Genomic DNA, 57671 nt, shown 5'->3' with positions numbered 1-57671 from the left:
CCAGCAGCAGCGCGATCACCCAGTTCAGCCGCGCGCTGGCGCACAGCGTGCGGTGCGATGCGTCATGCGCGAGCGTGTACATGGAGGTCAGCCGCACGCCGATCAGCACGCTGGCCAGCACCTTCCAGCCCAGCGCGGGGGCGAACAGCACGGCCGCCCACAGGCCCCAGTAGATGGCGTAGTCACGCACCAGCATCAGCAGGCCGCTGCGGTCGCGCGGCGTGGCGAACACCGAGAGTTCGCGGATCAGCTGGCCGCGTGAGATCGGCGGCAAGGTGGCGCTGAGCGGCGCAGCAGTCGGTCGCATGGCTGGTTCCTGGATGTTGTTGGCTGTAACAAGTTGTCATTAGGCCAACAAGCCGCTGCCCACCATGCGCCGAACAACCGGCGAAAACCCCGCTAGTTCGGCGCGGTCCCTGGCAGATGCGTCAGCCGGTACAGCTGCACGTCCACCCGGCCGGCGTCGAAGCCGGCCTCGCAGTAGCTGAGGTAGTACTCCCACAAGCGGCGAAAGGCGTCGTCAAAGCCCAGCGGCGCAATCTGCGGCCATGCCGCCAGGAAGCGCGAGCGCCAGGCGACCAGCGTCCTGGCGTAGCTCGGGCCGAAGCTCTCGGCCAGCTCAATCGACAGCCCGGCCCGTTCGGCCTGCTGCTGCATCACGCGCGGCGAGGGCAGCATGCCGCCCGGGAAGATGAAGCGCTGGATGAAGTCGGCGCTTTGCCGGTAGCGCGGGAAGTACGCGTCGGCGATCGTGATGACCTGCACCACGGCCACGCCGCCCGGCGCCAGCCGCGCGCGCAGCGTGTCGAAGTACGAGGGCCAGTGGCGCTCGCCCACGGCCTCCAGCATCTCGATGGAGACGATGCGGTCGAACCGGCCCTGCACGTCGCGGTAATCCTGCAGCCGCAAGTCCACCTGCGGCGAAAGGCCCGCCTCGGCCACGCGCACCTGCGCATGCGCCAGCTGCGCGGCCGACAGCGTGAGCCCTGTCACTTGCGTGCCGGCGCCCGCCAGCGCCACCGCCAGCGCGCCCCAGCCGCAGCCGATCTCCAGCACCGACTGGCCGGGCGCGATCTGCAGCAGCTCCAGCACACGGGCCAGCTTGGCGGCCTGGGCCTCTTCCAGCGTCTGGGCGTCGGGCGAATAGAGCGCACTCGAATACAGCATGCTGGCGTCCAGCCACTGCGCGTAGAACGCGTTGCCCAGGTCGTAGTGGAAGGCGATGTTCTGCCGGCTGTTGCGCCGCGTGTTGTCACGCGCCAGGTGCGCCAGCCGGTGCAGCCAGTGGGCCGGGCCACGGGCGTCGAGCGCGCCGTCCCAGGCCGCCTCGTTGGCGATGCCGAAGGCCAGCAGCGCCGTGAGGTCGGGGGTGGCCCAATCGCCGTCGCGGTAGGACCGGGCCAGGCCGATGTCGCCTGCCACCAGCAGCCGGGCCAGCGGCCGCCAGCGGTGCAGCATGACGGTCGCGTGCGGGCCGGGCTCCGCGCCGCGGCCCTCCACCCAGTGGCCACCGGGCAACTGCACGCGGATGGCGCCGCGGCGCACGCCCCGCAACAGCCGTTCCAACAAGCGCCAGAACGGGCGGCGCGACCAGCCCGGCAGCACGACGGGTTGCAGCTCCGGGGTCGGGGGCGAGGCGGGTGAGGTGGTCATAGAGGGTCGGAAGTGCGAACGATGGTGATCGGTTGGGCGGGCGCGGCGGGCTGGCGGCGCAGGCGCGCGCCCTTGGCCCACAGCCGCAGCGCCTGCCAGTGGATGGCCAGGATGACTTTCAGCGTCAACAGCGGGTGCGTGACGAACACGCGCGCCAGCGCCGCGTCGCTCAATGGGCGACCGGCGGCGGCGTAGTGCGCCACCAGCACCGGGCCCTGCGCGTCGGCCGCGTCGATGCTGATCGACAGATCGGCGCCCTCGTGGGGCGGCGCCACGCGGAAGGTGTAGCGCATGTCCAGATCCAGAAAGGGCGAGACATGCAGCTGCTTGTGGCACTGCTGCTCCACCCGCCCACCCAGCTGCTGCACCGGGTCGACCGCGATCAGGTAGCTGTGGCGCTCGCCGAAGGTGTTGTTGACTTCGTACAGGATGGCCTGCAGCGCCCCGCCCGGCGCGTGGCAGAAATAGACGCTGAGCGGGTTGAAGGCATAGCCCAGGATGCGCGGCATGGCCAGCAGCAGCACGCGGCCACCTGGTGCGAAGCCGGCGGAATGCAGCTGGGCCTCCACATGCGCGCGCAGGCCGCCGTGGCCGGCACCGTAGTCGCGCTGGTGCAGGCTGAACAGGTTGAAGCCATCCAGCGAGAACAGCCGCAGCCGCGCCGCCAGCGCCGGCAGCTGGTCCAGATCCAGCAGCAGCGAGAACATGCGGTAGCCCAGCCGGTGGCGCATGGGCCGCAGGCGCTGGTGCGTGACACGGCCGGTGTACAGGCTGCCGTCGGCGGGCGCGTCGCGGGGCATCTGGGACGGCATCTCAGCCATGCACCCGCGCAGCCGGCAACCGGATGCGGCCCGACTCGTTGGCCACCGTCCACGGCCGGCGCACGCCGCCCAGTGCCTCGGCCACGGCCAGGCCGGCCTGCAGTCCGTCCTCGTGGAAGCCGGCGCCGAAGTACGCACCGCAGAACCAGGTGCGGCGCACACCCTGCAGCGACCACAGATCGCCCTGCGCGCCGATGGCGGCGGCGTCGAACAGCGGGTGTTCGTAGTGCTCGGTGTGCAGCACGTGCTCGGGCCGTGGATGGACGGTCGGGTTCAGCGTCAGGAACATCGGCATGCGGTCGTCGATGCCCTGCAGCCGGTTCATCCAGTAGGTGACGCAGGGTGGCGCGCGGCGCTGGCGGTCGCCGGCGTAGTTCCAGCTGCACCAGACCGACCGGCGCTGCGGCATGAGCTGCGGGTCGCTGTGCAACACGGCGCGGTTTTGGCTGTAGCGAAAGGCGCCCAGCACCTGTTGCTCGGCCGCGCTGGCGTCCGGCAGCAGACGCAGCGCCTGGTCGGCATGCGTGGCCAGCACGACCTGGTCGAACGACTGGGCACCGGCGGCCGTGTGCACGCGCACGCCCTCGGCACTGCGCTCCACCCGCACCGCAGCGCTGGCCAGGCGCAGGCCGCTGCCCAACGCCTGCGTCAAGCGCTCCACATAGCGCCGGCTGCCGCCACTCACCGTGCGCCAGCGCGGCCGATCGGCCAGCTGCAGCAGCTGGTGGTTCTCGCAAAAACGCACGAAGGCGGCCGTGGGGTACTGGCCGACCTGCGCAGCCGGCGTGGACCAGATGGCCGCCGCCATGGGGTACAGGTGGTCTTCGCGGAAAGCGCGGCCATAGCCATGCAAGTCCAGGTATGCGTCCAGCGGCATCAGGCCCAGGGTGGCCGCATGGCCGGGCGCCTGGCGGTAGAACCGCAGCAGGTCGCGCAGCATCGACCAAAAGCGCGGGCTGACGAGGTTGCGCGGCTGGGCGAACACGCCGCGCAGGTCGGTGCCCGCATATTCCAGCGCGCCCCCGTCCAGGCAGACGGCGAACGACATGTCCGATGGCTGGGTCACCACGCCCAGGTAGGAGAACAGGGCCGTGAGGTTCGGATAGGCCGACTCGTTGTAGACGATGAACCCCGTGTCCACCGCCACCTTGCCTTGCGGCGTGGCCACCTGCACGGTGTTGCTGTGGCCGCCGGGCCGGGCGTCGGCCTCGAACAGCGTGACGCTGTGGCGCTGGGCCAGCAGCCAGGCGGCCGACAGGCCCGCGATGCCGCTGCCGACGACCGCGATCGACTGCGGGTGTGATGACTGCTGCGACTGCGACTGCGATGGCGCCTGCGTGTGCAGCTGCGGGGACGCGCCGGAACCGGCGCCGCTGTGGGGTGGGAAGCGCATGGTGCTGACGTTACGCACGATGCCGGCGCCCGGATTCAGCGCCCACCACCGCCGAACGCCATCGCCCCGCGCCAGCCCGCCCAGGCCGCCGCAGCCGTGACAAACGTGCCCCAGGCCAGGTCGATCAGCGTCACGCGCAGCGGCCAGTCACGCAGCGTGGCCTGGTTGGTCAGGTCGTAGGTGGCATAGCAGATCAGGCCCAGCAACGCGCCCAGGCCCAGCGCGGTCTGCCAGCGCTGGCTGGCCAGGGCCGGCCCCACCGCGAACACCACCACGCCGACCAGGTACATCGCATAGAACACGATCGCCGGCCCGAAGGAGGGCTTGTCCATCATCAGATGCCCGATGGCCGGGCGGTACAGACGCTCGGCCATGGTGGTGAGCCAGACCGCGTCGAGCGCAAGAAAGATCAGGGCGGCGCTGCCGTAGGCGACGAAGAACTGGCGAATGGACATGGGGCAGGCTCGAAGTGGAAAAAAGTGGGCAACCAGTGGATGGGCGACGGGCTTGCGGGTGGCGGCCTACCGGCCACCCGCGCGCGGCGGGCCGGGCACAAATGCGTTGGTGCGCGCAATGTAGTCGCGATAGCCGGGGCTGCGCTCGCGCAGGTCCTGCTCCAGCAGGCGCACGCCCGAGACTTTCAGCAGCAGCACGGTCATCAGCAGCGGCGAGACGACGGCGGCCACCCCGCCCCAGCCGCCGGCCGACAGGGCCATCAGCCACAGACCCCACCAGACACAGGCCTCGCCGAAGTAGTTGGGGTGCCGGGTGAAGCGCCACAGGCCGCGGTCCATCACCTGGCCACGGTGCGTCGGGTCGGCCTTGAAGCGCGCCATTTGCCAGTCGCCCACGGCCTCGAACACCACGCCGAACACGGCCAGCGCCAGGCCTGCGACATCCAGCCAGCCGGCCGGCTTCGTGCCCTGCAGCGCCGCCAGGAACGGTGTGGCGACGACCCAGGCCAGCACCGCCTGCAGCGCGAACACCAGGTACAGGCTCTTCCACCCGAAATGCGGCTGGTTGCGCGCGCGGATCACCTGGTAGCGGCGGTCTTCGCCGTGGCCCCAGTTGCGCCAGCTGATGTAGGCCGACAAGCGCAGCGCCCACACGCCGGCCACCGCCAGCATGGCCGCACCGCGCCAGCCCGCCTGCGCCGGCAGCAGCGCCGCGTAGACGAGGCCGGCGGCCACGATCATCAGCGACCACACGCGGTCGACCAGGCTGACGTCGCGGCGCGCCAGGCTCACGGCCCAGGTCAGCAGCGCCAGCGTGGCGGTGGTGGCCAGGCCCGCTGCGGCCACGCCCCAGGGCGACAGGCCGATCGCCCCGGTCAACGCGCCGGCCCCGCCTGACGGGGTTCGAACAGCGTGTGGCTGACCCACCATTGCTGGCCATCGGCATGGCCGAACAGCTCGGACACCGAGAGGAAGAACAGCCGCCAGCGCGACCACCACAGGCCGGCGTCGCCCCCGTAGGTGGCCTCCATCACGGGCCATAGCGCATCGCGGGCGGCGTCCATGTTGGCCAACCAGGCCTCGGCCGTGCGCTGGTAGTGCCGGCCGTCCCAGCGCCAGCGGCGCAGCACGCGCAGGTCGTCCTGGCACCACAGGGGCAGATCGTCGCTGGGCATCATGCCGCCGGAGAAGAAGTGCCGGCTCATCCAGTCGCTGGCGTCGCGCTCCTCGAATGCATAGGGCGCGCCGCGCGTGGCGAACACGTGCATGAAAAAGCGCCCCTGCGGCCGCAGCCAGCGCGCCACGTTGGCAAACGCACGCGGCCAGTTGCGCAGGTGTTCGAACATCTCGACGGAGACCACGCGGTCGAAACGCGCCTCGGTGTCGAAGGTGTTGACGTCGTGCGTGATCACCTGCAGGTTGGCCAGGCCGCGCGCGCGGGCCTCGGCCTCGATGAAGCCGCGCTGGGCGTGCGAGTTCGACAGCGCGGTGATGCGGCTGGCCGGGTAGCGCTCGGCCATCCACAACGAGAGCGAGCCCCAGCCGCAGCCCAGTTCCAGCACCTGCTGGCCGTCGGCCAGGCCGGCGCGCTCGCAGGTCAGCGCCAGCGCGCCGGCTTCGGCGTCCTGCAGGCTGGTGATGCCGTCGGGCCAATAGCAGCTGCTGTACTTGCGGTGCGGCCCCAGCACCGCCGCGAAGAAGGCGGGCGGTAGCTCGTAGTGCTGCTCGTTGGCCTTGTCGGGCAGCGGGGCCAGATCAGCCTCAGCCATGGCGGTGACGAAGTGGCGCGTGAGCTCGGCCTGGGCCTCGGTGTCCTCGCCATGCATCTCGTGCAGGCGTTCCTTGAGCAAGCGGCGGATGCCGACACGCACGACACGGTCAGGGACCAGGCCTTGTTCGACCCAATGGATGGCACGGGCAGCGGCAGCAGACATGCAGCGATTTCCTCGGTTCTTGTCACGGCGCAATCGGGGCGGCTCGCAGGTGTACGCGAGGCGCGCGCGCTTGGATTCAGAAATTGTGGGCCATCACGAAAAAAAGTGATCCGCCTGCAAGCGGGCGCGCCGCCAGCCTACAGCACGATGCGACCGGCCATCCAAACCCTGGCGAGCGCGGGATTTATGAATCCGGCGGCACCCGGCGGGCGTACCAGTACCGGTGTCACATGACATCTATCCATCACAGACAACCATCCACCACGGTCGACGAGGAGAACTACATGATTCACAGCTTGAGCAAGATCGCACAGGGCTGCGCCCTGCTGGTATGCGCCGGGGCAGCACTGGCGTCCAGCCATCGCGAGGCACCTTTCATCACGACCAGCCCGAAGGTCGATGGCACTGATTTCTACATGTTCCGCAGCTACGAGGACATCGCCGCCAACGGCAGCGGCGGCCGCTCCGACTACGTGACCATGATCGCCAACTACCAGCCGCTGCAAGCCCCGTATGGCGGCCCGAACTACTTTCAGTTGGACCCGAACGCGCTGTACGAGATCCACCTGGACAACAACGGCGACGCCAAGGAAGACATCACGTTCCAGTTCCGCTTCAACAACGCGTTGAAGGGTATCCCGCTGTCCATCGGCGGCGCCAGCGTGCCGATCCCGCTGATCCAGGCCGGTGCCGTGACCGCCCCCGGCGACGCCAACTTGAACGTCAACGAAACCTACACCGTGAACGTGGTGCGCGGCGACCGGCGCAAGGGCGCTGTGCAGGCCGTGACGCGGGCCGACGGCAACCGCGTCTTCGACAAGCCGGTGGACTACATCGGCGGCAAGACGCTGGGCGACCCGGCCGCCTACGAGGCCTATGCGCAGCAGCACATCCAGACCGTCAGCATCCCCGGCTGCACGATGCCCGGCAAGGTGTTCGTCGGCCAGCGCCAGGAGGGCTTTGCCGTCAACCTGGGCACGGTGTTCGACCTGGTCAACGCGCCGGCTTCCTTCTTGCTTGATCCTGCCAACAAGGACGCTGCAGGACGCGGCGGCCAACACGTGATCCAGAAGGCCAACGTGACCTCGATCGCGCTGGAAGTGCACAAGAGCTGCCTGACCGCCGGCAGCGACCCGGTGATCGGCGGCTGGACCAGCGCCAGCCTGCGTCAGGCGCGGCTGCTGAACGGCAAGCCGGGCTCGGGCCACCAGGCCAGCGAGAAGGCCGGCGGTGCCTGGGTGCAGGTCTCGCGCCTGGGCAATCCGCTGGTCAACGAGCTGGTGATCGGCCTGCCGGACAAGGACAAGTTCAACGCATCGCGGCCGCAGGACGACACGCAGTTCCTGAACTACGTGACCAACCCCAGCCTGCCCGCGCTGCTGGGCATCGCGCTGGCCGGCAACCCGGCTGCCGTGGCACCCACCAACCTGCCGCGCACCGACCTGGCCACGGTCTTCCTGACCGGCATCACCGGTGTCAACAAGCCGGCCAGCGCCACACCGTCGGAAATGCTGCGGCTGAACACGGCCGTCGCGCCGGTGATGTTCGCGATGCAGAACCGTCTGGGCGTGGCTGGCGAGGTGCTGCGCGTGGGCGGCCCGGCCAACCTGGCGCAGGCGGTGGACCTGGCGGGCTTTCCGAATGGCCGCCGGCCCAAGGACGACGTGGTCGACATCGCGCTGGTGGCCGTGCTGGGCGGGCTGTGCGTGATCAACGGCGACGGCAATGCGCTGGGGCTGAACGGCGTGCCGGGCGTGCCGAGCCTGACCTCGGCTTGCAGGGCCGCAAGCGTGCCGTTGGGTGCCGGGTCCGCTGGCATCCACGACGCGGTGGACCAGGCAACGGTGCCGTTCCTGGCGCGCTTTCCGTACCTGAACACGCCGAATTCCGGCTCTGCAGCATATTGATCGACGAGGAAGACAGACATGACCATTTCGATCAAGACAACGGCCGGCACGCTGGCCCTGGCCGGGCTGCTCGCGCTGGGCGGCTGCGGCGGCGGCAGTGACGACAACGGCGCAGGTGGCGGCGCGGTCGTCGACGGCACCGACGTGCCGGTCGGCGTGGAGCAAAGCATCGACGACGTGATCGCCTTTGCCAAGCGGCTGATTGCCGGCACCAGCGAGAGCAGCGAGCCGGTGGTGCTGGGCAACGCGCAACTGGCCACCAACGACACGGCCGAGCCGGCGGACCTGTAGGCATGGGTTGCAAGCAGCGCGCCGCGACGCTGGCCGTCGCGGGCTTGATGCTGGGCGCGGCCTGCGGCGCGGCGACGCTGCTGCCGCAACCCACGCGGGACGACGAGGTGGTCGAAGTGCTGCCGGCCATCACCCGCAGCCGGCCGGTGCAGGCGGCGCCGGCCGCTACGGCTGACCCGACGGCGGCCGCGGCGCTGGCGCGCGACGCCATTGCCGTGGCGCGCCAGACCGGCGACGCCCGTTACTGGGGCCGTGCGCAGGCTGCCATCGCCCCGTGGTGGGACCAGCCCGCAGCGCCGGTCGACCTGGCCGTGCTGCAGGCCACGGTACAGCAGGGCCGCCATGCCTTCGCACCGGCCCGCGCGGTGCTGCAGGCGGCGCTGGCCCGCACACCGGGCCATGCCCAGGGCTGGCTGAACCTGGCCGCGCTGGAGCGGGTGGAAGGCCGCTACCCCGCATCACTGCAGGCCTGCGAAGCCGTGGCGCAAGCCGGGCAGGCCTGGTACGCGCAGGCCTGCCGACTGGAGACGGCCTCGCTGCAAGGCCAACATGCACAGGCGCGCGCTGGCCTGGAAGCTTTGCTGGCCCCGCTGTCGGCCAGAGCCGACGCGCCGCGGCGCGCCTGGGTGCTCTCGCTCTTGGCCGAAGCCGCAGAACGCGCCGGCGACGACACCGCCGCCCGCGCCCACTACACCCAGAGTCTGGCGGCCGAGCCTGATCTGTACACCGCCATCGCCTTCAGCGACCTGCTCTTGCGCACGGAGCAACCCGCCGCCGCCCAGCGGCTGCTGGCGCCATTGCCCCGCACCGACGCCGTGGTGCTGCGCCAGGCCCTGGCCCTGCGCCGCCTGCACGATGCGCGCTGGCAGGGACTGCGCGACGAGCTGCGCGAGCGTGAGCTGGCGTTGGGCCGGCGCGGCGAAGACCTGGCCCTGCACGACCGAGAGCGCGCGCTGCTGGCGCTGTGGCTGGACGATGCGCCAGCCCGCGCGCTGACGCTGGGCCAATCCAATCTGAAGCTGCAGCGCGAGCCGCTGGACTGGTGGATCGCCCTGCAGGCCGCGCGCCAGGCCGGCGACACCGCCGCCACAGGCGCGCTGCGCGAGCAGTTGCAGACCACGGGTTTGCAAGACGCCCGATTGACCGCAGAGCGTGTGCAATGAGCATGTCGTCACTCTGGCGCGCCTTGCTGCTCTTGCCGATGCTGCTGGCCCTGCACCCCGCCGCCTGGGCGCACAAGGGCAGCGACGCCTATCTGGATCTGCGTGGCGACGCAGCTGCCGGCAGCGCGCTGCAGCTGACGCTGTCCGTCGCCATCCAGGACCTGGATCTGGTGCTGCCGCTGGACGCCAATGCCGACGGCAACGTGACCTGGGGCGAGATCCAGGCGGCCAACCCGGCCGTGCAGCAGCTGCTGCAGGACAGCACCGGCCTGCAGGGCACCGCCCCCTGCCCGCTGCAGTGGCGCTTTGCCGGGCTGGAGCGGCGCAGCGATGGCGCCTATCTGCGCTGGACCAGCACCGCCGATTGCGCCGGTGCACAGGCCGTGCGCTACACGCTGCTGCGCGCACAGGACGCCACGCACCGCCTGCTGGTGACGGGCCGGCTGGACGGGCAAGACCTGCTGTCCACCTGGTCGCCACAGCAGCCCGGCGCCCTCGCGCTGCGCTCACCGGTGGCGGGCGCCGCCGCCCTGCACAGCGGCCCGGCCACACTGTGGAGCTACCTGAAGCTGGGTATGCACCATCTGCTGGAGGGCTATGACCACCTGGCCTTCCTGCTGGCGCTGGTGCTGCCGCTGCGGCTGGCGCTGGGCCGCACGGCAACGGCGCCGGCAACCGCACCGGCGGGCGGTGCCGCGCCCCACCCGTCGACCTGGTGGGCGCTGCTGCGCACGGTCACGGCCTTCACCATCGGCCACTCCATCACGCTGGTGCTGGCCACGCTGGGCTGGACGCAGGCTTCGCCGGACTGGGTCGAGCCGGTCATCGCGCTGTCGATCGGCGTGACGGCGCTGCTGAACCTGTTCCCGGTGGCGCGCGTGCGCAGCGATGTGCTGGCGCTGTTGTTCGGCCTGGTGCACGGCTACGGCTTCGCCGGCCTGCTGACCGAGGCCGCCGCCCCCAGCGGGCTGCTGCCCTGGGCGCTGGGCGGCTTCAACCTGGGCGTGGAATGCGGCCAGCTGGTCGCGGTGGCCGGCTGGGTCTTGCTGTCGCAGGCCGTGGTGCGGCGGCCTTGGTACAGCAGCGTCGTGGTGCGCGGTGGCTCGTGGGCGCTGGTGCTGCTGTCGGCATGGTGGTTCTGGGAGCGGGTGGGCTCATAGGGGGTGCTTTGGCGTGCAGCTGCGACACGGCGACGCCCCACCTCTCGGCTACCATCCCGGACACCAGCCTGCCGCGTACAAAAATAGGGATGCCATCCCGCTCGGCCTGGCTGCGCACCAGGGAGCGACCTTTTGAGTACCGACCACGCTTACGCCGAGTTGGGCTTGCAGCACGATGCGAGCGATCAGCAAGTCAAGTCCGCCTGGCGGCGCCTGGTCTCGCAGTGGCACCCGGACCGCAACGACAGCGCTCAGGCGGTGGCCAAGATCCAGCGCATCAACCAGGCCTTCGAGTCGATCCGGCGCGCACGCGCGCAGGGCATGGTCGACACCGCGCCAGACTTCACCGCTGACAGCCATCGGCCTGCCGCCGAAGCGGCGCCGCCTGCGCCCGAACCCGCAGCCGAAGCCGCACCGCCCGCACCCGAGGCCCCCGCCGACGACAGCCCCCGCCGCCCGCCGATCCGCCGCAAGCTCAAGCTGACGCTGGAAGAGGCCGCCGCCGGCTGCATCAAGACACTGCGCGGCAAGCTCACCGAGACCTGCACCACCTGCGATGGCGCCGGCCACCAGATGCTGGGCGGCCACTGCGCCAGCTGCGGCGGCTCCGGCGCCATCCAGCAGCGCTCGGCCTGGTTCGGCTGGCCCAGCGTCAGCATCGAATGCGAGGCCTGCCTGGGCGGTGGCTTTGCACGGCGCGCCTGCCCGGCCTGCGCCGCCAGTGGCAAGCTGGACACCGCCTACAAGGTGCAGGTGCGCATCCCCCACGGCGTGCGCGACGGCGACGTGCTGCACGTGGATGCGCGCCGCGGCGGCAAGGCCGGCGCGCCGGCCGACCTGGAGATCCAGGTGCAGATCGAGCCGCACGCCTTCTTCCGGCTCGACGAGGCCGACGGTTCGCTGCGCTGCGAGATCCCCGTCAACGGCTTTGCCTGGGTTGCCAACCGCATGGCGCAGGTGCCCACGCTGTACGGCTGGCACCTGATGCAGCTGGACCGCGACCGCCTGGCCTACACCCTGCCCGGCCTGGGCTACCCCACCGACCGGCGCGGCGCGCGCGGTGACCAACTGGTGACGCTGGTGCCCGTGTTCCCGGCGCAGCTGAGCACCGACCAGGAGATCCTGCTGGACCAGCTGATCGCCACCACGTCCAAAGCCGCAGGCGCGGGGTCGAGCGATCGGCTGCGGGTGTGGGACAAGGAACTGCGGGCGTGGGAGAAGACGCTGGCGGCGCGCAAGAGCGGATCGAAGGACTAGCAGCGTGAGAGGCGCCCGATCGATCGCCTCTCCCGCCGTCACGTACAAGCCCTCGCACCGAGCCCGCCCCCACGTTGTCGGCGAGTGCGCGACGCTGCCCCCCCTCCCAAGGACCACCGCGTGGACACCAAGACCTTCTTCGTCGCCGCCATCCTGGCTTGCACCAGTCTGGCCGCCCACGCCCTGCAGATCACCACCGCCAGCCCGCAAGGCGAGGTCGCCCAGGTGCGCCAGGTGGTGCTGCGCTTCGACGCCGACGCCGTGCGTTTCGGCGATGCCAGCGCGCGAGCCCCCGCCACCGTCAGCTGCAGCGACACCCAGGCCGGGCGCGGCACCGGCCGCTGGAACAACGCGCGCGAATGGGTCTGGCAGTTCCAGGACGACCTGCCGCCCGGCGTGCGCTGCAGCGTCGCCACCGCCGCTGACTTCAAGTCCCCGCAAGGGCAGGGGCTGACGGGCCTGGCCAGCTTCGCCTTTCACACCGGCGGGCCGTTCGTGCGCAACACGCGGCCCTACGGCGGCACCATCGACGAAGACCAGCATTTCGTGCTGCGGCTGAACGGCCCGGTCACGTTGCAGAGCGTGCAGGCCAGCGTCTGGTGCAAGGTCGAAGGGCTGGGCGAGCGCGTGCCGGTGCGCCTGATCGAAGGTGCCGAGCGCGCGGCCTTGCTCAAGGCCCGGCGCCTGGAGGAAGACGCCGCCAAGGCGCCGCTGGCCGTGCAGACGGTGGCCTGCAACCGGCGCCTGCCACCGGCGTCGCCCATGCAGCTGGTGATCGGCAAGGGCCTGGCGACACCCAGCGGCATCGGCAGCAGCGTGGAGAAGCGCTTTGCGTTCCAGGTGCGTGAGCCGTTTGCGGCCAGCTTTGCGTGCGAACGCGAGAACGCGAACGCCGCCTGCCTGCCGATCCGCCCGATGCGGCTGGAATTCAACGCGCCCGTGTCCAGGGCACTGGCGGCGGCGATTCGGCTGAAGTCGGCCGGCCAATCCCGCGCGCCCAGCCTGGACGAGCAGGACCAGACCTCGCACGTCAGCAGCGTGCAGTTCGCCGCGCCGTTCGCCGAGCGCGCGGCCTACACGCTCGAGTTGCCGCCCGATTTCAAGGACGACGCCGACCGACCGCTGCGCAATGCAGACAACTTCCCACTGCCGGTCGCGACCGGCCCGATCCCGCCGCTGGCCAAGTTCGCCGCCGCACCGTTCGGCATCGTGGAGCGCTTTGCCGAGCCCGATGGCCCGCCCCTGCTGCCGGTGACGCTGCGCAATGTCGAAGCGCAGTTGCCGCTGGCGGTCAAAGCTGTTGCCCCCGATGCGCGCGTGGCCGATCTGCGGCCCGAAAGCGACGCCGACATCCTGGCCTGGTTCCGCAAGGTGCAGCGCTACGACAGTTTCACGGTCGAGCGCAAGCGCGCAGCGGCCGACCTGAAAGCGCCCCTGCCGCGCGTCGTCGACGACGACCAGAAAGACTGGGTGCAGTCGCGCATGCTGGCGCTGCTGGCCGGCCAGAGCGGCGTGCGCGCGGTGGAGCTGCCCCGGCCGAGCACCGACGACCCGCGCCCGTTCGAGGTCGTGGGCATCCCACTGACGCCCGGCTTCCATGTGCTGGAGATCAGCTCCAGACGCCTGGGCGCCGCCCTGCTGGACGAGCGCTACGGCCCGGACCGCACGATGGTCGTGCGCACCTCGGCCCTGGTGACCAACCTGGGCGTGCACTTCAAGCTGGGCCGCGAGAACGCATTGGCCTGGGTGACGACGCTGGACAAGGGCAAGCCTGTGGCCGGCGCGCGCGTGGCGGTGTCGGACTGCCGTGGCAAGCCCGTCGTCAGCGGCACGACGGACGCCCAGGGCGTGGTGCAGCTCGCGGGCCTGTCGCCCCAGCCGCCGAGCTGCAACGACGGGGGCGATGGGGGTGGCGACGGCGCCGCGCCGTCGTGGTTCGTCACCGCCCGCGCGCGCGACGCACAGGGCGTGGAGGACATGGCCTTCACCTTCAGCGACTGGAATCGCGGCATCGAACCCTGGCGCTTCAACCTGCCGACCAGCCAGGACCCGGCCCCCGACCTGCGCGCCCACACCATCTTCGACCGCACGCTGCTACGCGCCGGCGAAACGCTGGCGATGAAGCACCTGCTGCGCACCGAGACAACCAAGGGCCTGGCCCTGCCCACGCAGTTCCCCGCCAATTTGCGCATCACCCACGTGGGCAGCGGCCAGCAGTTCACGCAGCCGCTGGCCTGGTTCCGCACCGACACCGGCGGGCAGAGCGCCGAGAGCCGGTTCACGCTGCCACCGGCCGCCAAGCTGGGCGCCTACGAGGTGGCACTGCTGCAGGGCACTGGCCAGGAGGAGCGCAGCCTGCCGTCCGGCCAGTTCCGCGTCGAAGAGTTCCGCCTGCCGGTGCTGCAGGGCCGCATCGCACCGGCCGACGCCAAGCCGCTGGTGCAACCGGCCAGCGTGCCGACTGACGTACAGGTGAACTACGTGGCCGGCGGCGGCGCGGCGAACCTGCCGGTGCGGGTGTCGGCACTGCTGCGTGACAAGTCGCTGAAGTTCGATGGCTTCGACGCCTTCAGCTTTGCGCCGCCACGCGACCGCAAGGCCAACCCCTCGAACGAAGACGAGGAGGAGCCCGACGCTGCCGCCGGCCCGCGCGTGATCGCCGACAAGCTGGCCCTGAGCCTGGACGCAAGCGGCGCTGGCAAGCTCGTGATCGACAAGATCCCCACCGCGCCGCGCGCACAGGAGCTGCTGCTGGAGGCCACCTACGACGACCCGAATGGCGAGGTGCAGACGCTGCGCAGCACCTCGACCGTGTGGCCGGCCGGCGTGGTGGCCGGCATCAAGACCGAGGGCTGGGTCTCGGCCGCGCAGACCATCCGCTTCCAGGCGCTGGCGCTGGACCTGGCGGGCAAGCCACGGGCCGGCGTGGCGCTGGACGTGCAAGCCTTTGCCCGCATCGTGACGACCAGCCGCAAGCGCATGGTCGGCGGCTTCTACACGTACGACAACCAGACGGCGGACAAGGCGCTAGGCAGCGTCTGCAGCGGCAAGAGCGATGCGCGCGGCCTGCTGCTGTGCGAGGCCAAGCTCACTCAAGCGGGCGAGGTGGAACTGGTCGTGACGTCGACCGACGACGCGGGCCGCGCCGTGCAGGCGGCCAGCTCGGTCTGGGTCACGCGCCAGGGCGAGCTGTGGTTCGGCGGCGAGAACCACGACCGCATCGACCTTCTGCCCGAGAAGCGGGACTACGCGCCGGGCGAGACCGCGCGGCTGCAGCTGCGCATGCCGTTTCGCTACGCGACCGCGCTGGTGACGGTGGAGCGCGAAGGCGTGCTCTCTCAGCGCGTCGTGCAGTTGAACGGGCAAGACCCGACGCTGGAGGTGCAGGTGGAGGAAGGCTGGGGCCCGAACGTCTACGTCAGCGCGCTGGTGCTGCGGGGCCGCCTGCGCGATGTGCCGTGGTATTCGTTCTTCACCTGGGGGTTCAAAGCACCGCGCGAATGGTGGTCGGCCTTCTGGCATGACGGCAAGCAATACGTGGCCCCCAGCGCGCTGGTCGACTTGTCCAAGCCCGCGTTCCGCCTGGGCGTGGCCGAGCTGCGCGTGGGCACGCGCGCGCACCAGATCGATGTGAACGTCACGTCTGACCAGCCGACCTACCCCGTGCGCGGCCAGGCGCGCGTGACCATTCGCGCCACGCTGCCCGACGGCAAGCCCGCCGCGCATGCCGAGGTGGCGCTGGCCGCCGTCGACCAGGCGCTGCTGGAGCTGATGCCCAACGACAGCTGGAACCTGCTCGGCGCGATGCTGCAGCGCCGCGCCTGGGGCGTGGAAACGTCGACCGCGCAGATGGAAATCATCGGCCGGCGCCACTACGGCCGCAAAGCCGTGCCGGCCGGCGGCGGCGGCGGGCGTGGTGCCACGCGCGAGTTGCTGGACACCTTGCTGCTGTGGAACCCGCGCGTGGCGCTGGACGCGAATGGCCAGGCCCAGCTGACGGTGCCGCTGAACGACGCGCTGACCACCTTTCGCATCGTCGCCGTGGCCGATGCCGGCGCGGCGCTGTTCGGCACCGGTCAGGCCAGCATCCGCACCATGCAGGACCTGCAGATCATCAGCGGCCTGCCGCCGCTGGTGCGCGAGGGCGACCAGTTCCGCGCGCAGATCACCTTGCGCAACGGCACGGCCAAGGCCATGCGGGTGGAGGTCACGCCGCGCGCGACGCTGCCGGACCCCAGCGCCGCGCCGGGCCGCGCGACGCAGGCGAGCCCCCCGTCGGGCGACAGCGCAGCACGCGATGTAGGCAGCGCGGGGGTCACGCTGACGCCACGCACCATCGACATTGCGCCCGGTGAAGCGCGCGAAGTGGCCTGGGAGGTGACAGCGCCGACGCAACTGACGCCCGCGCGCACCGAGGCCCTGGTGTGGGAGATCGAGGCCCGCGACACGGCCAGCGGCGCGCGCGATGCGCTCAAGCTCAGCCAGCGCATCGTGCCCGCCGTGCCGCTGGCCGTGCAGCAGGCCACGCTGGTGCAGCTGGACGGGGCATTCAGCCTGCCGGTGCAGGCGCCGGCCGATGCCATCAGCGACTACGGCCGCCCGCGCGGCGGTCTGCAAGTGGCCCTGCAGCCACGCCTGGCCAGTGCCGAAGGCGGCCTGCCGGGCGTGCGCGACTGGTTCGCGGCCTACCCGTTCGCGTGCCTGGAACAAAAGGCCAGCCAGGCCATCGGCCTGCGCGACGCCAAGCGCTGGCAGAGCGTGGTCACGCAATTGCCGGCCTACCTGGACGCAGACGGCCTGGCGCACTACTTCCCGCCGCAGGCCGGCAGCGCCCACCGGGGCAGCGACACGCTGACCGCCTACCTGCTGGCCGCCACGCACGAGGCGGCGACGCTGGACAGCGCCTTGGCCCTGCCCCAGGCGCTGCGCACGCAGATGGAGGACGGCCTCGTCGCCTTCGTCGAGGGCCGGCTGCAGCGCGAGTTCTGGAGCCCGCGCGCCGACCTGGACGTGCGCAAGCTGACCGCGCTCGAGGCCCTGTCGCGCACGGGCCGCGCGCCCGGTCGCCTGCTGGCCAGCATCACCGTCGCGCCGAACCAATGGCCCACGCATGCGGTGATCGACTGGCTGAACATCCTGCAGCGCGTGGCCGACGCACCGCAGCGCGAGCAGCGCCTGGCCGAAGCCCAGCAGGTGCTGCGCGCGCGCCTCGCCACCATCGGCACGAAGATCGTCTTCAGCACCGAGCGCGACGACCAATGGTGGTGGCTGATGGTCAACGGCGACGTGAACGCCGCGCGCTTGCTGTTGGCCGTGATGGACGACCCGGCGTGGCAGGACGACATGGGCCGCCTGGCGGCCGGCTTCATCGCCCGCCAGCAGCGCGGCGCCTGGCAGACGACCACGGCCAACCTGTGGGGCAGCCTGGCGCTGACGAAGTTCTCGGCCAAGTTCGAAAGCACACCCGTCACCGGCAGCACCAGCGTCCGGTTGGGCGAGGCCAAGGCCAGCGTGGATTGGGAACAGCCCGCGCCGCACGCCAGGCACCTGGCTTGGCCCGACGGCGCCGGCACGGTCGAGGCCGCTCAGCTTGGCACGGGCAAGCCCTGGCTCACGCTGCAGTCGCTGGCGGCCGTGCCCTTGAAAGCGCCTGTCGATGCGGGCTACCGCGTCACCAAGGCCATCACGCCCGTCGAGCAGGCCGTCGCCGGCAAGTACAGCCGGGGCGATGTGCTGCGCATCACGCTGGAGGTGACGGCCGCATCCGACATGACCTGGGTCGTGCTGAGCGACCCGATCCCCGGCGGTGCCACGATTCTGGGCAGTGGCCTGGGGCGTGATTCGCAGATCGCAACTGCCGGCGAGCGGCAGCAGGGCGGCGGCGCGTCACCGGCCTTCGAGGAGCGCAGCTTCGAGACCTACCGCAGCTACTACGCGTTCATGCCCAAGGGCACGACCCGGGCCGTCTACACCGTGCGGCTGAACAACGTGGGCGACTTCGCGCTGCCGCCGACGCGGGTGGAAGCGATGTACGCGCCGGAGGTGTTCGGGGCGCTGCCGAACGGGCGGTTGAAGGTCGATTCACGATAGACAGATAGCTGTTTTTAAAAGTTTTTCATAGTAAATTGATAAAACTGTGATTAATGATGAAAACGCTGACTTCAGCGCGCTGAGCGAGGCGCAGACGCGCCAGTACATCGACGCGGAATCCGCATGGCGCGCGCTCGAAGAAGCACAACAGGCCGCGCTCGAAGTCCGGGGCTCCATGCTGTGGCGCACGCAGTCCGGCCGGCGCTACTTGGTGCGCGTGTCGGCCACAGGCGCGCAGACCTCACTGGGCCCGGCGTCGGACGAAAACGTGCAGATCTTTGACCGGTTCATGGCCCGCAAGCAGAGCGTGGAAGCGCGCCTGAAAGCCTTGCGTGAGACCGTGCAGCAGCACGTGCGCGTGAACCGCGCGCTGCGTGTCGGCCGCGTGCCAGGCGTGGTGGTGGACACGCTCAACGCACTGGCCAAGGCAGGCCTGCAGGAGCACTTTCTGACCGTCGGCACGCATGCGCTCTACGCTTACGAGACGGCGTGCGGTGTGCGCGTACGCACCGAGGCGACCGCCACGCAGGACATCGATCTGCTGCTGGACACCCGCAAGTACCTCAAGTTCGTGACCACCATGCGGCGCCTGGACACATCGCTGCTGGGGATCTTCCAGAAGGCGGACAAGACCTTTGCACTGCGCGGCGACCAGAAGTACACCGCCGTCAACGCGGCGGGCTTCGAGATCGACGTGATTCGCCGTGCTGCGCAAGGCAGTGCCGCAGACGACCCGCACCCGCTACGTGTCTCGGCATTCGAGGACGACTTCTGGGCTGTGCAGGTGTCCACCGGCCAGGCCCTGTTGGGTGGCGGTCGCTTCACGCAGAGTGTGGTGGCGCTGAACGGTCAGATGGCCACCATGCATGCGCCCTCGCCCGACAGCTTCGTGCGCATCAAGCGCGCGCTGGGCCAACGCGAAGACCGCGACCCGTTGAAGCGGCGCAAGGACTTGTTGCAGGCCCGGGTGGTGCAGCAGTTGCTGGATGCGCACGGGCTGCGATATCACATGGCGGGTGGGGTGTGATGAACCGGCTGGGTGCGCTACCAGACTTCGAGGGTCAGCCGATCCGGCACATGTTGAAACGCCAGGTCAAGGCGCACCGACCCAGATGTCGTCGCGCAAGCGATTGCCGCCCATGCGCAGAGGCGACGCTCAGTCGATCCAGCCCTCGAAGGGGTGACGTTGCGTGCGGGTCTGCTGGCGTTTGGTCAGGACATCCTCCACATCCGAAGTCTGCGCCACGGCATCCAGAAATCCTGCCCATCGGCAGGCTTGGCAGGCTTGCGTGACAACCCGACGTTGCCCGTCAGCAGGTCTCGCCGAATGAACCTTTCGGATTCCGAGAACCGAAACTGGTGTGCAAGACGCACGGCCTGGCTGCGGCCGATCACAAATATCTTGGCGGTCTGGTGCATGACGCATCCTCAGTCCAACATGGCAGGCCGCATGGCGCTGCGCAAGCGTTTATTTTGGCTCGTGCCCATGCTCTGCGCCGCAGCCGCCCACGCCGCCGCCCTGCCCTCCTACGACCAGGTCCGCGCCAACCACCGCACCTCCGACACCCTGGTCCTCGCCCGCAATGGCCAACTGCTGCAGCGCGTGCGCACCGACCCGACCGTGCGGCGCGGCCCCTGGGTGCCGCTGGCCGACATCTCGCCGGCCCTGCGCACGGCCATGGTCATGAGCGAGGACCGGCTGTTCTGGCAGCACAGCGGGGTGGACTGGCGTGCCGTCTCGGCGGCAGCTTGGGGCAACCTGTGGAACAGCAAGACGCGCGGCGCGTCCACACTGACCATGCAGCTGGCCGGCCTGCTGGACGAGGACTGGCGCCACACGGCCGGCGGGCGCAGCGTCACGCAAAAGCTCGGCCAGGCCGTCGCGGCACAGCGGCTGGAACGCACCTGGCGCAAGGACCAGATCCTGGAGGCCTACCTGAACCTGGTGCCGTTTCGCGGCGAGATCGTGGGGCTGGATGCGCTGTCGCGCACGCTGTTCGGCAAAGCCGCCCATGGGCTGGACGCGCGCGAAGCCGCCGTTGCCGCAGCCCTGGTGCGCGGGCCGAACGCAGCGCCCGGCGTGGTCGCCCGCCGGGCGTGCGAGGTCTTGCGCGCCAGCACCGAGGCCCGTGACTGCCAGGGCCTGGAGCTGTTCACGCTGGGCGCACTGCAGCGCCGTGCGCATGCCGCCAGCGAAGGTATCGCGCCACACGCCGCGCGGCAGGTGTTGAAGGACGCCACCGTCACCACTGTCCCCAGCGTCACCAGCAGCCTGGACGCCGCCCTGCAGCGCTTCGCGGTGCAGACGCTGTCGCAGCACCTGCGCGAGCTGCGCGGCCGCCACGTGGAAGACGGCGCACTCGTCGTGCTGGACAACGCCAGCGGCGAGGTGCTGGCCTGGGTCGGCTCTTCCGGCGCACTGAGCCGCGCAGCCGAGGTCGACGGCGTGCTGGCGCGGCGCCAGCCCGGCAGCACGCTCAAGCCCTTCCTGTATGCCCAGGCAATTGCCGAACAGCGGCTGACCGCCGCATCGCTGCTGGACGATGCGCCCACGCACATTCCCACGGCCAGCGGCTTGTACATCCCGCAGAACTACGACCGGCGCTTCAAGGGCCAGGTGTCGGTGCGCACGGCGCTGGCGGCCTCGCTCAACGTGCCAGCCGTGCGCGCGCTGGTGATGGTGTCGCCCGACGCCTTCGCACGCCAACTCGGTGCGCTCGGCCTGCCGCTGGCACAGGCCGGCGACCACTACGGCTACAGCCTGGCACTGGGCAGCGCCGAGGTTTCGCTGCTGGCGCTGACCAACGCCTACCGCACGCTGGCCAACGGCGGCCGGTACAGCCCGACCACGCTGCGCGCCGCGGCGCCAGCAGCGGCCGCAGCGCCCGCACCCCACCAGGCCATCACACAAGCCACGGCTCCCGCAGCGCCCACTGAAACCACCACCCCAGCGGGCACGTCACAGCGCCGCAGCAGCACACCCGCCATCGACCCGCGCGCCGCCTTCATCGTCGGCGACATCCTGTCTGACACGAACGCCCGCGCGCCCACCTTCGGCACCGACAGCGTGCTGGCCACGCGCATCTGGACGGCCGTGAAGACCGGCACCAGCAAGGACATGCGCGACAACTGGGCCATCGGCTGGTCGCAGCGCTATACGGTCGGCGTGTGGGTCGGCAATGCGGGCGGCGCGCCCATGCACGAGGTCAGCGGCACCAGCGGCGCGGCGCCCATCTGGGCGGCGCTGATGCACCACCTGCACCGGCAATTGCCCAGCCGGGCGCCCGTGGCGCCAGCGGGCCTGCAACAGTTGGACGTGCGCTTCGGCGACGACCTGGAGGCCGCGCGCAGCGAATGGTTCCTGGCCGGCACGGCGCAGCCGGTGTTCGCGCTGGCGGGCCCGCTGGACGACGCCGCCACGCCCCGCATCCTCTCGCCCGCCGACGGCAGCATCGTTGCGTTGGACCCGGACATTCCGCCCGCGCGCCAGCGGCTGCAGTTCCGCGCACAGGGGGCCGACGCGCGTTGGCGCATGGACGGCAAGCCGCTGGGGCGCGGCGCCGAGATCGCCTGGCTGCCCTGGCCTGGGCGGCACCAGGTGGAGCTGGTGGACGCGCGCGGCACGGTGCTGGACAGCATCCGCATCGAGGTGCGCGGCGCGGGGGTGAAGGGGCGTTGAACCACCAGGCGGCGTGACGGCCTGGGCGGCGGCCGCCAGGTGCTCACCGGGCTCCTGCCGCTCCATGTGAACGACGCCAGGTGGCGGAGCGCATGACGCCGGCCAACGTGCGCACCCCTTCATCGATCTGCTCCACCGTGAGGCTCGCATAGCCCAGCACCAGCCCCGCCGCCCGCCCCCGCCCGCGCGACGGCGCGCTGGCGAACAGCGGCGACACCGGGTAGACGCCCACCCCCTTGGCGCGGGCCGCAGCCACCAGCGCAGCCTCGTCGCCCGACTTCAGCGCGGGCAGCCACAGCACGACATGCAGCCCGGCCGCCGTGCCCGCGACCTGCGCGTCGGGCGGCAGGTGGCGCGCCACGGCACCGAGCAGTGCGGCGCGGCGACGTTCGTTCTCGCGGCGGATGCGGCGCACGTGGCGCTCGTAGGCACCGCTGTCGATCAGCGCGGCCAGCACGCGCTGCTCCAGCACCGGCGCGTGGCGGTCGGCCAGGCGCTTGGCCTGGCGAAACACCGCCACCAGTTCGACCGGCAGCACCAGGTAGCCCAGCCGCATCTGCGGCGACAGCGCCTTGGAAAAGGTGCCCAGGTAGACCACACGGCCATCGGCATCCATGGCCTGCAGCGCGTCGATCGGGCGCTGGCCGTAGCGAAACTCGCCGTCGTAGTCGTCCTCCACAATCCAGGCGCGCTGGCGGTGCGCCCACTGCAGCAGCTCCACGCGCCGACCGACCGGCAGCACACCGCCCAGCGGGAACTGGTGCGAAGGCGTCACATACGCCAGGCGCACACGCGCGTCCTGCGGCAGGCGCGCGGTGTCCAGGCCGTGGGCGTCCACCGGCACCGGCCATGGCGTGGCGCCCGTGGCCTCGAAGCAGCGGCGCGCCATCAGGTAGCCCGGCTCTTCGATGACGAAGGCGTCGCCTGCATCCAGCAGCAGCCGCGCGCACAGGTCGATGCCCTGCTGCGAGCCATGCACGACGACGATCTGCTCCGCATCGCAGGCCAAGCCGCGCGCGCGGCGCAGATAGCCCTGCAGCGCGCGGCGCAGGCGCGCGTCGCCCTCGGGCGGCACGTAGTACAGGCTGTGCTGCTGGCGCAACAGCTCGGCCTGGTAGGCGCGGCGCCAGGCCAGCGTGGGGAAGTCGCGCGCAGCGACCGCGCCGTAGACGAAATCGATGCGCGCTGGTGTCGTCAGCGGCAGGGCCGGCATCGCCATGGCCGCCACACGCCGGCCGAAAGCGGACAGTGCCATGGCCGACCTGCCGCGTCGGGGCGCGGGCGCACGTAGCGCACGCGCCGCAACCGCCCCGGCCGGCGCACCGGCCACGCGTGCGGCCCGGCCGACGGAGGTCACGACGAAGCCTTCGGCCGCGAGCTGCTCGTAGGCGGCGGTCACCGTCGTGCGTGAAACGCCGAGATCGGCCGCGACAGCACGCGTGGACGGCAGCCGCGCACCGGCCGGCAGCGTGCCGTCGGCCATCTGCGCGCGCAGCAGGTCGTAGATGCGGCGCCCGGTGCCGGCGCCGGCAGCGTTAGAAAACTGGCCCATCGGGTTTCATCAAAACTGGCTCTTCTCATTGTGCCGGTTTGCAGCGACAGTCCACGCTTTCGCGCCGACCCGAGAGCCCCCGATGTACCTACCCCCTCATTTCGCCGAGACCAGCCCCGCCCGGCTGCAGCGCACCGTGCGCGACCACCCGCTCGGCACGCTCGTCACGCACGGCCCCGCAGGCCTGGACGCCGACCACGTGCCGTTCGAGTTCGACCCGGATGTCGGCCCGCACGGCCTGTTGTCGGCCCATGTGGCGCGCGCCAACCCGGTATGGCAGCGTTGCCCCAGCGGCTCGCCGGTGCTGGTGATCTTCCACGGCGCGCAGGCGTACATCTCGCCCAGCTGGTACCCCAGCAAGCACGAGGCGCACCGCCAGGTGCCGACCTGGAACTACGAGGTGGTGCACGCGCACGGCGTGCTGAACGTGCACGACGATGAGCGCTTCGTGCGCCGCCTGGTAGCGCGGCTGACGCGCCAGCACGAGGCGGCCGAGCCCAAGCCCTGGAAGATGGGCGACTCCGCCCCCGCGTTCATCGACAGCCTGCTGCAGAACATCGTGGGCATCGAGATCGCACTCACGTCCCTGGTCGGAAAATCCAAGCTGAGCCAGAACAAGGACGCGCGGGACCGCAGCGGTGCCGCCGATGCGCTGCAGGCGCGCGGCCATGACGAACTGGGCGAGCGGATGCGGCCTGCCGATGGAACGATGCAGACGCCATGACCTTCCTCACCTTCCTGGTCACGGCCCTGGTCCTGGCCATCACCCCTGGCCCGGGCCTGGCCTACGTGGTCGCCCGCACCGTGGCAGGGGGCCGCTCCGAGGGGCTGGCGTCGTGCCTGGGCACCGGCCTGGGCGGCATGCTCCACGTGGCCGCCGCAGCGCTGGGCCTGTCCCTGCTGATCGCGCAATCGGCGATCGCGTTCAGTCTCTTGAAGTACGTGGGCGCGGCCTACCTGGTCTACCTGGGCGTGCGGCTGCTGCTGCGCAAGGACCAGCCCGCCCACGCCACGCCGGTGACGGCGCAGGGTGTGCGGCGTGCCTTGCGCGAGGGCGTCGTCGTGGAGGCGCTGAACGTGAAAACGGCGCTGTTCTTCCTCGCCTTTCTGCCTCAGTTCGTGGCGCCCACCGAGCCGCTCATGGCGCAGCTCGTGTTGCTCGGCAGCATCTGCGTGGCGCTCAACACGCTGGTCGACGTGGTGGCGGTGTTCGCAGCAGACCGGCTGCTGCGCTCGGGCCCGGCGCGCGCTGCGCGGGCGCGGCGCATGACGCTGGCCTCTGGCTGCACCATGGTCGGCCTGGGCGCCTTCCTGGCGCTGGCACGGCGCGAAGTCTGAGGCCGCGCCCGGCCTTCCGCAGAGGCGCGCGGCGCAGGCGAAGTCAAGGCGATTAGCGCGCTGCCGAGCGCTCGCCGAGCGCACTTCTCGCGTGAACTGGCGAACAATCGCACGCAAAGCGGACAAATAAGCGCGTCGGGCGTGAACTAGTTGTCGCCCCCTGACAGGGATGCCACTAGGCGCCAAGATCGTTGATTCATATAGTGGTCTGCACCAATCGACGCCCAATCTGGGCGTTGACTCGATGCAAATCAGAACCACAAGATGCCATCCAGGACCAGCTTGCCGCACCCGATGCACCACGCGCCCGGCGCGCCGGGGGATGGGACAGGCGCAACGCCGCGCCGTGCGGCATCCGGCGCCGCCGAGCCGGCCGGGCGCTGAGACCCATGCCGCAGGCCATGCTCAACCACCTGGATGGCACTGCCTGGGCCGCTGCCGCCGTCGTGCTGCTGGCCGTTGCCTTGTGCTGGGCGCAGCAGCGCCGGGCATGGCGGACCACCCACGCCAAGGTCAGCACACTGCAGCTGCAGCTGCAGCAGGCGCTGCGCGAGCGCGAGCAGCTCTACAGCTCACTGCTGGCCAACATACCCGGCGCCGCCTACCGCTGCACGCACGACGACAACTGGACGGTGATCTTCATCAGTGACGTGATGGAGCGGCTGTCCGGCTGGTCGCCTTCGGACTACCACGCCTCGCCGACGCTGCTGCGTGAGTTCGTGCACGTGGACGACCAGCCCGGCGTGCGGCTGCAGATCCAGCTGGCCATCGACGAAGACCGTCCCTTCACCGTCGAATACCGGGGCGTGCACCGCAGCGGGCGCGAGTTTTGGGTCTGGGAACAGGGCAGCGCCGTGCGTGGCGAGAACGGCGAGGTGCTGTGGCTGGACGGCGTGATCATGGACATCAGCGAACGCAAGGCCACGGAGCTGGCCTTGCAGCAAGCCAAGGAAGAGGCCGAGGTCGCGGCGGCGGCCAAGACTATGTTCCTGGCCAACATGGGGCACGAGGTGCGCACGCCGCTGAACGCGATCATCGGCTTCTCCGGCATCGTGATGGCGCGCTCACTGGACGACACGCAGCGCGAGCACATGAAGAAGGTGCAGCAGGCCGCCAATGCGCTGCTCCAGATCGTCAACGACATCCTGGACATGGCCCGGTTGGAGCGTGGCACGCTGTTGCTGGAGTCCGAAGAGTTCTCGCTGCAAGCGCTGGCCCATGCCGCGCTGCAGGCCCACCAGAGCGCAGCGCGCAAGAAGGGGCTGGCGCTGCGGCTGCAGGTCGATCCGACGCTGGGCGACATGGTCTGCGGCGACGCGCGGCGGCTGCGCCAGGTGCTGGACCGCCTGCTCGACAACGCGGTCAAGTTCACGGACGAGGGCTCCGTGCGCCTGGAGATCGGCCAGGAAGGCGAGCAGCTGTTGCTGGCGGTGCACGACACCGGCGTGGGCATCGCGCCGCAATGGCAGGAGCGGATCTTCGAGGCATTCACGCAGGCCGACGCCTCGATGAGCCGGCGTCATGGCGGCACCGGCCTGGGCGCCACGATCGCGCTGCAGCTGGTCGAGCACATGGGCGGCACGTTGCGCTTGCAGAGCACGCCCGGCGAAGGCAGCAGTTTCACCGTGCGCCTGCCGCTGGCCAGCGCCAGTCGCCCGGCCGCGTCGGCGGTGCCGGGCGAAGCACAGTCGCCCTGCCCCACCCTCGGGGCGGCGCATGCGCCTGCGCCGGCCACGCAGCTACCCCCACCCTGGCGCGATTCCGTGTCCCAGCTGGTCCAGGCGCTGCGCAGCGGCGAGGTCACCGACCCCTCCATGCCACGGCTGCTGCAGCATCTGCGCCACCAGGGCCAGGAGACGCTGGCAGTGCAGATGGAACATGCGCTGGCTGCCTTCGACCTCGACCTCGCGGCCGAGCTGCTGGAGAGCATGCCCGCGCAGTTGTGAGCCACCGCCGGCTGCGCCGCAACGGCGCCGGCCTGCAGGCTGCGGTCTGGTCAGAGCTGCCACGCTGCGGCGGCACCGACCAGACGCTCAGGCGACGCTGGACAGTGCGTCGTTGAAGGTCTTGCTGGGGCGCATGACGGCAGAGACCTTGGCTTCGTCCAGCTTGTAGTAGCCGCCGATGTCCACCGGCTTGCCTTGCACGTCCGCCATCTCCTGCACGATGGTCTGCTCGTGGTCGGCCAGGCGCTTGGCCAGCGGTGCGAACTTGGCGGCCAGGGCCGCATCCTCGGACTGCGCGGCCAGCTCTTGCGCCCAGTACAGCGCCAGGTAGAACTGGCTGCCGCGGTTGTCCAGCTGGCCGGTCTTGGGGCTGGGGTTCTTGTTGTTGTCCAGCAGCTTGCCGGTGGCCGCGTCCAGCGTCTTGGCGAGCAGCTTGGCCTGCGGGTTGTTGGTCTTCAGGCCCAGGTCTTCCAGGCTCACGGCCAGCGCCAGGAACTCGCCCAGCGAATCCCAGCGCAGGTGGTTTTCTTCCACCAGTTGCTGCACGTGCTTGGGCGCCGAGCCGCCGGCACCCGTCTCGTACATGCCGCCACCGGCCATCAGCGGCACGATGGACAGCATCTTGGCCGAGGTGCCCAACTCCATGATGGGGAACAGGTCGGTCAGGTAGTCGCGCAGGATGTTGCCGGTGGCGCTGATGGTGTCCAGCCCGCGGATCACGCGCTCCAGCGTATAGCGCATGGCGCGCACCTGGCTCATGATCTGGATGTCCAGCCCGGCCGTGTTGTGCTCGTGCAGATACATCTTGACCTTGGTGATCATCTGCGCCTCGTGCGGGCGGTAGGCGTCCAGCCAGAACACCACCGGCGTGCCGGAATTGCGCGCCCGCGTAACGGCCAGCTTCACCCAGTCGCGGATGGCGGCGTCCTTGACCTGGCACATGCGCCAGATGTCGCCCTGCTCCACGTTCTGGGAGAGCAGCACCTCGCCGGTGGCCAGGTCGGTGATGTTGGCGACGCCGTCCTCGGCGATCTCGAAGGTCTTGTCGTGCGAGCCGTATTCCTCGGCCTGCTGGGCCATCAGGCCGACGTTGGGCACGGTGCCCATGGTCTTGGGATCGAACGCGCCATGCCACTTGCAGAAGTTGATGATCTCCTGGTAGATGCGGGCGAAGGTCGACTCGGGCATCACGGCCTTGACGTCCTTCAGGCGGCCATCGGCGCCCCACATCTTGCCGCCGTTGCGGATCATCGCGGGCATCGATGCATCGACGATCACGTCGTTGGGCGAGTGGAAGTTGGTGATGCCCTTGGCCGAATCGACCATGGCCAGTTCGGGCCGGCCTTCATGGCAGGCATGCAGGTCGCGCTTGATCTCGTCCTGCTTGCTCTGCGGCAAGGTGCCGATCTTGTTGTACAGATCGACCATGCCGTTGTTGACGTTGACGCCCAGCTCTTCGAACAGCTTGGCGTGCTTCTCGAACGCGTCCTTGTAGAAGATCTTCACGCAGTGGCCGAACACGATGGGGTGCGAGACCTTCATCATGGTGGCCTTGACGTGCAGCGAGAACATGACGCCGGTCTTGTGCGCGTCCTCGATCTCCTTCTCGTAGAACTCCACGAGCGCCTTCTTGCTCATGTACATCGAGTCGATGATCTCGCGGTCCAGCAGCGAGACCTTGGGCTTGAGCACGATGGTCTTGCCGGTCTTGGTGATCAGCTCCATCTTCACGTCGCGCGGGCGGTCCAGCGTGAGCGACTTTTCGCCATGGTAGAAGTCGCCGCCGTGCATGTGCGAGACGTGCGAGCGCGAGGCCTGGCTCCAGTCGGCCATGCTGTGCGGGTTCTTGCGCGCGTATTCCTTGACGGCCTTGGGTGCGCGGCGGTCCGAGTTGCCCTCGCGCAGCACGGGGTTCACGGCGCTGCCGGTGCACTTGTTGTACCGCGCGCGGATGTCCTTTTCTTCGTCCGTCGTGGCGCTCTCGGGATAGTCGGGAATCTTGTAACCCTTGTCCTGCAGCTCCTTGATGGCGGCTTTGAGCTGGGAGACCGAGGCGCTGATGTTGGGCAGCTTGATGATGTTGGCTTCGGGCTTGAGCGTCAGCTTGCCCAGCTGCGTCAGGTCGTCGGGCACACGCTGGTCTTCGGTCAGCACTTCGGCGAACTGGCCGAGGATGCGGCCCGCCACCGAGATGTCGGCCGTGTCGATCTCGATCCCGGCCGGGGCCGTGAAGGCACGCACCACCGGCAGGAACGAGTGGGTGGCCAGCAGCGGCGCCTCGTCGGTCAGGGTGTAGATGATCTTGGATTTTCCGGCGGACATGAGAGCTTCCTCAAACGTTGAACAAGGGGGTGGAATGCGCGAAGCGTACCAAGAGCGGCAAGGCCGCCCCGATCACGCAGACAAAGCACGCTCGAACAGACCTCGTGCGATGACCTTGAGCGCCAGAGTTTCCTCGGCGCCCTCGAAGATGGAAAGGACGCGGGCGTCCACGAAATAGCGGCTGACGGGCGTCTCTTCGGCATAGCCCATGCCGCCATGCAGTTGCAGCGCCTCGCGCGTGATGATCTCGGCCGAACGGCAGGCCAAGAGCTTGATCTGCGCGGCCTCGGTGCGGCCAGCGCCCTCCTCCAGCCGCACGCCCACGGCGTAAGCGGTCTGGCGGCAGGCGGCCAGCCGCGCCGCCATGCGTGCCAGCTTGGACTGCGTCAGCGGGAAATCGATCAGCGCGCGGCCGAACACCTTGCGGTCCTGGCTGTAGCGCAGCGCCTCTTTCAGCGCCGCGCGCATCACGCCGGCCGCGCGCGCGGCCGTCTGCATGCGCCCGCCGACCATGCCGGCCATGTTGAAGTAAAAGCCCTTGCCCAGGCCGGCCTCGCCGCCCAGCACGTGGCTGTCGGGCACGAAGAAATCCTCGAACGCCAGCTCGTAGGAATGCATGCCGCGGTAGCCGATGGTCGGGATGGCGCGCCCGCGCAGCCGGCCGCCGCCCTGCGGTTGCACATCGAAGCTGTGCGCCTCGGTCGGCGGCTTTTCCACCAGCAGGATCGACAGGCCCTTGTAGCCGGCGCTCTTGTCGGGGTTGGTGCGCGCCACCACCATCAACAGGCCGGCCTTGCCGGCAAAGGTGCACCAGGTCTTGGCGCCGTCCAGCTTCCAGCCGCCATCGCAGCGCGTGGCTCTCAAAGCCAGGCTGGCCACGTCGGAGCCGTGGTCGGGCTCGGTCATGGCGATGGCGCAGAGCGGCTCGCCGGCGGCGATCTGCGGCAGGAAATGCTGCTTCTGCGCTTCGGTGCCGCCGGCCAGCAGCGCACGCGAGAGGATTTCGGGCCGCGTGATCAGGCTGCCGGCCGCCCCGAGCGAGGCCTCGGACAGCGCCTCGGTCACGGCGATCATCATCATCGTGTCGTCGTGGTGGCCGGGCGCACTGCCGCCGTATTCGTGCGGGATCGACAGGCCGAACACGCCCATCTCGCGCAGCGGGCCGAGGATGCTTTCGGGCACCGTCAAGTCCTGCGCGTGGATGTCGGCGGCCAGCGGCGCGACGACGTCGGCGCCGAAGCGGCGGAACGACTGCTGCGCCATGGCCACTTCTTCGCTCACCGTGACCGGGCCGATCTCGGCCTGGCCGCCGGCCTCGGTCAGCCCACGGGTGAGCTGCGCCAACGCGGCCGGCCCTGCGGCGGCACGGCGCAACCCGGCCCAGGCCGGGCTGTCGCCCAGCGCGCGCAGGGGCTGTGTGTCCAGCGTCTCGTCGATGGCCACGGCCTCCAGCCGCGCCAGCACCGAGCCGATGGCCTCGGTGGTGAACAACAGCGCCAGCCCGCGGTCCAGGCCCGCAGCCGGTTCGCCGCCGAGCACCGTTTCGCAGGCCAGCAACTCCGCACTGGCCCAGGCCAATTCGTAAGCGGCCACCTGCCGCGCATCGAAGCGCGCGCTGTCCAGCCCATGGGCCTCGCCGCAGCGGCGCGCCACGGCCAGCACGGTGGCGTCGAACAGCGGCCGCAGGCGCGCCAACAGCTGGCGCGCCGATTCCAGGGGCTCCTGTTCGGGCAGCATGCGCAGGTCTCCAATGTTGCTCATTCCAACCAATCATGCCACGGTGACATGGTGTAATTCTGAACAACTGACCTCAACCAAACTGCGCTGCGCGCCCGCCGGGCGCGCGCGACCTGCCTGGAGCCTTGCATGTCTTCTCAGAAGTACCGACTCGTCACGCGCAGCGACTTCGACGGACTGGTCTGCGCCGTTCTGCTGAACGCGCTGGACATGATCGACGACATCAAGTTCGTGCACCCCAAGGACATGCAGGACGGCAAGGTCGAGATCACCAACCGCGACATCACGACCAACCTGCCCTACGTGCCGGCCGCCTACCTGGCGTTCGACCACCACCTCTCGGAAACCATTCGTAACAAAGCTGGTCTGGGCAACCATGTGATCGATGCCGCTGCGCCGTCGGCAGCGCGCGTGGTGTATGACTATTTCGGCGGGGCACAGCGCTTTCCCGGCATCTCGGCGGAGATGATGGACGCTGTCGACAAGGCCGATTCAGCGCAGTACGTGCGCGATGAGATCCTGGAGCCCAAGGGCTGGGTGCTGCTGAACTACCTGATGGATGCGCGCACCGGGCTGGGGCGGTTCCGCGAGTTCCGCATCAGCAACTACGCACTGATGATGGACCTCATCCAGTACTGCCGCGACCACACGATCGAAGAGATCCTGGCACTGCCGGACGTGCACGAGCGTGTCGAGCTCTACCACGCGCATGCGGACAAGGCGCGTGCGCAGATCGAGCGCTGCAGCACCGTGCATGGCCGTGTGGTGGTGCTGGATCTGCGCGAGGAAGAAACCATCTGGGCCACCAACCGCTTCATGATCTACGCGCTGTTCCCGCAGGCGCAGGTGTCCATCCACACGATGTGGGGCGTGCAGAAGCAGAACACCGTGTTCGCCACCGGCAAGTCGATCCTCGACAGGGGCAGCAACTGCAACATCGGCGAGCTGATGCTGGCCTACGGAGGCGGCGGCCACCAGGCGGCCGGCACCTGCCAGGTGGCCAATGAAGAAGCCAGCCGCGTGCAGGCTGAGTTGGTCGAGAAAATCAACGCTGCATAGAGATCCTCCCCCCGGCGGCTGCGCCGCTCCCCCCTCCTGCTGCGCGAAGGGGGGGCGCGCCCAGCGGCCTGGCAGAGCCAGTTCCGCGGGTGCCCTGGCACGATGCGGGCGACCTGATGGACCGTGATGTGAGTATTGCGCCGTGAGCACGGCACCGGCCTCTCCCCCTCTGCGCCGCATCGCCCACCTCGACATGGACGCGTTCTACGCGTCGGTCGAGCTGCTGCGCTACCCGCAGCTCAAGGGCCTGCCGGTGGTCATCGGCGGCGGGCGGCGCGCTGCGGACGAGGTGCTCGTGCAACGCGACCGGCTGCCGCTGGACCAGTTCCCGCGTCTGGCCGACTACACCGGCCGAGGGGTCATCACCACCGCGACCTATGCGGCGCGCGCATTCGGCGTGGGCTCTGCCATGGGCCTCATGAAGGCCATCAAGCTGTGCCCGCAGGCCATCTTGCTGCCGGTCGATTTCGACGAGTACCGGCGCTTCTCGCGTGCGTTCAAGGCCACCATCCTGGAGATCGCGCCGCTGATGGAAGACCGCGGGGTGGACGAGGTCTACATCGACTTCACCGCCGTGCCCGGCGGGCAGCGCGAAGGGGGCCGGGTGCTGGCGCGGCTGATCCAGAAAGCCATCTTCGACCGCACCGGCCTGACCTGCTCGCTGGGCGTGGCGCCGAACAAGCTGCTGGCCAAAATGGCCAGCGAGTTCGACAAGCCCAACGGCATCTCCATCGTGCACGAGGCCGACCTGCAAGCCCGCATCTGGCCCCTGGCGGCGCGCAAGATCAACGGCATCGGCCCGAAGGCCGAAGCCAAGCTCGCGGGCCACGGCATCGTCAGCATCGGCGACCTGGCAGCGAAGGAGCGTGGCTGGCTGGTGCAGCACTTCGGCAAGGCCTACGGCGCCTGGCTGCACGAGGCGGCCTGGGGCCGCGACGAGCGCCCGGTCGTCACCGAGAGCGAGCCCGTCTCCATGAGCCGCGAGACCACCTTCGAGCGCGACCTGCACGCCGTGCGCGACCGCGCCGAGCTGTCGGCCATCTTCACGCGGCTGTGCGAGAAGGTGGCCGAAGACCTGCAACGCAAGGGCTACGTGGGCAAGACCATCGGCATCAAGCTGCGCTATGACGATTTCAAGATCGCCACACGCGACCAGACGATCGCCGCGCCCACCGACGATGCGCGCGCCATCCGCCAGACGGCGGGCCTGTGCCTGAAACGGGTGCCGCTGGAGCGGCGACTGCGCTTGCTGGGCGTGCGCGTGGGGGCGCTGCGGCGGGCAGGCGAGCCGGACGCCATCGCGCCAGCCGCGCCGCCGGATGAAGACCCCAACGGTCGGTTGTTCTGATGCACGGCAACCGCCTGCCCCGTCGGCCGAGGCGCTGAAATGGCTGGGCGGCCCGCGATTCGTCATCAACACCTGTACCTTGCGACTGCAGCTGGTGAGCTGACAGTTGCGGGACGTCGCCTTCATTGGCAAGCGCAGGGCATGTGTGGCAAGCTTGCCATCCTGCCGCCACCACTGCGAGGCCCACATGTCCCTGACCATAGAAGCTCTCGAGATCGAAGTCCTTCGCTTGCCCGCCGCCGACCGTGCGCGTCTACTGGACCGCGTAGTGGCGAGCCTGGACGCCGACGCAGCCCGCGATCGCGCCTGGGACGCGCTGGCAGCCCGCCGTGACGCTGAGATTGAGAATGGGTCAGTCGCCGAAGTCTCTGGCCCTGAGTTCCTGGCCCAGCTGCGCACGGAACTGGCTTGAGCTTTTCGCTGCATCCCGCCGCAGGGCTGGACTTGACTGAAGCGGCGCGCTTTTACCGACGCGAAGCGGGCCGCAACGTCGCACTTCGATTTCTCACCGAGTTCGACCGCGTCGCCACACTCCTGGCCCGCGAGCCAGGGCTTGGAACGCCGACAGACGACCGTCGGCGCATGTTCCCGCTCCATGGCTTTCCGTACTCCCTGATCTACCGCGAAGTCACAAGTGGCGTCCGGATTCTGGTCGTACGCCACCAACACCGCGACCCCGCGCACGGCGAGAGCCGGCGCTGACCCTCACGGCGTCAACCGTCAGGCCGATTGCGCCGCAACTCCAACCCAGACTCGAAGTTACCCAACGCTTCCTGCATCAGATGCCGGGGCGCGTCGGCAGGCAGCAGCACCCGAGCCAACGCCGCATCGAACGCCTCTGCCCGCTCGAACTGCACCCAGTGCCCCGCGCCCCCGATCAAGGTGAGCCCACGGAAGTCCGGCGCGACTTTGAACGCTTCGCCCAGCGCCGGCATGCGGCCCTGGTAGAGCACGTCTTCCTCGCCGTAGATCGCCCACACCGGGCAGCGCACCTGCTGCAGCGCCTCTTTCAGAGCCTCGGTGCGCGCCAGTCTGCGCCGCTGCATCCGGTCGCGCTCGACGTTGGCCGCATGCAGCGCCAACGCCAGTGCGTCGATAGCCTCAAGCCGGTGCAGCATCAGCACGCCCAGGTTGTGCCGGTGCACGGCTTCGCGGGCAGCAGGCTCGGGCAGGTGGCGCCAGCCGCGCAGCACGATGGCACCCGCATCGGACACGCCCATGGCCGGCGCGCCCACCAGCACCAGCCGCGCCGCGCGCTGTGGGTGGGCGGCAGCCAGCAGGCCGGCCGTGAGCCCGCCGAACGAGAAGCCCACCAGGTCGCAGTGGCCGGCGCCCAGCAGCGCGGCCAGGCCTGATTCCAGTGCCGGCGCGACCGCGTCCGCATCACCGCCGCCGGGCGGCGGGGCGGAATCGCCGAAGCCCGGCAGATCCGGCACCAGCACCTGGCGGCCGCTGGCGACCAGCGTGTCGACGTTGCGCACCCAGTGCGTCCAGCTGCCGCTGCCACCGTGCAGCAGCACAACCGGGCCGCGCGGCCCGGCGTCGGCCGGACCCCAGCGGTGCCATTGGATGTGGCCATCGCCGCAGGGGGTCTGCAACGCTTGGGCAGCGGCCTGCAGACGGGGGATGGGGTCGGGGAGCACGGTGGCAGAAGGCATCGAGGGTTTATACCGCCTGCGCTTTCACGGCTCTGTCACCGGCGCGCGCCAGGATTCGCGGTTTATTCCCTGAACGATCTGGAGTTGTGATGACGATGTGGTGCAAAGGTTTGGCGGCCGTGGCCGTGGCGGCGCTGGTGGCCGCGTGTGGCGGGTCGGATGACAGCGGCCAGCCGCTGGATCTGACGATCCTGCACATCAATGACCACCACTCCAGCCTGGACAGCAGGAGCAAGACGCTGCAACTCGCCGCCGGCGGCGCGGCGCCGCAAGCGGTGACGGTGGATGCGGGCGGTTTTGCGCGCGTGACAGCGGCCATCGCCGAGCTGGCTGCGGCGTCGCCAAACGTGCTGAAGCTGCACGCCGGTGACGCGCTGACGGGCACGCTGTATTTCAACCGCGCAGGCGCCGATGGCGAGGCCGACGCGGCGCTGATGAACACCGTCTGCTTCGACGCGTTCACGCTCGGCAACCACGAATTCGACAAGGGCGACACGGGGCTGAAGGCCTTCCTGGACCGCCTGCACGCCGGCAGCTGCAAGACGCCGGTGTTGAGCGCCAACGTGCAGTTCGGCGCCGGCTCGGCCCTGAACGCCAGCCGCGCGCCCGGGCTGGTGAACAAGTCCACCGTGCTGGTGCGCGGTGGCCAGGAGATCGGCATCGTGGGCCTGACGATCGCGGCCAAGACCAAGGCTTCGTCCAGCCCCGACGCCGACACCACCTTCGAAGACGAAACGCTGGCGGCCCAACGCGAGATCGACGTGCTGCGCGCACGCGGCATCGACAAGATCATCGTCATGAGCCACATCGGCTATGCCTACGACCAGCAGGTTGCAGCCCGGCTGTCGGGCGTGGACGTGGTGGTGGGCGGCGATTCGCACACGCTGCTCGGCCCGGCCGGCCTGACGACCACCGGTGTCGGCACACCCGGCGGCGCCTACCCGACCCGCATCACCGACAAGGACGGCAAGAACGTCTGCGTGGTGCAGGCCTGGGAATACGCGCAGATCGTGGGCGAGCTGAAGGTGAGCTTCGACGCCCAGGGCGAGGTGACGCAGTGCAACGGCACGCCGCATGTGTTGATCGGCAGCGACTACCGCGTCGGCAACGCCGCCGCCACGGCCGAGCAGAAGGCGGCCATCGACGCCAGCGTGGCGGCCAGCGGCTTTCTGCGCGTGACCACGCCGTTGGCCAGCGCCACGGCCGTGCTGCAGCCGTTCAAGGACAGGATTGCCGTGTTCAACACCACCCAGGTGGCGGTGGCGCCGCTGGAGTTGTGTGCGCGCCGCGTACCGGGGGGCGTCGGCTCGGTGGACTACAGCCGATCCAGCGCGGCCTGCAACGCCGAAGGCAGCGTCAGCGTGCGCGGCGGCGACATCCAGCAGCTGGTGGCGCAGGCTTATCTGGACGTGGCCAACACCGACTACGGCGGCGCCGACATCACGCTGCAAAGCGGTGGCGGCGTGCGCATCGCGTTGCAGGGCAACGTGACCGCGGCGCAGGCGATCCAGGTGGTGCCGTTCGGCAACATGCTGTTCCGCCTGGACGTGACCGGCCAGGAGGTCAAGGCCATGCTGGAAGACGGGCTGCAAGCGGTCTACGGCCCGGGCGGCAGCACGGGCCCCTACCCCTACACCGCCGGCCTGCGTTTCGACGTGAACGTGCCGGCCGGCAACGGCAACCGCGTGAGCGGCATCGAGGTGCGTGACGCCGCCACCGGCAACTGGGCGGCGCTGGACCTGGCGAAGACGTACAAGCTGTTCGTGCTGAGCTTCAACGCCACCGGTGGCGACGGCTACAGGACGCTGGCGGCGGTGCCGGCGGCGCGGCGGCTGGACATCGGCGTGCTCGATGCCGACGTCTTCCTGCGCTACATCGAGCGCCAGCCCAGGGATGCGGGCGGTATGCCGCAGCTGACGCGCTTGGCGCCCGACCTGTACAGCACCAGGACGTTCACCGGCCCGAACTGAACGGAGCGCATGCCCCACACGCCGCCGGCCCCGGCCAGGTGGCGCGTGGCGGCGCTGCTCAGCCAGCCGGCAGACTGAGCGTGAAGACCACGTAGGGCTCGGCGTAGGTGTATTCCAGCTCGCCGCCATGGGCCCGCGCAATGTGCCGCGCGATGTACAGGCCCAGGCCCAGGCCGTCGGCCTCACTGCGCAGGCCATCGGGCGCCACGCGGAACGGATCGAACATGGCCAGCGCGGTGTGCGGGGCGATCTCGGCGCCGACGTTGCTCACCTCCAGCACCACGCGCGACCGATCGGCGTGCAACTGCACGATGACGGCCTCGTCGGCAACGCCGTGGCGGCGCGCATTGCCCACCAGGCAGGCCAGCAGCTGGCGCATGCGCGCCGCATCGGCCTGCAGCGTCAGGTGCCTGGGGGCCTCGCGGATGAAGCGCAGGCCGGGATGTTCGGCGGCCTCGGCGTCCAGCACGGCATGCAGCAGCTGGCACAGGTCCAGCGTCTCGCTGGCCAGCGCGAGGCCGCTGGCACGCTGCACCATCGCCGCATCCAGCACCTGCGAGACGAAGCGTTGCATGCGGCCACCCACCGGCGCACCGCCGGCCGCTGTGCCATCACGCCCCGCCACCGGCCCGCCCACGCGGGCGCCGAGCATGTCCAGCAGATGGCCGCGGGCGCGGTCCAGCTCCGCACCGCGCGCCGTGCTGGCGCGCACCAGGTCGGCCATGAGGCCTTGGGCGATTTCAAGATCGGTGGCGTCCCACGGCACGGCGCAGCCGCGCACGGTCTGCTTCCAGACGTCGAAGCTGCCGCGCGGCGTGAGCCGTGGCCCCAGCGGGCCGTGGGTGTATTCCTTGTCGGGCTGGCCACCCCAGGCGATGGTCTCGATCTGCTCCTTGCGCATCAGCACCAGCCAGCCGCCGGCCGCCTGCGAGAAGTGAAGGGCCAGCAGGCCACACCAGCTGACCAGACTTTGCCGCAGCGCAGCCGGCATGCTGTCCTGCTTGTCCAGCGCGAGCATGCCCGAAGGGCCGACAGGCTGCGTCGCAAGCCACTGCACGAGATCGCGCGCGACTTCGGGCGCCAGACTCGTCGCGGCCACCCGACCATGCGCGGCCAGCACCAGGCTTTGGCAGTCGAACGTCTCGCACAGGGGCTGCGTATCGCGCAGCAGCGCGAACACGCCGTCCTCGGCGTGCAGCACGTGCTCGATGGCCCGGGCGCGCACCGAGGTGGCGGCCTCCAGACGCAAAGTGCTGGCGCGGGCCAGCGCGCTCTGCACGTTGGCCGCCAGAATGTGGGCCAGTACGTCGCAGGCCGAACGCACACGGTAAGACACATGGCGCGGCGTGCGGTGGTGGCAGGCCACCATGCCCCACAGCCGGCCGTGCACGACGATGGAGATGCTCATCGAAGCGGCAACGCCCATGTTGCCCAGGTACTCGATGTGCACCGGCGAGACGCTGCGCAGCACGCTGTGCGAGAGGTCCAGCGGCGCGGTCTCGCCACTGGCCTGCTCCAGCGGCACGGCCGCGCTGCCCACGTCCACGATCATGCGCAAGGTGTTCAGCGTGTACAGGCGCCGCGCCTGCGCAGGGATGTCGCCGGCCGGGTAGCGCCGCCCGACCAGCGGCTCCAGATCGTCTGCGCGGGACTCGGCCACCACCTCGCCGCTGTCGTCGTGCCGAAATCGGTAGGCCATGACACGGTCGAAGCTGGTGAGCGCGCGCACCTCTTCGGCGGCGGCGCCCAGCAGCTCCTGCACCGTACGCTGGCGCTTGATGCGCGCCAGCGCCTTGTGGCCACGAAAGGCATCGTCGGCGCGGCGCTCGGACGGCCCGTCCAGCCGTTCCAGCTCCACCATCAGGCGCTCGTCCAGACAGTGGGCAATCAGTTCGAATGCGCGGTCGGCCAGGCGCACCTCGATGGCGATGGGCTGCACATCCAGGCCGTCACCGGCCAGGCACTCGTGCAGCACCTCCAGCATCTCCGGGTCGGCGGCGAAGCAGGTCTCCTCCAGCGTCTGCCCGATGCAGGGCGCCAGCGCGCCCAGCATGTCCTGCGCATTGGCACTGCGGTGGCTGACACGGCGCGCCGCGTCGAAGGCCACCAGCACGCCATGGGACTGCACGTGCCCCGGAACGTGGATGGGTTCGTGCGCGCAGTTGTCAAGGCTCACGCGCTCCATCACCTGCCCGGTCATGTCACGATCCCCCGCGCGCGAAACCGTGCCATCAGGTCGTCGAACGCCCAGCAGGCACCACGGCAGCCGGCCGCTATCTGATCGGGGCCGGCCAACGCGGTGCGCAGTGCTGCCAGAAACTCCCGCCAGTGCGCGCCCGTGCCCGCGCCCCGGCCGTGCAGGTAGGTCAGAGGATGCTCCACCCCGGCCTGGCGCAGGCGGCGCGCCAGGACCTGGCCGCCCAGTTGCGAGCCTTCCACCACATAGGCCACGCCCCAGGCGAAGGCCAGGCCTGCCTCCGCCGCAGGGGCGGCGGTCGGCTCAGCCACGTTCGACGGCACGGGTGGCAATTCCGACACGGCGATCGCCAGATACTCCGCACCCCAACCCGTCAGGCGCAGCTGGGGGTCCAGCGCGGTCAACCAGTCACGCACCACCTGCACGTGCTGCAGGTACTCCGGCGTGCCCGCCCCTTCGCGACCCAGGGGAAGCGCCGCGTCGAGGCGCTGATGCGCTGGGTGCGTTGCAGCGCGCAGCGCCTGCAAGGGGTCGACGCTGGACAAGAGCTGAAACTCTCGTGGTGACAAGGAAAAATGCACGACAACGCTGGGATCTTTTTGTAACAGCGCAATATTAGTCCCGCCCCACCCCCCTACCAATGTCATTTGACACAGGATATAGACAAGATTTGTAAAGAACCTGTCTACAGAATGAACTACTGACGTGCAATGCGTACGTTCGCCGGCAGTCCGCCCGGATGGCTGGTGCGCCAGGGATTGATGTCAAGCCCGCCGCGTCGTGTGTAGCGGGCGTAGACGGTCAGCTTGATCGGCTGGCAACGCTGCCAGATGTCCATGAACATGCGCTCGACACACTGTTCGTGGAACTCGTGGTGGTTGCGAAAGCTGACGATGTAGCGCAACAGCCCGGCCTGGTCGATCTGCGGTCCCGTGTAGCTGATCTGTACCGCGCCCCAATCGGGCTGGCCGGTGACCAGGCAGTTGCTTTTGAGCAGGTTGGAGGTCAGCACTTCGGTCACCGGGGCTTCGCCGGTGTGGGCCGTCAGCAGCTCGGGCGCGGGCGTGTAGCGGTCGCAGTCCAGGTCCAGCCGGTCCAGGCTCAGACCATCGAGTTCATGTACCGGTTCGCGGTCGAACATCTCGGGCAGCAACAGGCGCACGCCCAGGGTGGCCGGCACCGGTGCGCCGCGCCAGGCCGCGGCCGACAGGTCGGCCCGCAGCCGCGCCTGCACCGACTGAGGGCTGTCGAACACGGTATTGGAGTAGCTGCCCAGGTACAGCTTGAGCGATTTGCTCTCGACGATGTTCGGCGTCTCGCAGGGCACGGTGAAGTGCGCCAGCGCCACCTGCGGCTTGCCGCGCGGGTTCAGCCAGCTCAGCTCGTAGGCCGTCCACAGGTCGGCCCCGAAGAACGGTGGCGCGCCGGTGATGCCCAACTCGGCGCGCTTGTCGGCGCGGGCGATCGGGTACAGCAGCGAAGGGTCGTACTGGTCGGCATAGGGCGTGGCCTTGCCCAGCGGCGACTGGTCGGGTGATGTCATCAGGCGAACTCTCTCTCTCGCAGCCATTTCGTGGCGATCCATTTGTCGCCCAGCAGCACGGGCGAGCCGCCGTGCAGCGTGCGCGTGTTCGGATGCGGCCGTTCGTAGCTGAAGAACACGGCATTGCCGCGCTTGGGCGCCACTTCCATGTGCAGGTCGGGGAACACCGTGCCGCCGCCCTGCTCCGGTTCGCCCAGGTACATGATCAGCGTGCCCACGCGCTGGCCGCCGCGCCGCAAGATGGTGGGCGTGCCTGGCTCGCCAGGGTCGAAATAGTCGTAGTGCGGCTTGTACTGCGCCCCCGGGCCATAGCGCAGGATCTGCAGGCCCTCGCCGTTCTCGACCGGCCAGCGCAGCAGGTGCGCGATGCGCGCCTCGATGCGGGCGACGAGTTCGGTCTCGGCGCGCTGGAAGAACATGCCGTCGCTGGTGCGGTCGACGTTGACCTCTTCGCCACCGGTTTTGGTGGCCACGGTGCGCGAACGCGCCATGCGCGGCTGGGCCTGGTCGATCAGCGCCTGGCATTCCTCGTCGGACAGCAGATTGCCGAACACCACGATGCGCGGCTGGGCGTGCACGCTCAGGATGTGCACGCGCCGGTCGCCGGCATCCAGGTACAGCGCTGCGTCGCGCAGGTCGGGCTCGGGCACCGGCACGGCCGGCGGCAGGCCTGCCGCCTGCACGCCCTGCTCCAGGTGCTCGCGCAGCGTCGTCTCCAGCGCCTCGATGGCGACGTCCTCGTCCCAGCCGGCCTCGCGCATGGACTTGAGCACGGCGTCGGTGGCGTGGCCGGCTTCGGCCTGCTCGATGATCCAAGCGCGCAACTGCGGCGTGACGGACTGGGACGGTGCGTTGGCGGACATGCTGCTTTTTTCCAGATCTGCGGGGGTCAATCGACGCGGCGGCGGAACACCAGGCGGTCGGGCTCCGAGCGCTTGGCATCGAAGGCGTAGCCCTCTGCATCGAAACCCTTGAGCCCGCCCGGCGTCGTGATGCGGTGCTGGATCGCAAAGCGCGCCATCAACCCGCGCGCGCGCTTGGCGAAGAAGCTGATGATCTTGTACTCGCCGCTCTTGTAGTCCTCGAACACGCACTCGACGACGCGCGCGCGCAGCGCCTTGCGGTCCACCGCGCGAAAGTACTCCTGCGAGGCCAGGTTCACCACCACCGGGGCCTTGACCTTGCCCTGCTCGTCGTTCAGATACTCCGCGATGCGTGTGCCCCAGAACTGGTAGAGGTTGTCGCCGCGCGCCGTGGCCAGCGCAGTGCCCATCTCCAGCCGGTAGGGCTGCATGCGGTCCAGCGGGCGCAGCACGCCGTACAAGCCCGAGAGGATGCGCAGGTGCCGCTGCGCCCAGCGCAGGTCGGCCGCGTTCAGCGTGGCGGCCTGCAAGCCGCCATACACGTCGCCGTTGAAGGCCAGCACGGCCTGGCGCGCATTGCGCGCCGTCATGCGCGGGCTGTAAGCCTCATAGCGCGCCACGTTCAGCGCTGCCAGACTGTCCGAGAGGTCCATCAGCTCGGCAACCTGCTGCGGCGTCTGGGTGCGCAGCACTTCGATCAGCTCGGCTGTCTGTTCGCGCATCAGCGGCGTGGTGTGGGGCACAGCGCCGATCGGGGTGTCGTAGTCCAGGGATTTGGCAGGGGAAATCAGAAAGAGCATGGCGTCAGGCGGGTGCGGGCACAAATTATGTTGCACGCCGCATGGCCTTTGCCGCCCCAGGGGTCTGCCCCGCGCAGTGCCAGCCGCCCTGTCGCGGCGGGCCCGCCTGGCGCCGTCAGCGCGCCGCGTTGCGCCGACGGCGCAGGGCCAGGCCGGCGCCGGCCGCTGCCAGCCACAACGCCAGCGTCGAGGGCTCCGGCACCTCCTGCGTCGGGCCGAAGCCCAGGTTCAGGCTGGCCACGCGCTGCAGCAGTGCTGCGTCGCGCCCGGCGATGCCCAGGTCGCGGGCGGCGATCTCGCCGGCACCCAGGCCGGCCGGGTCCAGCCCGGTCAGCGTGCCGAACAAGGTCAGCGCGCTGAGGTACGAGCCGTACTTGCTGGCGTGCGTCCCGTCGTCCCACCACAGATCGACCAGGCCGTCGCTGGCGGCATCGGGCGCGTAGTGGTTGGCCGTGGCCACGCCCATCGCGATGGCCAGCATGAAGGCATCGCCCACCGGCGCCACATCGACGATGCCGCCACTGCCGTCGGTGCCGGCCGATGCCGCAGCCGCATCGTAGGCGGCGCTCAGGTCGGCCTGCATGTCCTGCAGGGTGTCGTAGAACGAGGGGGCCGGCGTCGTGGTGAAGCTCACCGCGCCGGTGTCTTCATCGGTCACCGTGGTGAACGGCGCGTTCACCAGATTCGGGCGCGCCCAGGTCTGGTAGAGGTAGACCTCGGTGTCGGCGCTGGCGTTCGGGTTGGCGGCAATGTTGCGCAACGTGCCGCAGGTGCCCGCCGTTGCGCCGGTGATGGCGGCGCAGCTGGCGTTGGTGCCAGTGCCGATCAATTCGCGCTCGCGGTAAGCCAGCGCCTGGCCCTGGTGCAGGTAGTCCTCGATCAGGTCCACGTAAGTGCTGAAGTACGCGGGGTTGGACGCCAGGCCGGGCTGCTTGGGCAAAGGCTCATCACTCTGCTCCTGCAACACCACCTTGCCCCAGGTCTGGCTGGCGATGTTGCCGCGCAGATCCCAACCCGCCGGGTTGCTGTTCAGGAAGTGGCCGCGCAGCGAGGCCGCGTTGCGCGTGGACAGCGCGACCTGGTAGTTCAGCCCGGCCTGCGTGGTGAACTGCTGAAAGATGCCGGCCACGCCGCCCCAGGGGTGCGGTTCGAAGGTGTTGCCGCCGGTGCCGTTGGCCGCCGCCATGGGGGCCGTGAGGTCGGTCACGTTCGCGGTGTTGTAACTCATGACCGGGTCGACGCGACCGAAGGTGTAGCTGTTGCCGACGAACAGCACGCTGACAGGCTCGGCGTGCGCGGCGGCGCAAGCCAGCAGCGCGGGCAGCGCCAGCGCGCGCAGAAGAGGACGGGTCATCTTGTCTCCAGAACAATCGTGGGAGCGTCGATGCTAGGCACTGCGCGCCCGCAGATCAAATATCTGGAATGTGGGGCGTGCATACGTTTTGCATATGCAGCCCGGGGCCTACCGCAGCGTGATCTGCAGCGCTTCGAACGGTGCGTCGATGCGCGTCCTCCAGGTTTGGCCGGGCGCGATCGGCCAGGCGTCCGTCCAGGTGCCGGTGGTGACCACGTCACCCGCCTGCAAGGCCGGCGCACCGGGGCAGGCCTGCAGCTCGTGCACGAAATGCAGCAGCGCGTGCAGCGGGCCGTCCAGCACGTTGCGGCCCTGGCCCTGGTCGATCACGGTGTCGCCCTGCAGCAGCTGCAACTGCACGGCGCCCAGGCGTTCGTCCAGCGCTGCGCCGCTGGCGGCGATGCTGCCTACCGCGGTCTTGCGGCCCACCAGCAGGCGCGCATGCAGGCCGCTGTCGGCCACGGGCTCGGCGGCGCTGGCGAACTTCCATTGCGGCAGGTGCGACTGCACGACCTCGAAGCTGGGTGCGAGCCAGTTCACACAGTCGAACAGCTGCGCAAGCGTCACGGCCTCAGGCGGCGTGGCACGCAAGCCGAAGGCCATCTCGGGCTCGATGCGCGGCTGCACGGTGCCGGCCAGGTCGACCTCGCCATGGCCGTCGCAGAACTGCAGCGTGCTGCTCCACACCGTGCCCCAGATCGGCGCGTAGATGCCGTAGCGCGGCCAGATCGTGCGGTTCGTGAAGCCGATCTTGTAGCCGACCGGCTTCTCGCCGCGCGCGCTGCGCAGGGCGCGCACCGCCAATGCACTCTGGTAGGCGGCGGCCAGGTCCGGTGGCACACCGTGGTCGGCGGGCCACAGCGCGGCGCTGTCGTAGTGCGCGAGCAGCGTCGCGGGTGTCATGCCAGACCCAGCAGCCGCATCGCGTTGCCCTTCAGGATGCCAGGCATCACCTCGGGCTTGAAGCCGGCATCCTCCGCATCCTTCATCCAGCGGTCGGGCGAAATCAGCGGCCAGTCGCTGGCGAACAGCACGCGGTCTTTGAGCATGGTGTTGGCGTACTGGATCAGCTGCTTCGGAAAATACTTGGGGCTCCAGCCCGACAGGTCGATCCACACGTTGGGCTTGTGCGTGGCCACCGACAGCGCCTCGTCCTGCCATGGAAAGCTGGGGTGCGCCATGACGATCTGCATGTCCGGGAAATCGATGGCCACGTCGTCCAGGTGCATCGGGTTGCTGTACTCCAGCCGCAGCCCGCCGCCGCAGCGCATGCCCGAGCCGATGCCGCTGTGCCCGGTGTGGAAGATGGCCGGCAGCTTGTGCTCGTTGATGACCTCGTAGATCGGCCAGGCCATCTTGTCGTAGGGGTGGAAGCCCTGCACCGTCGGGTGGAACTTGAAACCCTTCACGCCATGCTCTTCGACCAGCCGGCGCGCCTCGCGCGCACCCATCTTGCCCTTGTGCGGGTCGATGCTGGCGAACGCAATCATGATGTCCGAATTCTTCTGCGCCGCCTCGGCGATCTCTTCGTTCGGGATGCGCCTGCGGCCCAGTTGTGACTCGGCATCCACACCGAACATCACGAAGCCGATCTTGCGCTCGCGGTAGTAGTCGATGCTCTCCTGAATCGTCGGCCGGCGGCTGGAGCGGAAGTACTTGTCGGCTGCGCGGTCGTACTCCTCGCCGTAGCTGTCGAACGGGTTCCAGCAACTCACCTCGGCATGGGTGTGGGTGTCGATGGCGATCAGGTTGGTGCAGTCCATGGGGTCTCCTTTTTTTCCTAGGGTAACTACTTAAGAATTTGGGGCTTGAGCGGTCTTGATTTGGTTATTTTTCATAACCATAATCGATTCACACCAAGGACGCAATCATGAACCACCCCGACCTCTCCTTCGAACGCCAGGACGACATCGCCATCGTGCGGCTGGAACGTGCCGCCAAGCGCAATGCGTTGAACGATGGCCTCATCCTGGCGCTGCGCGACGCCTTCCAGAACCTGCCCGAGGGCGTGGGCGCCGTGGTCATCGACGGCGCGGGCGACCACTTCTGCGCCGGCCTCGATCTGTCGGAGCTGAAGGAGCGCAACGCCGGCCAGGGCGTGATGCATTCGCGCATGTGGCACCAGGCGCTCGATTGCGTGCAGTCCGGCCCGGTGCCGGTGATTGCAGCACTGCACGGCGCGGTGGTCGGCGGCGGTCTGGAACTGGCCAGCGCCTGCCACATCCGCGTGGCCGACGAGAGCACCTTCTACGCCCTGCCCGAGGGCTCGCGCGGCATCTTCGTCGGCGGCGGCGGCTCGGTGCGCATCCCCAAGCTGATCGGCGTGGCCCGCATGACGGACATGATGATGACCGGCCGCGTCTACAAGGCCGAAGAAGGCGAGCGCGCCGGCTTCGCCCAGTATCTGGTGCCGCAGGGCCAGGCGCTCGCCAAGGCTGTGGAACTGGCCAAGCGCATCGCCGCCAACGCGCCGCTGACCAACTACGCGCTGATGCACGCGCTGCCGCGCATCGCCGAGCAAACGACCGACCATGGCCTGTTCACCGAGGCGCTGATGGCCGGCATCGCGCAGGACTCGCCAGAAGCCAAGGAGCGCGTGCGCGCCTTCCTCGAAGGCCGCGCCGCCAAGGTGTCCCGCGACTGAAGCCCCCCCACAGGAGCACAACCATGACAGAGACCAGCACTGCGGCCACAGGCCGCCAGGGCACTGCTGCGCCCAAGTTCCGCCCCATGGGCTATGGCGTCACGCGTGGCGTGCTGCGCGAGGGCGAGGGCGGCGTGCGCTACCTGACGGCCGACCGGCCGCTGCCGCCCTACGCCCACCGCATGACCGACCGCCTGCTGCACTGGGCCGAGGTCGCACCCGACCGCACCTTCATCGCCCAGCGCGCGAGGCTGCCCGACGGCAGCCGCGGCGACTGGATCCGCCTGAGCTACCGCGAGGTGCTGGCCAAGGCCCGCGCCATCGGCCAGGCGCTGCTGCAGCACGGGCTGTCCGACGAGCGGCCCGTCGCGATCCTGGCCGAGAACAGCCTGGACCACGCGCTGATGGCCTTTGGCTGCCTCTTGATCGGCGTGCCGCACTGCCCTGTCTCCACGCCGTATGCGCTGGTCAGCAAGGACTACGAAAAGCTGCGCCACGTGATGGCCACGCTGACGCCGGGCCTGGTCTTCGCGGCCGACGCCCGCTTCGGCCCGGCCATCGCCGCCACGGTGGCGGCCGATGTGCCGGTGGTGCTGGGCAGCGGCACGCTGGACGACCGCGCCAGCACGCTGCTGGTCGATCTGCTGGCCACCGTGCCCACGCCTGCCGTGGACGAGGCCATGCACCATGTGCACCCCGGCACCATCACCAAGTTTCTGTTTACCTCGGGCTCGACCAAAAACCCCAAGGCCGTGATCAACACGCACCGCATGTGGTGCGCCAACCAGCAGCAGTTGCGCCTGGGCATCCCGGCGATCGGCGAGGCACTGGAAGACGGCTGCGGCCCGGTGCTGGTCGACTGGCTGCCCTGGAACCACACCTTCGGCGGCAACCACAACGTGGGCATCGTGCTGGACAACGGCGGCACGCTGTACATCGACGAGGGCAAGCCCACGCCGGCCGGCATCGCCGAGACGCTGCGCAACCTGCGCGAGATCGCGCCGACCATCTACTTCAACGTGCCCACCGGCTTCGAGGCCATCGCCGACGCGATGGAGACCGACGCCGTGCTGCGCAAGAACCTGCTGTCGCGCTGCAAGCTCTTCTACTACGCTGGTGCCGCGCTGCCCAAGGCCGTGTGGGACAAGCTGTACCGCGTGGCCGAGGCCGAGGCCGGCGAGCGCATTGTCATGGGCACCGGCCTGGGCATGACCGAGTCCGCGCCGTTCGCGCTGTGCGTCACGCGCGCCGAGGTGGTGGATGGCGAGTTGGGCCTGCCCGCGCTGGGCATGGAAGTCAAGCTGGTGCCGGCCGACGGCAAGACCGAGGTGCGCTACCGCGGCCCCAACATCACGCCGGGCTACTGGCGCCTGCCGGCCGAAACGCACGAGGCGTTTGATGAGGAAGGCTTCTTCTGCAGCGGCGACGCGGTCGACTGGATCGACCCGGACAACATCCACCTGGGCCTGCGCTTTGACGGCCGCATTGCCGAAGACTTCAAGCTGGCCACCGGCACCTTCGTGAGTGTGGGGCCGATGCGCGCCAAGATCACAGCCTACGGCGCGCCGTATGTGCAGGACGCAGTGCTGACCGGCATCAACCTGAAGGAAGTCGGCGCGCTGATCTTCTGCACCCAGGCCGTGCGCGAACTGGCCCGCTTGCCGGCCGACGCGCCCTGGCAGCAGGTGCTGGAAAGCGCGGCCGTGCAGTCGCACTTTCAGCAGGTGCTGAACAAGCTGGCGGCGGACGCGACCGGCAGCGCCAACCGCATTGCCCGCGCCGTGCTGGTGGCCGAGCTGCCGTCCATCGACAAGGGCGAGGTCACCGACAAGGGCTCGATCAACCAGCGCGCCGTGCTGAAGCACCGCGACGCGGCCGTGCAGGCGCTGCACGGCGGCACCCTGCCCTTCACGCTCAAGCCACAGTAACGAACGGAGACACACCATGAAGATCGAAGGACAAGCCGCGCTCGTCACCGGCGGCGCATCGGGCCTGGGCGAGGCCGTCGCCCGCGAGCTGGCCCGCCTGGGCGCCAAGGTCGCGGTGCTCGACCGCAACATCGAACTGGCGCACAAAGTCGCGGCCGACATCGGCGGCACCGCCCACGCCTGCGACATCACGGACACCGCCAGCGTCGAAGCCGCGCTGGAGGCAGCCGCCGCAGCCCACGGACCGGCGCGCATCCTCATGAACGTGGCCGGCATCGGCGGCGCCAGGCGCATCGTCGGCAAGGACGGCAGCGCCGCGCCGCTGGAAGACTTCGCCAAGGTCATCCAGGTCAACCTGATCGGCAGCTACAACATCAGCCGCTTGTTCGCCGCGCGCTGCGCCAAGCTCGAAGGCCTGGAAGACGGCGCCCGTGGCGTGATGATGTTCACCGCCTCGGTCGCGGCCTTCGATGGCCAGGTGGGCCAGCAGGCCTACAGCGCGTCCAAGGGCGGGCTGGTCGGCATGACGCTGCCGATGGCGCGCGACCTGGCGCAGCACGGCATCCGCGTGTGCACCGTGGCGCCCGGCATCTTCGCCACGCCGCTGCTGCTGCAACTGCCTGAGCCGGTGCAGCAGTCGCTGGCCGCGTCCATCCCGTTCCCGTCCCGCCTGGGCAAGCCTTCGGAGTTCGCCGAGCTGGCCTGCCACATCGTCACCAACAACCACCTGAACGGCGAAGTCATTCGCCTGGACGGCGCGCTGCGCATGGCGCCGCGCTGAACCCCACTGCCCCCTGTTCACCCCAAGGAGACTCTCGATGCAACACCGTCGCCACTTCATGCAGGCCCTGGGCAGCGTCGCTGCGCTGGGCGCCCTGTCGCCCTTGACCGCCCTCGCGCAGGCGTTGGACCAGGTCAAGATCATGTATGGCTTTCCCGCAGGCAGCGCTGGCGACAGCGTGGCCCGCCGCGTGGCCGAAAAGCTGGGCGGCACGCCCTACAGCAAGAACCCCGGCTTCGTGGAGAACAAGCCCGGTGCCGGTGGCCGGATCGCCGTCGAGACGCTGAAGGCGTCGCCGGCCGACGGCTCGGTGCTGACGCTGGCGCCGGTCTCGGCACTCGCCGTGTACCCGTACATCTACCCCAAGCTGAGCTACAAGCCCGAAGAGGTCACCCAGGTCTCCATCGGCGCCATCATGTTCCACGGCCTGGCCGTGGGGCCAGCGGTGCCGGCCGAGGTCAAGACGCTGAAGGACTTCCTGGCCTGGGCCAAGGCCAATCCGGACAAGGCCAGCTACGGTTCGCCGGGCGCAGGCTCCATGCCGCACCTGCTGGGCGCGCTGCTCGGCATCCGCGCCGGCGTGGAATTGAAGCACGTGCCCTACCGTGGCACCGTGCCCAGCATCACCGACCTGGTGGGCGGCCAGATTGCCGCCGCCATGAACCCCAGCGGCGACTACCTGCAATACATGAAGACCGGCCGCGTGCGCGTGCTGGCCACCTCGGGCAAGAAGCGCTCGCCCTTCCTGCCGGACGTGCCCACCTTCACCGAGCTGGGCTACCCGGATGTGACGTCCGAGGAATGGTTCGGCTTCTACGCGCCGGCCAAGACGCCCCCGGCCACGCTGGCCGCCGCCAATGCCGCGATCAACGCTGCGCTGAAGGATAAGACCGTGATCGACGCGCTGGCCATCGTGGGACTGGTCGCGCACGGCAGCACCGCGCAGGAAATGGCGGCCGACCAGAAGGCCGAGTTCGAACGCTGGGGCCCTCTCGTCAAACAGATCGGTTTCACCGCAGAGTCCTGATGTCCTGAAGATCCACCTGGAGGAGACAACCCCATGACCATGAAGAAGCCCCGTTCCCGCACCATCCTGGCCGCTGCGGCCACGCTGGCGCCTGTGTTGCTGCTGACCGCCTGCGGAGGATCGGACGATGACCTGCCGCGCCTGACCGAGGCGACGCCTGCCACCCTGCTGTCGTGCACTGACCTGGCCACCAAGCTGTCCCTGCCCAACACCACGCTGACCGCGGCGACCGACATTGCCGCCGGTACCTTGATGGTGGCCGGCCAACCCGTGCGTGAGCACTGCCTTCTGACGGGCCGCATGTTCGACCGCGTCAGCCCGGTGGACGGTGCCAGCTACGCCATCGGTTTCCAGATGCGCCTGCCCAAGGCCTGGAACGGGCGCTTCTTCTACCAGGCCAACGGCGGCGTCGACGGCAGCGTGGTCACGGCCACGGGCAGCACCGGCGGCGGTGGCGTGCTCAACAACGCGCTGAACATGGGCTTTGCCGTGCTGAGCTCGGACGCCGGCCACCCGTCGCCGACCCCGTTCTTCGGCCTGGACCCGCAGGCCCGGCTGGACTACGGCTACCAGGCCGTCGGCAAACTCACGCCCATGGCCAAGAGCGCGATCCAGGGTGCCTACGGCAAGGCGCCCGATCGCTCCTACATCGGCGGCTGCTCCAACGGCGGGCGCCATGCCATGATCGCCGCGTCGCGCTACGCCGAGCAGTACGACGGCGTGCTGGCAGGCAACCCCGGCTACCGCCTGCCGCTGGCCGCCATTGCCAACATCGCCGGTGCCCAGGCCTACAACCGCCTGGCCACCACACCGGGCGACCTGGGCACGGGATTCACGGCCGCCGAGCGCGCGCTGGTCTCCACTGCCGTACTGGGCAAGTGCGATGCGCTGGACGGCACGGCCGACGGCCTGGTGCAGGACACCACCGCCTGCCAGGCTGCATTCGACCTGGCGCGCGACGTGCCCACCTGCAGCGGCACGCGTGATGGCAGCTGCCTGAGCAGCGCGCAAAAGACCGAGATCGCCAAGCTGTTCAGCGGCGCGACGACCAGCGCGGGCGCGAAGATCTACAACAGCTTCCCCTACGACAACGGCCTGGCCGGCGGCGGCTGGGCAGCCTGGAAGTTCAACAACTCGCTGAACCTGGATTCAGGCGCCGTGGCCTTCATCTGGCAAGTGCCGCCAGAGACGCGCACCGGCTTCAACGGCCCGAACTTCACGCTGACCGGCAACGTGGACACCATGTTGACCAAGATCAACGCCACCGATGCCACCTACACCGAGAACGCGCTGTCGTTCATGGTGGCACCCAACGCCAACAACCTGTCGACGCTGAAGAACCGCGGCGCCAAGATGATGGTCTACCACGGCACGGCCGACCCGATCTTCTCCAGCGACGATTCGACCGCCTGGTATGAGACGCTGCGCGCGGCCCACGGTGGTGGCACCAGCGACTTCGCCCGCTTCTACCGCGTGCCCGGCATGCTGCACTGCTCGGGTGGCCCGGCCACGGAACAGTTCGACATGCTGACCTCGCTGGTCAACTGGGTCGAGAAGGGCGAATCGCCCGACCGCGTGATCGCCAGCGCCCGCGGCGCCGGCAATGCCGGCGGCGTCAACGCCGACGTGCCCGCCGGCTGGTCGCCCACCCGCACCCGCCCGCTGTGCCCCTACCCCCAGGTGGCGCGCTACAACGGCACGGGTGACATCGAAGCGGCAGCCAGCTTCAGCTGCCGATAGTTGCACTCCCAGTCTCCGCGCTGCGCGCTTCGCCAACCCCCTCTGCTGCGCGAGGGGGGCGCACCCAGCGGCCTGGCAGTGCCAGTTCCGCGGGTGCCCTGGCATGGCCTGCTCCGCGGCCTTCGGGGCCTTGATCGTGCGTGCTATCGCCGTACGCTTTGGGCACCCAGCTTGACGAACCACCGACCGCCACCGGCCCCGCACCATGGACTACCGCCCCCGCCCCGACGACATCCGATTCCTGCTCGACACAGTGCTGGGCGCAGGCCCGCGCCTGCGCCAGCTGCCGGCCTTCGCCGAAGTCGACGAGGCACTGATGGCCCAGGTGCTCGAAGAGGCTGCCCGCTTTGTCGGCGACGTGATCGCGCCGCTGAACCGCAGTGGTGACGAGATCGGCTGCCGTTTCGAAGCCGGCGCGGTCACCGTGCCGCCGGGCTCTCGCGACGCGTACCAGGCGTTCTGGAAGGGCGGCTGGCCCTCGCTGTCGGCCGACCCCGGCCACGGTGGCCAAGGCCTGCCGGCGGTGCTGGACGCGGTGCTGAACGAGTGGCTGTCGGCCGCCAACCAGGGCTTCACGATGGCGCCCGGCCTGCTGCACGGCGCCTATGAATGCCTCAAGCACCACGGCAGCGTGGAGCTGAAGGAACGGTATCTTGGCAAGATCGCCAGCGGCGAGTGGCTGGCCACGATGGCGTTGACCGAGGCCCATGCCGGCAGCGACCTGGGCCTGGTGCGCACCCGCGCCGTCCCGCAGGCCGATGGCAGCGTGCGCCTGGCGGGCAACAAGATCTTCATCTCCGGCGGCGAGCACGACATGACGGACAACATCGTCCACCTCGTGCTGTGCCGCCTGCCCGATGCGCCGCCCGGGCCCAAGGGCCTGTCGCTGGTGCTCGCTCCCAAATTTTTGCCCGACGGCACGCGCAACGCCATCGTCTGCGAACGCATCGAAGAGAAGATGGGCCTGCACGGCAGCCCCACCTGCCAGCTGCGATTCGACGAGGCCACGGGCTGGCTGGTGGGCGAGGCCGGCCGTGGCCTCAACGCCATGTTCGTGATGATGAACTCGGCGCGCCTGCACGTGGCGCTGACGGGCATCGGCCTGCTGGACGCGGCCTGGCAAAAGGCCGATGCCTACGCGCACGAACGCACGCAGATGCGCGCGCCCGGAGCGACCGGCACCGCGCCCAGCCTCATCGCCGACCACCCCGCCATCGCCCGCATCCTGGCCACGCAGCGCGCCTGGATCGACGGCGCGCGCCTGCTCGCCTACCGCACCGGCGTGCTGCTGGACGTGGCCCGCCACGATGCCGACGCCAAGGCCCGCGCCAACGCGCAACGCTGGTGCACGCTGGTCACGCCCGTGCTCAAGTCGACCTGCACGCAGCAGGGCTTCGACGGCGCCAGCGCCTGCCTGCAAGTCTTCGGTGGCCACGGCTATGTGCGCGAGTGGGGCGTCGAGCAGCATGTGCGCGACGTGCGCGTGGCCATGATCTACGAGGGCACGAATGAGATCCAGGCCATCGACCTCCTGGTGCGCAAGGTGCTGCCCGACGGCGGCGCCGATTTCAGCGCCATGCTGGTCGAACTGCGCGGCACGCTGGACGCATCGCGCGACCCGGATGCCGACGCGCAGCGCCGGCTGGCCCAGCTGCGCTACCTGGCCACCAGCGTGGCGCTGGCGGCCAAGGCCCAGCCGCGCCTGGCTTACGAGGTGGCAGACGATTTCCTGCGCGTGACGGCGCTGGCGCTGCTGGCCTGGTCCTGGGCGCGCATCGAGGCCACGGCCGGTGACGACCCGCGCTGGACGGAGCCGGCCGCCGCCTTTCGCCGCTGGGTGCTGCCCGAGTTCGACATGCGCCTGGCCATGGTCAAGCGCGCGGCCGAAGCGGTGGCGCTGGCCGCAGCGGGCTGAACGGCAGACAGGGGCCAAGGCCCAGGGCGGCCCCGGCCGAGCACCCACAATCGGCCCATGCCACGTGCAACAAAGATCACCCCCAAGCCCGCCGCATCCGCCCCTGCCACCCCACCGGCGCCCGAACAGCTGGACACCAGCGTGCTCGAAGAGCTCGTCGGCTACAACGCCCGACGCGCCTCGATCGCCATCGGCGCCGAGTTCTTCGAGCGCATGGCGCCCTATGGGCTGAAGCAGGCCGATTTCTCGGTGCTGGCGCTGCTGGCCCACAACCCCGGTGCCACCTCCCGCCAGCTGTGCGCCACGCTGGACATCCTGCCCCCCAACTTCGTCAGCCTGATCGCCGCGCTGGACCGCCGCGGCCTGATCGAGCGCCGCCCGCATCCGCGTGACGGCCGCGCCGTGGGCCTGCACCTGACGCCGGCCGGCCATGCGCTGGCGCAAGAGACCGAGAAGATCGTCGTCGAGATGGAGAACGAACTGGCCGGCCGGCTCACGGCGCGCGAGCGTGCGACGCTGCAGCGGCTGCTACAGAAGTTTTACTTGCGGCGCAGGGACTAGCGCGAGCCGCCGCCGGCCCACATGCGGCAGCCAGGAAGCGTCAGGAGTCCGCCGGAAGCTGCGGCCCAGGGTACTTGCGCAAGAACGCCTCCGGGCTCAGCGCCGGCACGGGCGACGCCCTGAAGTCGCGCTCATTGCGCGTGACGATGCATTGCGCTGCGCAGGCCATGGCAGCGGCCACCTGCAGCGCGTCCTCGTTGATGTCGATCAGCAAGCGCCTGACGGATCAGCGCACGTGCTTGGCCAGCAGATGTGCAAGCCGTGCGTCGTTGGCCTCCACGTCACCCGCTTCAGGCAGCTTCAAACGGCCCTGCCATTCGGCGACCCAGCGTTCGGCTGCGCCGGCAACGACGCCCTGCGCCAACAGCGACTGCTCCAACGACTCGCGCACCAGAGCTGATATCGAAAGCCCGCGCTTGCGGCTGACCTCTTTCAGCGCAGCGTGCAGGTCGTCAGGCAACCTGAGGGTCATGACATGCATGCCGGCTCCGGGAAATACACAGCGAGTGTTCGACATTGCCAGCCCGCCCTCACTCCCACTCCACCCCGCACACCAACATATACCCCAGCCCGTACACGTTCTTGATCAGCCGCCCGCCACCCGGCGCGGCCTCCAGGCGGCGGCGCAGGCGTGAGATGCGGACCTCGACGCCGTGGTCCTGCGATGGCAGGTCGCGGCTGCCCATCAGCTGCTCACGCGTGAGCACCTGGCGCGGCTTGTCCAGCAGCACGCGCAGCACCTGGGCCTCAGCCACGCCCAGGGCCTGCGCGTTGCCACCGGGTGCGGTCAACATCTGCGAGGCCGTGTCGAAGCGCCAGCCGGCGAACTGCGCATGGCGACGCGGCGCGGCCACAGGCTCGGCCACCGGCGCGGCGCGGCGGCGGCGCAGGATGCTGCGCACCCGTGCCACCAGTTCGCGCGACTCGAAGGGCTTGACCACGTAGTCGTCGGCGCCCAGCTCCAGCCCCATCACGCGGTCGATCGGGTGGCTGCGGCCGGTCAGGATCAACAGCCCGCAATCGCACTGGCTGGCCACCTGGCGCACCAGGCCGATGCCATCCATGTCGGGCAGGCCCAGGTCGATCACGCACAGCGCGGGCGGCTGCTGCGCCAGTTGCGCCAGCAGTGCGGCACCAGTGCCGAAGGCCATGGTCTGAAAGCCGTAGGCCTGCAGCGCGGCCACCACCAGCTCGCACACGGCCGGCTCGTCCTCGACCACGTAGACCAGCGCGCCGTGCGGCTCAGACATCGAAATGGCGCTCCAGGAAGGCCGCCAGCGCGGGCTTGTCGAAGGGCTTGTCCAGCAGCGGCACGCCTGCAAGCGGCTCGACGGGCTCCGCGGCGGCCCCAGGCAGCGTGGACGCGGCACCTTCGGCCGCGGCCTCGGCGTGCACTTGCCTGGGGCGGCCCGGTGCGGCGCTCATCAGCGCGACGCGTGGCACCCGCCGGGCCAGCGCATGGCGGGCCACGCCCCGGCCGTCGACCTGCCCGGGCATGACGATGTCCGACAGCACCAAGGCGATGCCCTCGGCGGCGTCCAGGATCTGCAAGGCCTCGTCTCCATCTTCGGCCTCGATCACGGCGTGACCCAGGTCCAGCAGATGGCGGCGCACGACATGGCGCACCTCGGCCTCGTCATCCACCAGCAGCACCAGCCACTGCGGCCGCGCCTGGGCCAGCGCCGGCACGGACGGCTCGGCCGGCTCGGGCGGGGCCGCCTCAGCCACCGGCAGCCACAGCGAGACCGTCGTCCCCCGGCCGGGCGCACTGGCGATGTCGATGCCGCCCTGCGACTGCCGCACAAAGCCGTAGACCATGGACATGCCCAGCCCCGAACCGGCGCCCGTGCGCTTGGTGGTGAAGAAGGGCTCGAACACGCGCGCCTGCGTGGCCGCGTCCATGCCATGGCCGTCGTCCACCACGTCCAGCCGCACATGGCGACCGGGCGTGGCCTGCAGCGCGCGGGCGGTGGCCGCGTCCACCTGCGCGGAGCTGGCACGCACGGTGATGGCGCCAGCACCGGCATCGCGTGCGTTCAGGATCAGGTTGACCAGCGCGTCCTGCAGGTGGCTGGCGTCGATCCAGGCCCACAGCGGCTCGGGCGGCGCGTCCAGCTGCAGCAGCGTGGCCGGCGGCAGCGAACGGCGCAGCAGCTTGACGACCAGCGCCGCCAGCGGGCCGACCTCGGTGGCCTGCGGCATCAAGGGTTCGCTGCGCGAGAAGCCGAGCAAGGTGCGGATCAGCTCGGCGCCACGCCGCGCCGCGCTCAGCGCCGGGTCGACAAAGCCGGCCGCCGCCGGGCCGACGGACGACTCGCGCAGCGCGCCCAGGTTGCCCATGATCACCGTGAGCATGTTGTTGAAGTCGTGCGCGATGCCGCCGGTCAGCTGGCCCAGCGCCTCCATCTTGTCGGCATGGGCCAGGCGCTCCTGCGCACGGCGCAGTTCCGACACATCGAACGTCAGCTCGAAGCAGCCCACCACCTCGCCCTGCGGCGAGCGCTCGGGGATCAGCGTGGTGTGCGCCGTGCGCACCAGGTCGCCCACGGTCAGCGTCTCGTACTCATAGCTCACCGGCTGGCCGGCCAGCGCGAGTGCCACGTTGGGCCGGATGCTGGCGTAGGTCGCGTCGCCCAGGTAGGCGCGGGCGCTGACCTGCTCGGGGTGCGCCGGGTCCAGGCCGAACCATTCCTGGTAGCCGCGGTTGATGTAGCGGTAGCGCTTGTGCTGGTCGAAGTAGGCAATCAGCGCGGGGATCGAGTCGGTCACCAGGCGCATCTGCTGCTCGCTGCGCAACAGCTCGCGCGTGCGCTCGGCCACGCGCTGCTCCAGCTCCAGCGTCTGCTCCAGCACGCGCTGCTCGGCACGCTTGTAGGCGGTGATGTCCGAGTACAGCGTGATGAAGCCCACGCCCGGCACCGGCATGCCGCGCACGCGCAGCACCTGGCCGTTCGGTCGCGTGCGCTCGAAATCGTGCGCGGTCAGGGCGCGTGCCGTGGCCACGCGCTCGGACACCTGGGCCTCGGGGTCGCCAGGGCCGTAGTCGCCGCGCAGCGCGTTGTAGCGGATGAAGCTCTCGAACGACGCGCCCGCGTGCGCCATGGCGGGTGGCAGCTCCAGCAGCTCGGTGAAGGCGCGGTTCCAGGCCACCAGCTGCAGCTTGTCGTCGATCAGCGAGAAACCCTGGTCGATCAGGTCCAGCGCCGCCTGCAGCGAGGCATAGCGCTGCAGGCGCTCGTCCTGGGAATCCAAGGGTTGCATGGCCGCCATCATGGCACCGACGCCTGTCTCACAGCGCCTTGACCAGCTCCGGCACGGCCGCGAACAGGTCGGCCTCCAGCCCGTAGTCGGCCACCGAGAAGATCGGCGCTTCCGGGTCTTTGTTGATTGCCACGATGACCTTGCTGTCCTTCATGCCGGCCAGGTGCTGGATCGCCCCCGAGATGCCGGCGGCGATGTAGAGCTGCCGCGCCACGATCTTGCCGGTCTGGCCGACCTGCAGATCATTGGGCGCGTAGCCGGCATCGACCGCCGCACGGCTGGCGCCAATCGCCGCGCCCAGCTTGTCGGCCAGCGGGGTGATGA

The 57671-nt window shown here is 69.7% G+C and carries 48 protein-coding genes (1 of these 48 running past the window's edge); 23 read left to right on the top strand and 25 right to left on the bottom strand.

Features of this window, described 5'->3' with window-relative positions; all coding sequences use genetic code 11:
• The 7 genes from AC099J_RS17845 to AC099J_RS17815 form a co-directional block, all read right to left on the bottom strand.
• A protein-coding gene (locus AC099J_RS17845; RefSeq protein ID WP_479616624.1) for a fatty acid desaturase family protein crosses the window boundary here: on the bottom strand, nt 1-307 show its 5' portion. It extends 866 nt beyond the left edge of the window; only the first 307 of its 1173 coding nucleotides appear in the window; it begins with the start codon at nt 305-307; its stop codon lies beyond the left edge, outside the window.
• Nucleotides 308-399: 92 nt separating this feature from the next.
• On the bottom strand, nt 400-1653 hold the full coding sequence (locus AC099J_RS17840) for a class I SAM-dependent methyltransferase (RefSeq protein ID WP_479616623.1): 1254 nt from the start codon (nt 1651-1653) through the stop codon (nt 400-402).
• Entirely contained in the window at nt 1650-2453 is an 804-nt protein-coding gene (locus AC099J_RS17835; protein ID WP_479616622.1) for a DUF1365 domain-containing protein, read from the bottom strand. Before AC099J_RS17835 ends, AC099J_RS17840 begins: the two co-directional genes overlap by 4 nt.
• 13 nt (nt 2454-2466) lie before the next feature.
• Entirely contained in the window at nt 2467-3867 is a 1401-nt protein-coding gene (locus tag AC099J_RS17830; protein WP_479616621.1) for an NAD(P)/FAD-dependent oxidoreductase, read from the bottom strand.
• Between the two features lie 35 nt (nt 3868-3902).
• A complete protein-coding gene (locus AC099J_RS17825) occupies nt 3903-4322 on the bottom strand; it encodes a DUF2177 family protein (RefSeq protein WP_479616620.1) in 420 nt (139 codons plus the stop codon).
• Nucleotides 4323-4388: 66 nt separating this feature from the next.
• Nucleotides 4389-5201 carry a DUF1295 domain-containing protein gene (locus AC099J_RS17820; RefSeq protein WP_479616619.1) on the bottom strand — a complete coding sequence of 271 codons (813 nt, stop codon included), beginning with the start codon at nt 5199-5201 and terminating at the stop codon, nt 4389-4391.
• Nucleotides 5198-6256, bottom strand: coding sequence for an SAM-dependent methyltransferase (locus tag AC099J_RS17815; protein ID WP_479616618.1), 1059 nt, complete (start codon nt 6254-6256; stop codon nt 5198-5200). The genes AC099J_RS17820 and AC099J_RS17815 overlap by 4 nt, the downstream gene beginning before the upstream one ends.
• Before the next feature lie 284 nt (nt 6257-6540).
• Here AC099J_RS17815 and AC099J_RS17810 point away from each other — a divergent pair, with 284 nt between their 5' ends.
• The 7 genes from AC099J_RS17810 (at nt 6541) to AC099J_RS17780 (ending at nt 19151) form a co-directional block, all read left to right on the top strand.
• Nucleotides 6541-8163, top strand: coding sequence for a DUF4331 domain-containing protein (locus AC099J_RS17810; protein ID WP_479616617.1), 1623 nt, complete (start codon nt 6541-6543; stop codon nt 8161-8163).
• 18 nt (nt 8164-8181) lie between these two features.
• Nucleotides 8182-8454: a hypothetical protein gene (locus tag AC099J_RS17805; RefSeq protein WP_479616616.1), complete on the top strand. Its 273-nt coding sequence runs from the start codon at nt 8182-8184 to the stop codon at nt 8452-8454.
• Between the two features lie 2 nt (nt 8455-8456).
• Nucleotides 8457-9617, top strand: coding sequence for a hypothetical protein (locus tag AC099J_RS17800; protein ID WP_479616615.1), 1161 nt, complete (start codon nt 8457-8459; stop codon nt 9615-9617).
• A gap of 2 nt (nt 9618-9619) precedes the next feature.
• A complete protein-coding gene (locus tag AC099J_RS17795; RefSeq protein ID WP_479616614.1) occupies nt 9620-10777 on the top strand; it encodes a HupE/UreJ family protein in 1158 nt (385 codons plus the stop codon).
• A 132-nt stretch (nt 10778-10909) separates the two neighbouring features.
• The gene (locus AC099J_RS17790) at nt 10910-12034 is read left to right on the top strand and encodes a DnaJ C-terminal domain-containing protein (RefSeq protein WP_479616613.1); all 1125 of its coding nucleotides are present in this window, start codon (nt 10910-10912) and stop codon (nt 12032-12034) included.
• Between the two features lie 120 nt (nt 12035-12154).
• A complete protein-coding gene (locus AC099J_RS17785; protein ID WP_479616612.1) occupies nt 12155-18124 on the top strand; it encodes an alpha-2-macroglobulin family protein in 5970 nt (1989 codons plus the stop codon).
• A 46-nt stretch (nt 18125-18170) separates the two neighbouring features.
• The gene (locus AC099J_RS17780) at nt 18171-19151 is read left to right on the top strand and encodes a GSU2403 family nucleotidyltransferase fold protein (RefSeq protein ID WP_479616611.1); all 981 of its coding nucleotides are present in this window, start codon (nt 18171-18173) and stop codon (nt 19149-19151) included.
• Between the two features lie 185 nt (nt 19152-19336).
• Here AC099J_RS17780 and AC099J_RS17775 read toward each other — a convergent pair whose 3' ends face one another.
• Complete coding sequence (locus AC099J_RS17775; RefSeq protein WP_479616610.1) at nt 19337-19543, bottom strand: antitoxin; 207 nt, start codon at nt 19541-19543, stop codon at nt 19337-19339.
• Nucleotides 19544-19574: 31 nt separating this feature from the next.
• On the opposite strand from AC099J_RS17775, the gene pbpC reads away from it, so the two are divergent.
• A complete protein-coding gene (gene pbpC / locus AC099J_RS17770; protein WP_479616841.1) occupies nt 19575-21803 on the top strand; it encodes a penicillin-binding protein 1C in 2229 nt (742 codons plus the stop codon).
• A gap of 43 nt (nt 21804-21846) precedes the next feature.
• Here the strand turns inward: pbpC and pdxR are convergent, their stop codons facing one another.
• Entirely contained in the window at nt 21847-23355 is a 1509-nt protein-coding gene (pdxR, locus tag AC099J_RS17765) for a MocR-like pyridoxine biosynthesis transcription factor PdxR (RefSeq protein WP_479616609.1), read from the bottom strand.
• 82 nt (nt 23356-23437) lie between these two features.
• Here pdxR and AC099J_RS17760 point away from each other — a divergent pair, with 82 nt between their 5' ends.
• From AC099J_RS17760 to AC099J_RS17750, 3 genes are all read left to right on the top strand, one after another.
• A complete protein-coding gene (locus tag AC099J_RS17760) occupies nt 23438-24079 on the top strand; it encodes an FMN-binding negative transcriptional regulator (RefSeq protein WP_479616608.1) in 642 nt (213 codons plus the stop codon).
• Complete coding sequence (locus AC099J_RS17755; RefSeq protein ID WP_479616607.1) at nt 24076-24693, top strand: LysE family translocator; 618 nt, start codon at nt 24076-24078, stop codon at nt 24691-24693. Before AC099J_RS17760 ends, AC099J_RS17755 begins: the two co-directional genes overlap by 4 nt.
• A 401-nt stretch (nt 24694-25094) precedes the next feature.
• On the top strand, nt 25095-26639 hold the full coding sequence (locus AC099J_RS17750; RefSeq protein WP_479616606.1) for a PAS domain-containing sensor histidine kinase: 1545 nt from the start codon (nt 25095-25097) through the stop codon (nt 26637-26639).
• Nucleotides 26640-26726: 87 nt separating this feature from the next.
• Here AC099J_RS17750 and AC099J_RS17745 read toward each other — a convergent pair whose 3' ends face one another.
• Nucleotides 26727-28961 carry an NADP-dependent isocitrate dehydrogenase gene (locus AC099J_RS17745; protein ID WP_479616605.1) on the bottom strand — a complete coding sequence of 745 codons (2235 nt, stop codon included), beginning with the start codon at nt 28959-28961 and terminating at the stop codon, nt 26727-26729.
• A 72-nt stretch (nt 28962-29033) separates the two neighbouring features.
• On the bottom strand, nt 29034-30722 hold the full coding sequence (locus AC099J_RS17740) for an acyl-CoA dehydrogenase family protein (RefSeq protein ID WP_479616604.1): 1689 nt from the start codon (nt 30720-30722) through the stop codon (nt 29034-29036).
• Nucleotides 30723-30827: 105 nt separating this feature from the next.
• Between AC099J_RS17740 and AC099J_RS17735 the strand changes: the two genes are divergently transcribed.
• The 4 genes from AC099J_RS17735 to AC099J_RS17720 all read left to right on the top strand — a co-directional run bounded on the left by AC099J_RS17735 (nt 30828) and on the right by AC099J_RS17720 (nt 33807).
• A complete protein-coding gene (locus AC099J_RS17735; RefSeq protein WP_479616603.1) occupies nt 30828-31757 on the top strand; it encodes an exopolyphosphatase in 930 nt (309 codons plus the stop codon).
• A gap of 193 nt (nt 31758-31950) precedes the next feature.
• The gene (gene dinB, locus AC099J_RS17730) at nt 31951-33105 is read left to right on the top strand and encodes a DNA polymerase IV (RefSeq protein WP_479616840.1); all 1155 of its coding nucleotides are present in this window, start codon (nt 31951-31953) and stop codon (nt 33103-33105) included.
• A gap of 187 nt (nt 33106-33292) precedes the next feature.
• The gene (locus AC099J_RS17725; RefSeq protein WP_479616602.1) at nt 33293-33517 is read left to right on the top strand and encodes an addiction module protein; all 225 of its coding nucleotides are present in this window, start codon (nt 33293-33295) and stop codon (nt 33515-33517) included.
• Nucleotides 33514-33807, top strand: a complete 294-nt coding sequence (locus AC099J_RS17720; RefSeq protein ID WP_479616601.1) for a type II toxin-antitoxin system RelE/ParE family toxin — start codon at nt 33514-33516, stop codon at nt 33805-33807. The genes AC099J_RS17725 and AC099J_RS17720 overlap by 4 nt, the downstream gene beginning before the upstream one ends.
• Nucleotides 33808-33818: 11 nt before the next feature.
• Here the strand turns inward: AC099J_RS17720 and AC099J_RS17715 are convergent, their stop codons facing one another.
• Complete coding sequence (locus AC099J_RS17715) at nt 33819-34763, bottom strand: alpha/beta fold hydrolase (protein ID WP_479616600.1); 945 nt, start codon at nt 34761-34763, stop codon at nt 33819-33821.
• A gap of 89 nt (nt 34764-34852) precedes the next feature.
• On the opposite strand from AC099J_RS17715, the gene AC099J_RS17710 reads away from it, so the two are divergent.
• The gene (locus AC099J_RS17710; protein WP_479616599.1) at nt 34853-36733 is read left to right on the top strand and encodes a bifunctional metallophosphatase/5'-nucleotidase; all 1881 of its coding nucleotides are present in this window, start codon (nt 34853-34855) and stop codon (nt 36731-36733) included.
• A gap of 58 nt (nt 36734-36791) precedes the next feature.
• Here AC099J_RS17710 and AC099J_RS17705 read toward each other — a convergent pair whose 3' ends face one another.
• The 8 genes from AC099J_RS17705 to AC099J_RS17670 all read right to left on the bottom strand — a co-directional run bounded on the left by AC099J_RS17705 (nt 36792) and on the right by AC099J_RS17670 (nt 45253).
• Nucleotides 36792-38933, bottom strand: coding sequence for an ATP-binding protein (locus AC099J_RS17705; RefSeq protein ID WP_479616598.1), 2142 nt, complete (start codon nt 38931-38933; stop codon nt 36792-36794).
• Nucleotides 38930-39475, bottom strand: a complete 546-nt coding sequence (locus tag AC099J_RS17700; RefSeq protein ID WP_479616597.1) for a biliverdin-producing heme oxygenase — start codon at nt 39473-39475, stop codon at nt 38930-38932. Before AC099J_RS17700 ends, AC099J_RS17705 begins: the two co-directional genes overlap by 4 nt.
• A 152-nt stretch (nt 39476-39627) precedes the next feature.
• The gene (queF, locus tag AC099J_RS17695; protein WP_479616596.1) at nt 39628-40473 is read right to left on the bottom strand and encodes an NADPH-dependent 7-cyano-7-deazaguanine reductase QueF; all 846 of its coding nucleotides are present in this window, start codon (nt 40471-40473) and stop codon (nt 39628-39630) included.
• Complete coding sequence (locus tag AC099J_RS17690; RefSeq protein ID WP_479616595.1) at nt 40473-41336, bottom strand: 2OG-Fe(II) oxygenase; 864 nt, start codon at nt 41334-41336, stop codon at nt 40473-40475. Before AC099J_RS17690 ends, queF begins: the two co-directional genes overlap by 1 nt.
• Before the next feature lie 26 nt (nt 41337-41362).
• On the bottom strand, nt 41363-42136 hold the full coding sequence (yaaA, locus tag AC099J_RS17685; protein WP_479616594.1) for a peroxide stress protein YaaA: 774 nt from the start codon (nt 42134-42136) through the stop codon (nt 41363-41365).
• A 115-nt stretch (nt 42137-42251) separates the two neighbouring features.
• Complete coding sequence (locus AC099J_RS17680; protein WP_479616593.1) at nt 42252-43490, bottom strand: PEP-CTERM sorting domain-containing protein; 1239 nt, start codon at nt 43488-43490, stop codon at nt 42252-42254.
• Nucleotides 43491-43598: 108 nt separating this feature from the next.
• Nucleotides 43599-44393 carry a 2-keto-4-pentenoate hydratase gene (locus tag AC099J_RS17675; RefSeq protein WP_479616592.1) on the bottom strand — a complete coding sequence of 265 codons (795 nt, stop codon included), beginning with the start codon at nt 44391-44393 and terminating at the stop codon, nt 43599-43601.
• Nucleotides 44390-45253: an amidohydrolase family protein gene (locus tag AC099J_RS17670; protein ID WP_479616591.1), complete on the bottom strand. Its 864-nt coding sequence runs from the start codon at nt 45251-45253 to the stop codon at nt 44390-44392. Before AC099J_RS17670 ends, AC099J_RS17675 begins: the two co-directional genes overlap by 4 nt.
• Before the next feature lie 107 nt (nt 45254-45360).
• On the opposite strand from AC099J_RS17670, the gene AC099J_RS17665 reads away from it, so the two are divergent.
• From AC099J_RS17665 to AC099J_RS17635, 7 genes are all read left to right on the top strand, one after another.
• Nucleotides 45361-46134, top strand: a complete 774-nt coding sequence (locus AC099J_RS17665) for a crotonase/enoyl-CoA hydratase family protein (protein ID WP_479616590.1) — start codon at nt 45361-45363, stop codon at nt 46132-46134.
• 23 nt (nt 46135-46157) lie between these two features.
• On the top strand, nt 46158-48062 hold the full coding sequence (locus AC099J_RS17660; protein WP_479616589.1) for a feruloyl-CoA synthase: 1905 nt from the start codon (nt 46158-46160) through the stop codon (nt 48060-48062).
• Nucleotides 48063-48078: 16 nt separating this feature from the next.
• Entirely contained in the window at nt 48079-48843 is a 765-nt protein-coding gene (locus AC099J_RS17655; protein ID WP_479616588.1) for an SDR family NAD(P)-dependent oxidoreductase, read from the top strand.
• Nucleotides 48844-48880: 37 nt separating this feature from the next.
• Nucleotides 48881-49870, top strand: a complete 990-nt coding sequence (locus AC099J_RS17650) for a tripartite tricarboxylate transporter substrate-binding protein (protein ID WP_479616587.1) — start codon at nt 48881-48883, stop codon at nt 49868-49870.
• 39 nt (nt 49871-49909) lie between these two features.
• Entirely contained in the window at nt 49910-51610 is a 1701-nt protein-coding gene (locus AC099J_RS17645) for a tannase/feruloyl esterase family alpha/beta hydrolase (RefSeq protein WP_479616839.1), read from the top strand.
• A gap of 205 nt (nt 51611-51815) precedes the next feature.
• A complete protein-coding gene (locus AC099J_RS17640) occupies nt 51816-53525 on the top strand; it encodes an acyl-CoA dehydrogenase family protein (RefSeq protein WP_479616586.1) in 1710 nt (569 codons plus the stop codon).
• A 57-nt stretch (nt 53526-53582) separates the two neighbouring features.
• The gene (locus AC099J_RS17635) at nt 53583-54086 is read left to right on the top strand and encodes a MarR family winged helix-turn-helix transcriptional regulator (protein WP_479616585.1); all 504 of its coding nucleotides are present in this window, start codon (nt 53583-53585) and stop codon (nt 54084-54086) included.
• A 40-nt stretch (nt 54087-54126) separates the two neighbouring features.
• Here AC099J_RS17635 and AC099J_RS17630 read toward each other — a convergent pair whose 3' ends face one another.
• The 5 genes from AC099J_RS17630 to AC099J_RS17610 all read right to left on the bottom strand — a co-directional run.
• The gene (locus AC099J_RS17630; protein WP_479616584.1) at nt 54127-54300 is read right to left on the bottom strand and encodes a hypothetical protein; all 174 of its coding nucleotides are present in this window, start codon (nt 54298-54300) and stop codon (nt 54127-54129) included.
• Nucleotides 54301-54312: 12 nt separating this feature from the next.
• Nucleotides 54313-54567 carry a ribbon-helix-helix protein, CopG family gene (locus AC099J_RS17625; protein WP_479616583.1) on the bottom strand — a complete coding sequence of 85 codons (255 nt, stop codon included), beginning with the start codon at nt 54565-54567 and terminating at the stop codon, nt 54313-54315.
• Between the two features lie 49 nt (nt 54568-54616).
• Entirely contained in the window at nt 54617-55336 is a 720-nt protein-coding gene (locus AC099J_RS17620; protein ID WP_479616582.1) for a response regulator transcription factor, read from the bottom strand.
• Nucleotides 55329-57347 (bottom strand): PAS-domain containing protein, encoded by a 2019-nt coding sequence (locus AC099J_RS17615; protein ID WP_479616581.1) that lies wholly within the window; start codon nt 57345-57347, stop codon nt 55329-55331. Before AC099J_RS17615 ends, AC099J_RS17620 begins: the two co-directional genes overlap by 8 nt.
• A 28-nt stretch (nt 57348-57375) precedes the next feature.
• Nucleotides 57376-57671: FAD-binding protein (locus AC099J_RS17610; RefSeq protein WP_479616580.1), on the bottom strand; the 296-nt coding region annotated here is incomplete at its 5' end.

It is taken from the genome of Rhodoferax sp. RT4P68 (assembly GCF_056521305.1).
This window is presented reverse-complemented; position numbering and strand designations above follow the sequence as displayed.

Bases quoted from the DNA above. Each gene is read 5' to 3' on its own strand.
- AC099J_RS17840 (WP_479616623.1), bottom strand. From the start codon at position 1,653: ATGACCACCTCACCCGCCTCGCCCCCGACCCCGGAGCTGCAACCCGTC.
- AC099J_RS17835 (WP_479616622.1), bottom strand. From the start codon at position 2,453: ATGCCCCGCGACGCGCCCGCCGACGGCAGCCTGTACACCGGCCGTGTC.
- AC099J_RS17830 (WP_479616621.1), bottom strand. From the start codon at position 3,867: ATGCGCTTCCCACCCCACAGCGGCGCCGGTTCCGGCGCGTCCCCGCAG.
- AC099J_RS17825 (WP_479616620.1), bottom strand. From the start codon at position 4,322: ATGTCCATTCGCCAGTTCTTCGTCGCCTACGGCAGCGCCGCCCTGATC.
- AC099J_RS17815 (WP_479616618.1), bottom strand. From the start codon at position 6,256: ATGTCTGCTGCCGCTGCCCGTGCCATCCATTGGGTCGAACAAGGCCTG.
- AC099J_RS17810 (WP_479616617.1), top strand. From the start codon at position 6,541: ATGATTCACAGCTTGAGCAAGATCGCACAGGGCTGCGCCCTGCTGGTA.
- AC099J_RS17805 (WP_479616616.1), top strand. From the start codon at position 8,182: ATGACCATTTCGATCAAGACAACGGCCGGCACGCTGGCCCTGGCCGGG.
- AC099J_RS17800 (WP_479616615.1), top strand. From the start codon at position 8,457: ATGGGTTGCAAGCAGCGCGCCGCGACGCTGGCCGTCGCGGGCTTGATG.
- AC099J_RS17795 (WP_479616614.1), top strand. From the start codon at position 9,620: ATGTCGTCACTCTGGCGCGCCTTGCTGCTCTTGCCGATGCTGCTGGCC.
- AC099J_RS17775 (WP_479616610.1), bottom strand. From the start codon at position 19,543: ATGCACCAGACCGCCAAGATATTTGTGATCGGCCGCAGCCAGGCCGTG.
- pbpC (WP_479616841.1), top strand. From the start codon at position 19,575: ATGGCGCTGCGCAAGCGTTTATTTTGGCTCGTGCCCATGCTCTGCGCC.
- pdxR (WP_479616609.1), bottom strand. From the start codon at position 23,355: ATGGGCCAGTTTTCTAACGCTGCCGGCGCCGGCACCGGGCGCCGCATC.
- AC099J_RS17760 (WP_479616608.1), top strand. From the start codon at position 23,438: ATGTACCTACCCCCTCATTTCGCCGAGACCAGCCCCGCCCGGCTGCAG.
- AC099J_RS17755 (WP_479616607.1), top strand. From the start codon at position 24,076: ATGACCTTCCTCACCTTCCTGGTCACGGCCCTGGTCCTGGCCATCACC.
- AC099J_RS17750 (WP_479616606.1), top strand. From the start codon at position 25,095: ATGCTCAACCACCTGGATGGCACTGCCTGGGCCGCTGCCGCCGTCGTG.
- AC099J_RS17745 (WP_479616605.1), bottom strand. From the start codon at position 28,961: ATGTCCGCCGGAAAATCCAAGATCATCTACACCCTGACCGACGAGGCG.
- AC099J_RS17740 (WP_479616604.1), bottom strand. From the start codon at position 30,722: ATGAGCAACATTGGAGACCTGCGCATGCTGCCCGAACAGGAGCCCCTG.
- AC099J_RS17735 (WP_479616603.1), top strand. From the start codon at position 30,828: ATGTCTTCTCAGAAGTACCGACTCGTCACGCGCAGCGACTTCGACGGA.
- dinB (WP_479616840.1), top strand. From the start codon at position 31,951: ATGGACGCGTTCTACGCGTCGGTCGAGCTGCTGCGCTACCCGCAGCTC.
- AC099J_RS17725 (WP_479616602.1), top strand. From the start codon at position 33,293: ATGTCCCTGACCATAGAAGCTCTCGAGATCGAAGTCCTTCGCTTGCCC.
- AC099J_RS17715 (WP_479616600.1), bottom strand. From the start codon at position 34,763: ATGCCTTCTGCCACCGTGCTCCCCGACCCCATCCCCCGTCTGCAGGCC.
- AC099J_RS17710 (WP_479616599.1), top strand. From the start codon at position 34,853: ATGACGATGTGGTGCAAAGGTTTGGCGGCCGTGGCCGTGGCGGCGCTG.
- AC099J_RS17705 (WP_479616598.1), bottom strand. From the start codon at position 38,933: ATGACCGGGCAGGTGATGGAGCGCGTGAGCCTTGACAACTGCGCGCAC.
- queF (WP_479616596.1), bottom strand. From the start codon at position 40,473: ATGACATCACCCGACCAGTCGCCGCTGGGCAAGGCCACGCCCTATGCC.
- AC099J_RS17690 (WP_479616595.1), bottom strand. From the start codon at position 41,336: ATGTCCGCCAACGCACCGTCCCAGTCCGTCACGCCGCAGTTGCGCGCT.
- yaaA (WP_479616594.1), bottom strand. From the start codon at position 42,136: ATGCTCTTTCTGATTTCCCCTGCCAAATCCCTGGACTACGACACCCCG.
- AC099J_RS17680 (WP_479616593.1), bottom strand. From the start codon at position 43,490: ATGACCCGTCCTCTTCTGCGCGCGCTGGCGCTGCCCGCGCTGCTGGCT.
- AC099J_RS17675 (WP_479616592.1), bottom strand. From the start codon at position 44,393: ATGACACCCGCGACGCTGCTCGCGCACTACGACAGCGCCGCGCTGTGG.
- AC099J_RS17670 (WP_479616591.1), bottom strand. From the start codon at position 45,253: ATGGACTGCACCAACCTGATCGCCATCGACACCCACACCCATGCCGAG.
- AC099J_RS17665 (WP_479616590.1), top strand. From the start codon at position 45,361: ATGAACCACCCCGACCTCTCCTTCGAACGCCAGGACGACATCGCCATC.
- AC099J_RS17660 (WP_479616589.1), top strand. From the start codon at position 46,158: ATGACAGAGACCAGCACTGCGGCCACAGGCCGCCAGGGCACTGCTGCG.
- AC099J_RS17655 (WP_479616588.1), top strand. From the start codon at position 48,079: ATGAAGATCGAAGGACAAGCCGCGCTCGTCACCGGCGGCGCATCGGGC.
- AC099J_RS17650 (WP_479616587.1), top strand. From the start codon at position 48,881: ATGCAACACCGTCGCCACTTCATGCAGGCCCTGGGCAGCGTCGCTGCG.
- AC099J_RS17645 (WP_479616839.1), top strand. From the start codon at position 49,910: ATGAAGAAGCCCCGTTCCCGCACCATCCTGGCCGCTGCGGCCACGCTG.
- AC099J_RS17640 (WP_479616586.1), top strand. From the start codon at position 51,816: ATGGACTACCGCCCCCGCCCCGACGACATCCGATTCCTGCTCGACACA.
- AC099J_RS17635 (WP_479616585.1), top strand. From the start codon at position 53,583: ATGCCACGTGCAACAAAGATCACCCCCAAGCCCGCCGCATCCGCCCCT.
- AC099J_RS17625 (WP_479616583.1), bottom strand. From the start codon at position 54,567: ATGCATGTCATGACCCTCAGGTTGCCTGACGACCTGCACGCTGCGCTG.
- AC099J_RS17620 (WP_479616582.1), bottom strand. From the start codon at position 55,336: ATGTCTGAGCCGCACGGCGCGCTGGTCTACGTGGTCGAGGACGAGCCG.
- AC099J_RS17615 (WP_479616581.1), bottom strand. From the start codon at position 57,347: ATGCAACCCTTGGATTCCCAGGACGAGCGCCTGCAGCGCTATGCCTCG.